Consider the following 55,288-nt stretch of genomic DNA (forward strand, 5'->3'; position numbering starts at 1 on the left):
TCACACCCGTTCCCATGCCGAACACGGTCGTTAAGCTCTTCAGCGCCGATGGTAGTTGGGGGCTTCCCCCTGTGAGAGTAGGACGTTGCCGGGCAATTAAGCACAATCCATTTGGATTGTGCTTTTTAATTTTTATAAAGATATCCCTATGTTTCTCTTCGTCAGTCACCTTGAAAAATCTCCTGTTTTGTATCTAATAGAAAGAGAAGTAATGAGCCAGCTAACAAACTAGATACCCTAAAGCATTCCAATAAGGAATGCTTTTTTTATGCATAAAATGAGGAAGTGTGTAGAAGTGTCTTTGAGTAAAGGAACAGAGGTCTTTTCGCATAATCAGGTAGAAGAAAGACTCGCAAGTGTTAATACGAAAAATTACTAATATCCGTTTAAAATGACAATTTTCTATTCTCTTAATTTCAAAAAATGTGTTTAGTGATTCGATTACGAGGTTATAGAAAAGGAAGATAGTAAAGTGGAATAGTATAAAAAAATCAAAGGAGGACAAGAAAATGATGATATTCGATAAAGATCTCCGACGATTAAAAGACCAAAGTAGCAAGGACGGATATTTGACCATTTACTTAAGCACAGATCAAACAAGTAATGATCAACAAAAAGGTGAATGGAAAATCAGATTAAAAAACGGCTTAAAAAAGCTAGAGGAATATAATAAATCCATAGGTGAAAAAGACCTAGCTGTATTTAATAAGATGCAAAATAAAGCAATTAAAGAAATCCATAAGCTACAAACTGAATTACCCAAAGGGATCATATTCATAGTTGCTGCAAATGGCAAGTTTCTTCTAAAGAAATTACAGATCCCGGTAAATAACGAATTTTACTGGGAGAAGGAACCAATACTTACTCAGCTTGAAAAAATTAGAGCAGATTATCCACTAGAAGGAATACTATTTATTCAAAAAGAGGGCGTCTTTGCAATTGAAACAAGTATAGGTGAAGTTAAGCACGAGATGGTCTATGAGCTTGATATTGAAAACGATGATTGGAGAAAACAAGAAGGCGTCGCAGCGACTGAACGAATAGCAAGTGGTACAAATCACCGTGATAAGTATGAACACCGTTTTGAGGCAAACCAACATAGATGGTTCAAATCGTTGGCAAATACATTACAAAAGGAAGCAAGAAGCAAAGGTTGGAATACTATTTATCTACTGGGAGAAGAAGAACTAACGTCAGCATTTGAGGATTATCTTCAATTTTCATCAATTAAGAAAATGAATAAAAATTATAAGAAATTCTCTTCAAAAGAAATTGTTGGACAAGTGTTGGCTTCCTAACAGTAGACTACTTATAGTAAATTCACCTAAAGTAGCCTCGCAGTACTATATGCGGGGCTCTCCTTTGACTAATTCTAAAAGGCTATATTTTTAATGTGAATTTCGCTAAGATACGGTTATCAACCTAATAAGCATGGTTATACTAATGATGAGCATACATATTGCACTTTTTAGACAAAGTGAATATAATGTCTATAAAGTCAAAGATAGTCAAAGTCAAAAGGAAGGGGGGGAACCTTTGAGAAATATATCAGACATCATCGAAGAATATTTAAAAGCAACAATTCAGAGAACTGGTGGTGATCCACTTGAAATTAAAAGAGGAGATATCGCTAAGAAGTTTCAGTGCGTACCCTCCCAGATTAATTACGTCATTCAAACTAGATTTACATTAGAAAAGGGATATCAAGTTGAGAGTAAAAGAGGCGGGGGTGGCTATATTCGAATCATAAAAGTTAGCCCACACGATGAACTTGCCTTACTTGATCACATGATTAGTATGATAGGAAATCATATTGATCAACATACCGCAGAAAATATGATCATAAGATTGTATGAAGAACAAGCAGTAACAAAACGTGAGACGAATTTAATGATTAGTGTTGTCAGTAGGGATAATTACCAGCTTCAGATGTCTCAACGTGATGAAGTAAGGGCCAAGATCCTTAAGGCAATGTTAGAGACACTCAAATACAGAGAAACTAATTAGTTCGGGAGGTGATCCTGTGATTTGTCAGGAATGCAACCAAAGACAAGCGACTTTGCATTTCGCTAAGATTATCAATGGTGAAAAGACAGAGTTTCATATTTGTGAACAATGTGCTAAGGAGAAAGGTGAATATTCAGCAGGAACGAATAGCTTCTCAATTCATCAATTATTATCAGGATTGTTACATTTTGACCAGCCACTTAAATCTAGTGAAGAAAATTCAGGAGTTAATTCTGAGTTAACTTGTACTAAATGTGGGATGACATATAGTCAATTTACTAAAGTAGGTAGATTTGGTTGTGCTCATTGTTATAAGGACTTTTCTTCGAAGCTTGATCCGATCTTGAAACGTGTTCATAGTGGAAATCAGACTCATGCAGGAAAACTACCGAAACGAATTGGTGGTGGCATTCAGCTCCAACGTGAAATAAATGCTCTTAAGCAAAAGCTTAAAGAGTATATTGAACAAGAGGAATTTGAGAAAGCTGCCGAGCTACGTGATTCAATCCGTTCGCTAGAATTAAAGAAACAAGAGAAAAGGGAGGGATAGTTAGTGTCGCTCCAACAATTTATTTCAGAAGCACTTAGCCCTTGGATGAAAAAAGATGGACCAGATTCGGATATTGTACTAAGTAGCCGAATAAGATTAGCAAGGAACTTGGAGGAATATAAATTTCCTTTACTTGCATCAATGGAAGAATCATATGCCGTTATTAAGCATGTTGGAGATGCCCTAACGCAGGAGGAATTCGATTTAATTGGATCATTAGAGGTTTTTCAAATTGATGAAATGAAAACAAATGAAAAACGTGTTCTTGTTGAGAAGCATCTTATTAGCCCTCATCTAGCAGATCATTCAAAGCATGGTGCTGTCCTACTAGACCATGATGAATCTGTTAGCATTATGGTGAATGAGGAAGACCATTTAAGAATACAATGTTTACTTCCAGGCTTTCAACTAGAGAAGGGTTTAAACAAGGCCAATGAAATTGATGACTGGGTTGAAAAACATCTAACATATGCATTCGATGAAAAAAGAGGTTATTTAACGAGTTGTCCAACAAATGTTGGGACAGGTTTGAGAGCATCTGTAATGATGCATCTTCCCGCGTTAGCAATGACCCATCAGCTTAATCGGATTTTGCCGGCAATTAATCAATTAGGATTAGTTGTTAGAGGAATTTACGGGGAAGGTAGCGAAGCTTTAGGTAACCTATTTCAAATTTCTAACCAGCTTACTCTCGGAAAGTCAGAGCAAGATATTGTTGAGGATCTTCAAGGCGTTGTACTGCAACTGATTCAACAAGAACGCTCAGCAAGAGAGTTACTTCTCGATGAGTCGAGACTACAGCTTGAAGACCGTGTTCATCGTTCATTTGGGATTTTAGCCCATAGTAGAATGATTGAATCAAAAGAGGCTACACAACGTCTCTCAAATGTTAGACTTGGAATTGATTTAGGTTTAATTAAAGGCTTGTCCGGAAATATCCTCAACGAGTTAATGATTTTGACACAACCAGGATTTCTTCAGCAGTATGCTGGGGAAGTACTAACTCCTGATCAACGTGACGAAAGAAGAGCAACGTTAATTAGAGAGCGCCTAAGATTAGAAGAAGGTATGGATGAATAACTACGGAGGTGAGCGTCAATGATGTTTGGACGATTTACAGAACGAGCACAGAAGGTATTAGCATTAGCTCAAGAAGAAGCAGTTAGATTAGGGCATAATAATATAGGGACAGAACATATTTTACTTGGACTTATTAGTGAAGGTGAAGGAATCGCAGCCAAGGCCTTACAAGCATTAGGTTTAGGTTCAGATAAAATCCAAAATGAAGTAGAATCTTTAATTGGTAAAGGCCAAGAAGGGTCAAAAACAATCCATTATACACCTCGAGCTAAAAAGGTGATTGAGCTTTCAATGGATGAGGCTCGTAAACTAGGTCACTCCTACGTAGGTACAGAACATATTCTACTTGGTTTGATTCGTGAGGGTGAAGGTGTAGCTGCACGAGTTCTAAATAATTTAGGTGTCAGCTTAAATAAAGCAAGACAACAGGTGCTTCAGTTACTTGGAAGTAATGAGGTTAATAGTTCTTCCTCACAAAGTGGCGGTGCTACACATGCCAATACACCAACACTTGATAGCTTGGCTCGTGATCTGACAGCTGTAGCTAAAGAGGAATCACTTGACCCTGTTATTGGACGAAGTAAGGAAATTGAACGAGTCATTCAAGTACTTAGCCGTCGTACAAAAAACAATCCAGTATTAATTGGTGAGCCTGGGGTTGGTAAAACAGCGATTGCAGAAGGATTAGCACAAGCAATTATTGCAAATGAAGTTCCAGAAACACTTCGCAACAAGCGAGTGATGACACTTGATATGGGTACGGTTGTTGCAGGTACTAAGTACCGTGGTGAGTTTGAGGATCGTCTTAAAAAGGTTATGGACGAAATTCGCCAAGCACAAAACGTCATTCTTTTCATTGACGAGTTGCACACATTAATTGGTGCTGGTGGTGCAGAAGGTGCGATTGATGCGTCAAATATTCTTAAGCCATCGTTAGCTCGTGGTGAACTTCAGTGTATCGGTGCCACAACCCTTGATGAGTATCGTAAGTATATTGAAAAGGATGCTGCTCTAGAGCGTCGTTTCCAACCAATTCAAGTAAATGAACCAACATTAGATGAATCAATTCAGATTCTAAAAGGTCTTCGTGACCGTTATGAAGCACATCATCGTGTAACAATTACTGATGATGCAATTGATCAAGCGGTTAAGCTTTCCGATCGTTATATTTCTGACCGATTCTTACCAGATAAGGCAATTGATTTAATTGATGAGGCAGGATCTAAAGTACGTTTGCGTTCATATACAGCTCCACCAAATTTAAAAGAACTTGAACAACGACTAGATGAAACACGTAAAGAAAAAGACGCAGCTGTTCAAAGTCAAGAATTTGAGAAAGCGGCCTCTCTTCGTGATTCGGAGCAACGTCTTCGTGAGGAACTGGAAGAGATGAAGAATGAATGGAAGAAGAAACAGGGGCAAGAAGCAACTGAAGTAACTGTCGAAGATATTGCTCAGGTTGTAGCGAGCTGGACAGGAATTCCTGTTTCTAAAGTAGCAGAAGAAGAAACAGATCGTTTATTAAAAATGGAAGAAATTCTACATGAGCGTATTGTCGGCCAAGAGGAAGCGGTCAAATCAATTTCCAAAGCAGTAAGAAGAGCACGTGCAGGATTAAAAGATCCGAAAAGACCAATTGGTTCATTTATCTTCTTAGGTCCAACAGGTGTTGGTAAGACTGAGCTTGCACGAGCGGTTGCTGAAACGTTATTTGGAGATGAAGATTCTGTAATCCGTATCGATATGTCTGAGTACATGGAGAAGCATACAACAAGCCGTCTTGTTGGTTCACCCCCAGGATACGTTGGTCATGACGATGGTGGGCAATTAACAGAGAAAGTACGTCGTAAGCCATATTCAGTTATTTTGCTAGATGAAATTGAAAAAGCACATCCAGAAGTGTTTAATATTTTATTACAAGTGCTTGAGGATGGTCGATTAACAGATTCTAAAGGTCGAACAGTTGATTTCCGAAATACGGCAATTATCATGACGTCTAATGTTGGTGCTAGCACACTTAGCCGCAATAAATTCCTAGGTTTCACAACAGATAGTGAAAACCAAGAATACAAGGACATGAAGAGTAAAGTGATGGATGATTTAAAACGAAGCTTCCGTCCAGAGTTCTTAAACCGTATTGATGAGTTAATTGTATTCCATTCGCTTGAGAAGAAGCATGTTCGTGAGATTATTACACTTATGGCAGATCAACTGAAGAAGAGACTAATGGAGCAAGGTATTGAGTTTGAGTTGACAGAGGCTGCAAAGGATAAGATTACGGATTTAGGCTATGATCCAGAGTACAGGGCAAGACCTCTCCGTCGTGCACTTCAGAAGCAAGTTGAGGATCGTCTCTCAGAAGAACTATTAAAAGGTACGATTGTGAAAGGACAGAAGGCACTCATCGATGTTAAGGATGATGAGCTGTTTGTTGAAACACGAGAGAATCTACAAGTATAGAAATAGCAGAAACAAAGGATTTAAGCGTGAGAAAAGCCAGGGGATAGTCATATTCTCCTGGCTTTTCACCATAGAATACGAGTAAGTCGCTTTTTATCATCTATATTTGCTACAATTAAACGAGGATGGTTAAGGGAGTGACTAAAGGAATGGCAACAAAGAAGAAAACAAAGTTTGTTTGTCAGGAATGTGGATATGAGTCAGCAAAATGGATGGGGAAATGCCCTGGCTGTCAAGGCTGGAATACAATGGTCGAAGAATTTGAAGCGAGTGCCAAGCAATCAAGCCGTAGCTATGTGACCTCTAGTTCTACAGCGGGCTCTAAGCCGCAATCAATCGTATCAGTTGTAAGTGATACTGAAGCGAGAATAAGCACAACGATGCTCGAATTAGATCGTGTATTAGGTGGAGGAATCGTCCCTGGCTCACTTGTTTTAGTCGGTGGAGATCCGGGTATTGGAAAATCTACACTTCTATTACAGCTTTCATCGAAATTGGCTGAAACAAAGCAACGAGTATTATATATATCTGGTGAAGAATCAGTTAAACAAACCAAGCTACGCTCAGATCGACTAGGAGTGACCTCAGCCGATCTTTATGTATTAGCTGAAACGGATATCTCATTCATTGAGAGAGCGATTGATGAAGTGAAACCGACGCTTGTTGTGATAGATTCGATTCAAACGGTTTATCAAGAAGAAATTACCTCTGCACCTGGAAGTGTTGCCCAAGTAAGAGAATGTACTGCTGCATTCATGCGAATTGCTAAGACAAGAGGTATTGCTATCTTCATTGTTGGTCATGTAACAAAGCAAGGATCGATAGCGGGTCCTAAGCTTCTAGAACATATGGTTGATTCTGTTTTGTACTTTGAAGGTGAACGCCATCATACATATCGAATATTAAGAGCGGTGAAAAATCGATTCGGCTCAACAAATGAGATGGGTATATTCGAAATGAAAGAAGTGGGTCTTGAAGAGGTGCTTAATCCTTCCGAGATCTTCTTGGAGGACCGGTCTGAAGGAGCTGCAGGTTCAATTGTTGTTGCGTCAATGGAGGGTACTCGACCTGTTCTAGTAGAGCTACAAGCATTGATATCCCCTACAAGTTTTGGGAATCCTAGAAGAATGGCAACGGGGATTGATCATAACCGAGTTTCATTATTAATGGCTGTACTAGAGAAAAGAGTTGGTTTACTGTTACAGAATCAAGATGCGTATTTAAATGTTGCTGGTGGGATACGGTTAGATGAACCAGCCATAGATTTAGCTATTGCCTTAAGCATTGCATCTAGCTTTAGAAATCAAATAACGAGTCCAACAGATGTAGCGATAGGCGAAATTGGATTAACTGGAGAAATAAGACGAGTCTCAAGGATTGAACAAAGAGTCAATGAGGCTGCAAAGCTCGGTTTCAAACGAGCAATCATTCCGGAAAAGAATCTCGGCGGTTGGACTTATCCAAAAGGAATAAAGGTAATTGGCGTTTCAACATTGGAACAGGCATTAGAAGTCGGGATAGGAGGATAAAGATGGCAGAAGAACAGTGTAATGCTTTTGTTCAGAACCTATTAAAACTTGTCGCACCAGGGTCTCCCCTCCGTGCTGGTATCGACAATGTTCTTCGAGCAAAAACAGGTGGCTTAATTGTAATTGGTTATAACAATGGGATGATTCCTATTGTTGACGGAGGATTCTTTATAAATTGTGATTATTCTCCTGCATACCTATATGAACTAGCTAAGATGGATGGGGCAATTATTTTAAGTGAAGACGGGAAAAAGATATTATATGCCAATACACAATTGGTACCGAATAACGGAATCTCCTCAAATGAAACAGGGATCCGCCACCGTACTGCTGAGCGGGTAGCTAAACAAACAGGCAATCTAGTCATTTCTATTTCCCAGAGAAGAAATGTTATCACTTTATATCAAGGGGATTATCGATACTCATTAAGAGATATCGGTGTTATCTTAACAAAGGCTAATCAAGCCATTCAAACCCTAGAGAAATATAAGGTTGTCCTTGACCAAGGAATTACTAATTTAGGTGCATTAGAATTTGAACAGCTGGTTACCTTTTACGAAGTAACACAGGTGATTCATCGAGTCCAGATGGTTTTACGGATTAAGCGAGAAATCCTTAACTATGTTAATGAGCTTGGTGATGAAGGTCGATTGATATCAATGCAATTAAATGAACTTGTGGCAAATACGGAGAAGGAAGCTATGCTGCTATTAAAGGATTATGTTAAAGATACAAAACAGAATGTGGAAGAGATGTTGCAGGGGCTTTCGAAATTTGATGGCGATGAACTTTTTGATGAACAAGAGATTGTTAAGGTACTCGGCTTTGGGAAGGTTGTCAATATCCAAGAACAATCAGTTACACCAAGAGGCTACCGAATATTAAATCGAATTCCACGACTTCCTGCACCGATAATTAAGAACCTGATTGAAAAGTATGGAAATTTAACGAACATTATGTTCGCAAGTATTGAAGAATTAGATGAAGTGGAAGGAATTGGAGAATCTAGAGCGAAGATGATAAAGGAAGGATTAAATCGCATCCAAGAACAATTGTTCGTGGATCGCCATATTTAACAGGGATTAGTGTTAAGTAGGTTTTGGAATATGGAATAATTCTGAGAATTTATGTGAAATACAGTTTGATAGGTTTCAAAAGGAGAAACTTGTCTATAATAATAAGAGGAGGTGAATATGGATGCTAAAGCGTATGGTACAGCTTTTTTTCGTCCTTGTTGGAGGAACACTAGGTTTTATCTTTATACCAGAACTTATCCATATCTTAAATGTTGGTGAAGTACCTGGATGGCTTACAACTTCATATGCAGGTGCATTGGTTGGTGCAATTTTATTTTTTATCGCTACATTCTGGTTAGCTGACTATATCGTGAATTTTATGAAGCTAATGGAAGAAAAAATTGTTAAAGCTCCCCTTACTGATGTGTTATCTGGAACGATGGGTTTAATTATAGGACTTTTTGTCGCTTACCTCATCACAATTCCATTAAACTCAATCAGTATCGCGGTGGTTAGTACAGTTCTCCCGATTTTCGTCACTATTTTTCTAGGTTATTTTGGTTTTCAGATTGGATTCAAAAAACGAGATGAACTTATTAATTTATTTACCCTGACTCGAAACATTGGTAAGAAAAAGGAAGAAGAAGATCCGACAAAAGGCAAGCAACTTAAGATTTTGGACACTAGTGTGATTATTGATGGCCGGATTGCAGATATTTGCAAAACTGGATTTTTAGAAGGAACTCTTGTTATCCCTGAATTTGTGTTAGAGGAATTACAGCATATTGCCGATTCTTCAGATGTTCTTAAACGAAACCGCGGACGTCGTGGACTTGATATTCTTAATAAGATTCAAAAAGAACTACCGATAAATGTAGAAATTTATGAAGGAGATTTTGATGAAATCTCTGAAGTAGATAGTAAGCTGGTTAAGTTAGCGAAGTTATCTTCAGGAATGGTTGTCACAAATGATTTTAATCTTAACAAGGTGTGTGAGCTACAAGGGGTATCAGTATTAAATATTAATGACTTAGCAAATGCCGTCAAGCCTGTCGTTCTGCCAGGAGAAGAGCTTAAGGTTCAAGTCATCAAAGACGGTAAGGAGCAGCATCAAGGTGTTGCTTATCTAGATGATGGAACAATGATTGTTGTTGAAGGTGGACGTGAATACATTAGTAAACATATTGATGTTGTCGTCACAAGTGTTTTACAAACGAGTGCAGGCCGAATGATTTTTGCTAAGCCGAAACTATTAGAAAAGGCTCAATAGTTAGAAGGATAAGCGTTCTATCTCTTAGGGAGAATAGGCGCTTCTCTTTTTCTTGTACAAGCTTACAATAAGTTATGCTATTGTTAGAAAGAGCATGCTAAATTAATTATTAATTTTTTCATGTGATTGGAGAGAGATGCGTGGATTATAGTGTAGTTATTGTTGCAGCTGGACAAGGAAAAAGAATGAAGGCAGGAAAGAATAAATTACTGCTACCACTCAGGCAGGAACCTGTTATTATTCATACAGTCCGAGTTTTTGAAAGAGACCCATCCTGTCGTCAAATCGTCCTTGTGACAAATCAAGAAGAGATCGAATTGATGAAGGAATTGATAAAACAGCACCAAATAACAAAGGTGATAGCTTTTGTCATTGGCGGTAATGAAAGACAACATAGTGTGAAGAATGGGATTGAGGCAATCAGTGGAGAGGGAATTGTTCTTATTCATGATGGTGCCCGTCCTTTTATACATCCGAAAACAATACATATATTGGTTAAGAAGGCATCGGAACAAGGTGCTGCAACAGTTGGAGTACCAGTAAAAGATACCATTAAACGAGTTACTGCAGGGCAGGTAAAACACACACTAAATCGAAGTGAACTCTGGGCTGTTCAAACACCGCAAGCATTTTCGCTGCCTTTACTAAAAATGGCACACGACAAGGCAGAGGATGTCCAGTTTTTAGGAACTGATGATGCAAGTCTTATTGAATGGATCGGCCATGATGTAGTTATCGTTGAGGGAGATTATCATAATATAAAACTAACGACACCAGAGGATTTAGTTTTTGCTGAAGCTATCATGCAGGAGAGGGAGAAATGAAGATATGAGAATTGGACAAGGATTTGATGTTCACCAATTAGTCGAGGGAAGACCACTAATTCTTGGTGGACTTGAAATTCCATATGAAAAAGGGTTGCTTGGCCACTCAGATGCTGATGTTTTACTACATACGATTGCAGATGCTGCACTTGGGGCAATAGGTGAAGGTGACATCGGCCGTCACTTTCCAGATACGGCTGCAGAATTTAAGGATGCTGACTCTGCTAAGCTCCTTAGTCATGTTTGGCAACTCGTTAAGGAACGCGGCCTTAAGTTAGGAAATCTAGACTGTACGATTATTGCACAGAAGCCTAAAATGGCTCCATATATTGAACCAATGAAGGCAAGAATTGCTGAATTGCTTGAAGCAGAGATCGATCAAGTGAATGTAAAAGCGACAACGACTGAACAGCTAGGATTTACAGGACGTGGAGAAGGTATTGCAGCTCAGGCAGTTATTTTGCTAGTTAAATAACAACGAAAACTTGACTGTCAATGGTTAAATGGTGCTAAAATAGAAAAAGTGAAAAAGAGGAAGGGTGTTTAGAATGGGAAGTGACGTTCGAGTTAGATTTGCTCCAAGTCCAACAGGACATTTACATATCGGCGGAGCACGATCCGCATTATTTAATTATTTATTTGCAAAAAGCCAAGGTGGAAAGTTCATCTTAAGAATTGAGGATACAGATCAAGCTCGTAATGTAGAGCAGGCAAAAGAAAAATTACTTGATAGCTTGAAATGGCTTGGCATGGAATGGGATGAAAGCATTGATGTCGGTGGGGAGTATGGTCCTTACAGCTGTATGGAAAGAACCGAAATCTATCAAACGTACATTGATCAGCTTTTAGAAGAAGGAAAAGCTTACTACTGTTATATGACGGAGGAAGAGCTTGAGGCAGAACGCGAAGCCCAGAAGGCTAAAGGCGAAATGCCAAGATACAGTGGCCGTGACCGCGATCTTACAGATGAGCAACGCAAAGCCTATGAAGAAAAAGGATTAAAACCTGTTGTACGTTTTCGAGTACCAGAGGACAAATCCTTGGTTATCGATGATGCGGTAAGAGGTGAAGTAACATTTGAATCGAACGGAATTGGCGATTTTGTTATAGCACGTAAAGACGGAATCCCAATGTATAACTTCGCGGTAACGATTGACGATCATTTAATGAAGATTTCTCATGTTATTCGTGGAGAGGAACATCTATCAAACACACCACGCCAGGTTTTATTATATGAAGCTTTTGGTTGGGATGTTCCACGCTTTGCTCACGCTTCGCTAATCTTGAATCCAGATCGTCAAAAAATGAGTAAGCGTGATGAGTCGATTATCCAATTTGTAGAGCAATATAAGGAGCTAGGTTATTTACCAGAAGCACTTGTAAACTTCCTAGCATTACTTGGCTGGTCCCCAGTTGGAGAGGAAGAAATTTTTTCAATTGAGCAACTTGGACAACAATTTGGACTTGAGCGTGTGTCAAAGGCACCGGCCGTTTTTGATACAGATAAGCTTGCTTGGATGAACAATCAGTATATTAAGCAAGCTGATCTTGATACGGTTGTTAACTTAGCTCTTCCACATCTTATCGCGGCAGGACGTTTACCGGAGAGTCTAAGTGATGAGCAGAATGATTGGGCTAGACGCTTAATTGGTTTATATCAAGAACAGCTGCAATACGGTGCAGAGATTGTTGAGTTAACAGAACTTTTCTTTAAAACAGAAATTGAGTATAATGAAGAAGCACAAACCGTTCTAGATGAAGAGCAAGTACCAGAAGTCTTGGCACAGTTTGTTAAGGAGCTGGAGCAGTTAGAAAGCTTCGAAGCGGCTTCAATTAAATCTGCTATAAAATCAACACAAAAAGCAACTGGGCAAAAAGGGAAAAAGTTATTCATGCCTATCCGTGTTGCAACAACAGGCCAAACGCACGGACCGGAACTTCCAGATTCAATTGAAGTACTTGGTAAAGAAGTTGTCATTGCACGTTTAAATAAACTATTGGCTTAATTCATAAAAAAATAGAGATAAGAAGTGTTGATAGGGAAAAGTAAGAGAGATGAAGCTTAACAGAGAGAACTACCAGTTGGCTGAAAGTAGTTTAGGCATTCCCTCTTTGAACATGCACCCTAGAGCCTTTTCCTGAAGGTGATTTCTGTGTAGGGAAGAGCGAGTGGCATCGTTATATGCTTGTAAGATAGCAGGTACTCCTGCTTTACAGAGTGGAACCGCGCGATGCGCCTCTGTGCTTTTTAGCACAGAGGTTTTTTTTATTTCATATTACGTTTTAGGGGGAGATGCCGATGAGAAATATCTTCCGAACTTTGCTAAATGATGTGGATGTTGTATTTGAACAAGACCCAGCTGCTCGTAGCAGATTAGAAGTGATTTTTACCTACTCTGGTGTTCACGCGATTTGGTCACATCGTTTTGCTCATTGGTTATGGAAGCACCGTATGTTTTTCTTAGCGAGAGTGATTTCACAAATCAGCCGTTTTTTCACAGGAATTGAAATTCACCCTGGTGCAGTTATCGGCCAGCGGCTCTTTATTGATCATGGTATGGGGGTTGTGATTGGAGAAACATGTGAAATTGGCAACCATGTAACGATTTATCAGGGTGTAACTCTCGGAGGTACAGGGAAAGAAAAGGGAAAAAGGCATCCAACTGTAGAAGATCATGTCCTCATCGCATCTGGAGCAAAAGTGTTGGGTTCATTCACAATTGGTGAAAATGCAAGAATTGGTGCTGGATCTGTTGTACTAAAGGAGGTTCCAGCAAATTCAACGGTCGTTGGAATACCAGGAAGAATTGTTGTTCAAAATGGAGTTAAAGTTGAGCATGAACTCGACCATCATCTATTACCAGATCCAATTGCTGATAAATTGAAAGAGCTAGAAGAAGAATTGAGATGTTTGAGGGCAGAAAGAGAAGCCTATCAAAAAAAGGCCACGGTCGACAAGCGTAACGCATAAGGTATAGAAAAAAGAGGATAGAAGGAGTAGATCAAATGTCTATTCACCTGTATAACAGCTTAACAAAGCAAAAGGAAGTATTTACGCCTATTGAAAAAGGCAAAGTCAAAATGTATGTTTGCGGTCCAACTGTCTATAATTATATTCATATCGGTAATGCAAGACCACCAATTGTCTATGATATGGTTCGACGCTACTTAGAATATCGTGGCTATGATGTCACGTTTATCTCTAATTTTACGGATGTTGATGATAAAATTATTCGTGCAGCAAGTGAGCTCGGTGAAGATGTATTTGCGGTCGCTAATCGTTTCATTGAAGCGTATCACGATGATACCTGTGCACTTGGTGTGAAAGAAGCTGACCTCCATCCAAGAGTAACTGAAACGATTCCTGAAATTATTGACTTTATCGATGCGTTGATTAAAAAGGGATTTGCCTATGAATCTAAAGGTGACGTTTATTTCAGAACACGTAAATTCGATGGATATGGGAAGCTATCCTCACAGTCAATTGAAGATCTACGCTCAGGAGCTAGAATTGAAGTTGATTCAAGAAAAGAAGATCCTCTAGATTTTGTTTTGTGGAAAGCAGCAAAGGAAGGAGAGATCTTTTGGGAAAGTCCTTGGGGGAAAGGTCGGCCTGGTTGGCATATTGAATGTTCAGCAATGGTTAAGAAGTATTTAGGAGATACAATTGATATTCATGCTGGAGGACAGGACTTAACATTTCCACATCATGAAAATGAAATTGCTCAATCTGAAGCATTAACAGAAAAACCGATGGCGAATTATTGGCTTCACAATGGTTTTATTAATATAAATAATGAGAAAATGTCGAAATCACTCGGAAACTTTTTATTGGCTCGAGACATTATTCGACAGCATACAGCAGAAATCGTACGCTTTTTCATGTTGACAGCACACTATCGTAGTCCAATTAACTTCAGTGATGAGTTGTTAGACGGAGCTAAAAATGGACTTGATCGGTTAAGAACAGCAGTCTCTAGTTTAGAGCACCGATTGAACGAATCGGTAGGTCTTGGAGAACAACGTGATTGGCCAGAAAAAATAGCTGAACTGAAGAATCGTTTCATAAAGGAAATGGATGATGACTTTAATAGTGCGAACGGGATCGCAGTTCTGTTTGACTTAGCTAAAGAGGCTAATCGCTACTTACGCGAGGAGCAAACATCAAAAGAAGTGCTCAGTAGCTTTTTAGAACTGTTCGATGAGTTCTCGATGGTGCTAGGAATCACACTTAGAACACAAAAGGAACTACTAGATGCTGATATTGAAGAGCTAATCGAGCAACGAAATGCTGCAAGAAAAGCAAAAGACTTTGCACTAGCTGATCAAATTCGTGATCAGTTAAAGGAACAAGGAATCGTGCTAGAGGACACAGCTCAAGGTGTCCGCTGGAAACGAGGATAATATGAAAATTATTGAACCATCAATTGACTTAACACAAGTGAATGCACTCGCTTTGGCTTATATGGGAGATAGTGTTCTCGATATGTATGTTCGCTATTTCCTTATTGCCAAAGGAAAGGTAAGGCCACATCAGTTACATGTTGCAGCGACAAAATATGTTTCTGCCAAAGCTCAAGCTATGATTGTATTTTCTTTAATAGATGAGAATTTCTTTACTGATGAAGAAACTGCTGTTTTCAAGCGTGGAAGAAATGCCAAATCTGGTAGTATTCCAAAGAATACTGATAGCAACACGTATCGTTATTCAACAGGATTTGAAGCGGTCTTAGGTTATCTCTATTTTCAAGGGAAACAAGAAAGATTAGATGAAATCATGAAAAAAGCAATGACTATTATTGAAAATAAGTAGAAAGGGGGATTAATTATGAGTCAAGAATTTATCTATGGTAAAAACCCAGTTATTGAAGCACTAAAGGCAGGACATTCCATCAATAAAATATGGATTGGCGAAGGTTCACAGAAGGGACAAATGACTAAGATTATCCAGATGGCAAAAGAGAATGGAGTGTTAGTTCAAAATGCACCTAAAAGAAAGCTGGATCAATTAGTAGATACAGATAATCACCAAGGAGTGGTAGCTTCAATTGCGGCATATGAATATGCAGAGGTAGAAGATCTATTCCAGCTTGCTGAGGAGCGGGGGGAAGAACCTTTTATTCTTATTCTGGATGAGGTAGAGGATCCACATAATTTAGGGTCAATACTTAGAACTGCTGATGCAGTTGGTGCTCATGGTGTGATTATTCCCAAACGAAGAGCGGTGGGTTTAACTCAAACAGTAGCGAAGGCATCAACAGGTGCTATTGAGTATGTCCCAGTAGTAAGAGTAACAAATATTGCTCGAACAATGGATGATTTGAAAACAAAAGGAATCTGGTTTGCTGGGACAGATGCTAAAGGAACAGATGATTATCGACGAGCTTCTTTTGATATGCCAATGGGGTTAGTAATCGGAAGTGAAGGTAAGGGAATTAGTCGTCTAGTAAAAGAAAAATGCGATTTTCTCGTTAGCATTCCGATGGTCGGGCAAGTAACATCGTTAAATGCTTCAGTTGCGGCAAGTCTATTAATGTATGAAGTGTTCCGGAGAAGACATGAAGTAGGAACGAAGTAAAATGAAAGACATTTTGCTCGTTGATGGCTATAACATGATAGGAGCATGGCCAGAGCTACGTGTACTAAAGAACAAGGATTTGGAGCTTGCCCGTAACAAGCTTGTGGAAATGATGGCTGAATATCAAGCTTATACTGGATATAAGGTGTATGTCGTTTTCGATGCACATATGGTTGAAGGGATTGGCAAAAAGTATCATAACCACCGAGTGGAAGTCATCTATACGAGAAAGAACGAAACCGCGGATGAACGAATTGAAAAACTAGTCCACCAGTTAAAGCGAGTGGACACAAGGATCCATGTTGCAACATCTGATTTTACCGAGCAGTCACTTACTTTTGGAAGCGGAGCATTACGCAAATCTGCAAGAGAGCTTTTGATTGAGACAGAGACAACTGGAAAAGGAATCGACAAACAAGTGAAAAAAACGCAAAAAAAGCAGCATTCGACAAAAATTCCACTTTCCGATGAAATTGCTGAAATTTTTGAAAAATGGCGTCGACAGCGTTGATGTGTGGTTGACCGCCTGGAAATCTGTGCTATATAATACGTGTATACTTTAGCTAACAGAGATGTCGGAGGGGTTGAAGAGAATGAACCTTCAAGAAACTACCGTAACACTTATTTATGACAAAGTGGAAGATGATGATTTGGTTCTATACGTTCGAAATGGTGATAGTGGAGCCCTTGAATTTCTCATTAATAAATATAAGAACTTTGTTCGAGCAAAAGCGAGATCATATTTCTTAATTGGTGCAGATCATGAGGATATCGTTCAAGAAGGAATGATTGGTCTATACAAAGCTGTTCGAGATTTCAACGGTGAGAAACTGTCTTCTTTCAAAGCATTTGCAGAGCTTTGTATTACTCGTCAGATCATTACTGCAATCAAAACAGCTACAAGACAAAAGCATATTCCTTTAAATTCATACGTATCATTGGACAAGCCATTGTACGATGAGGAATCTGATCGAACATTACTTGATGTTATATGTGGTACACGAGTGACCAACCCAGAAGAACTATTAATTAATCAAGAAGAGTTCCAGGACATTGAATTAAAAATGGGTGAAATCCTTAGTGACTTAGAACGACAAGTGTTAATGCTGTACCTTGACGGTAGAACATACCAAGAGATCTCTGCAGACCTAAATCGTCATGTTAAGTCGATTGATAATGCCTTGCAACGGATCAAGCGCAAGCTAGAACGCTATGTGGAATTAAGAGGGGTTTCTTTAGCCTAAAATGCTTACGGTATCTTTTATGGATGCCGTTTTTTTAGCAGGAGAGTGTATAATACACCAATAATTGACACATGTGTTTTTGTGTGATAAAGTCGAATAGCATGTATTTAAGAAGGTAGTGATGCAAAATGCGAAAAAAAGTTGTACTAGCTTGTGAAGATTGCCAAACTCGGAATTACACAACAGAAAAGAATGGGCAAACTCAAGTGAACCGCATTGAGGCAAGGAAATTTTGCAAGAACTGTCAAAAGCACACCCTTCATCGTGAAACAAAATAAAGTGTAAATTGATTCCTTTTAGTTTATATAGACCGACTTTCTCGCTATGTAACCGTTCTATGAGAAAAGACTCATATGGACGGTTTTAAAAAATGGTGAAAAAACGTCAATGTATACTAAGAATCTCGTTTCTATTTTCCTATTGGACAAGATAAAAAACAAATGCTTATTGAATAGATAAGGACCCATTTGTCTAGATTGATTTGTGCTGGAGGTGTCTGTTGTGGCTGACGGAGAGAAGAGAAGTATTGGGAAGTTTTTTCGTGGGGTAGGGCAAGAGATGAAGCGTGTATCATGGCCTACGCGTAAGGAATTAGTACGTTATACGTGGGTTGTAATTGGTACAGTTGCATTTATTTCCGTTTTCTTTTTCGTTGTAGATCTTGGAATTTCGGAACTAGTTCGTCGCTTACTCGGTTAAATTCGGTAATGTTAATAAATCTCTAGTAGAGAGGAGGAAGGACAGTCGTCCAATTATAAATGGAAAAAAATTGGTATGTGCTTCATACGTATTCAGGTTATGAAAACAAGGTAAAGACGAACCTAGAAAAACGGGTAGAGTCAATGGAGATGGCAGACAAAATATTCCGTGTCCTTGTACCTGTTGAAGAAGAAACTGAGACAAAGAATGGTAAGAGTAAAACGGTTACAAAGAAAGTGTTCCCGGGTTATGTTATCGTTGAGATGATCATGACAGATGACTCGTGGTATGTTGTTAGAAATACGCCAGGGGTAACAGGCTTTGTTGGATCTGCAGGAGCTGGCTCTAAGCCAACACCGCTTCTTGAAGAAGAAGTTGAGGCGATTCTGAAACAAATGGGTGTTGAACAACCTAGGGCTGAAGTTGATTTTGAAATTAAAGAATCAGTTAAGGTCAAGGAAGGTCCATTTGCTAACTTTGTAGGTACTATTGAAGAGATTCAAGGTGAAAAACAAAAGCTGAAGGTTCATGTTAATATGTTTGGTCGTGAAACTCCAGTCGAGCTAGATTTCAATCAAGTAGAAAAGATTTAAGAAATGACTTGATATCTTGTTTTGAAAATGATAGAATCTTCATGGTTGACAATGATTTTACATGAGCCACCGGGTGCATGAGTGCATCCGTTTTTTGAGTGGGAGGGTGGAATAAAACACCCGATAACCACATCACGGACTAAGGAGGTGTGTCACGTGGCTAAAAAGGTAATTAAAATGGTAAAGTTACAAATCCCTGCTGGGAAAGCTAATCCAGCGCCACCAGTTGGTCCTGCATTAGGTCAAGCAGGTGTAAATATCATGGGTTTCTGTAAGGAATTTAATGCTCGTACTTCAGATCAAGCTGGTCTAATCATTCCAGTTGAAATCACTGTTTTTGAGGATCGTTCATTCACATTCATCACTAAAACTCCACCTGCAGCAGTTCTTTTAAAGAAAGCTGCTGGAATCGAGTCAGGTTCTGGTGAACCTAACACGAAAAAGGTTGCTACAGTGAAGCGTGATAAAGTGCGCGAAATCGCTGAAACAAAAATGCCTGATCTTAACGCTGCTAGTGTTGAATCAGCAATGCGTATGGTAGAAGGTACTGCGCGTAGCATGGGTATTGTGATTGAAGACTAATTGTTAGTTTGTTTTGCTGGAGGTTGCAACCTAATGGGTTCGCAACCTTTCATAGTGGGAGGTTATACCGCTAAAACCACATTCGAGGAGGAAATATCATGGCTAAAAAAAGTAAAAAATATACAGACGCTCTTAAGCTTGTAGATCGTGATACATCGTATCAAATTGAAGAAGCAATTGAGCTAGTTAAGAAGACAGCTACAGCTAAGTTTGATGAAACGGTTGAGGTAGCGGTACGTCTTGGAGTAGATCCTAAGAAAGCAGATCAACAAATTCGTGGAGCTGTTGTTCTTCCAAACGGAACAGGTAAAACACAACGCGTATTAGTATTTGCTAAAGGCGAAAAAGCAAAAGAAGCTGAAGCGGCTGGTGCTGATTATGTAGGAGAAGAAGATATGATCAATAAGATCAACCAAGGTTGGTTTGACTTTGATGTAATCGTAGCGACTCCTGATATGATGGCTCAAGTTGGTAAGCTTGGTCGTGTTCTTGGGCCAAAAGGCTTAATGCCTAACCCTAAAACTGGTACAGTGACATTTGATGTAACAAAAGCTGTTAATGAAATCAAAGCGGGTAAAGTTGAGTACCGTGTTGATAAAGCTGGAAACATCCACGTGCCAATTGGTAAAGTTTCTTTTGAAACAAGCAAGCTTACTGAAAACTTTAAGACAATCATTGAAACACTTGTAAAAGCTAAGCCAGCTGCAGCTAAAGGTACTTATATGAGAAACGTAGCTGTTGCAGCAACGATGGGCCCTGGTGTTCGCGTTAACGCTTCTGCACTTACAAAATAATGTTTGACTTGAAGTAATCATGTGTGTATACTCTTAAGAGTGTCGTATGTGATACTTAAATTGAATGTCATACCGTAGACAGTAGGTGTGTTTTACACTTAATATTCCTACCGAGGTAAGCAAATAGATGCAGATAACTGTGTTTGTATGCCCTCATGTCTACATGAGGGCTTTTTATATGCTTCTTAAACGGTATGAATAAACCACGGGAGGTGTAAGAATGAGTGTATTAGAACAAAAAAAGCAAGTTGTCTCTGATATCGCATCAAAGCTTCGTGATAGTAAAGCAACAGTTGTTGTTGACTATCGTGGACTAACTGTAGCTGAAGTTACTGAACTTCGTAAGCAGCTTCGTGAAGCTGGTGTTGAATTCAAAGTATACAAAAACACACTTGCGCGTCGTGCGACAGCAGAAGCTGAGCTAACTGCTCTTGATGAGCAATTAGTAGGTCCAACTGCTATTGCATTCAGTAATGATGATGTTATCGCTCCTGCAAAAGTAATAAATGACTTTGCTAAAAAGCACGAAGCTTTAGAAATTAAAGCTGGTGTAATTGAAGGACAAGTTGCATCTGTTGCTGAAATTAAGGCACTTGCAGAACTACCTTCACGAGAAGGTCTATTATCTATGCTTGCGAACGTACTTCAAGCTCCAATGCGTGGTTTCGCATTAGTGACGAAGGCTGTTGCAGAACAGAAAGAAGAGCAAGGCGCTTAATACAGACGACTCTTTTAAAGATTAGTTGAATGAGTGTCCGAAAACACAAAAAAACAATTATATAGGAGGATTTTAAAATGACTAAAGAACAAATCATTGAAGCGGTTAAAGAAATGACTGTTTTAGAACTTAACGACCTTGTTAAAGCAATTGAAGAAGAATTTGGAGTAACTGCTGCAGCTCCTGTAGCTGTAGCTGCTGCTGGTGGAGACGCTGGTGCTGCTGAGCAAACTGAATTTGACGTAATCTTAGAATCTGCTGGCGGATCTAAAATCAACGTTATCAAAGTTGTTCGTGAGCTTACAGGTCTTGGTCTTAAAGAAGCAAAGGCACTTGTTGATGGCGCTCCAGGCCCAATCAAAGAAGGCGTTGCTAAGGACGAAGCAGAAGCTGCTAAAGAAAAGCTTGAAGAAGCTGGTGCTTCAGTAACAGTTAAGTAATTAATAGGAAAAGACTCGCAATTTGCGAGTCTTTTTTTGTTTGTGGAATGTTTTTAGATATAATGTAGATAAGTATCGAAAAAAAGGAGAATTAAGTGTATGTCTGGACATTATTATTCAGAAAAACCAGAAGTAGAAAGTAATCAGAAAGACTGGTCAGCAGTATTGAGAAATGAAAAAATAAATTTTTATTCTGATCGTGGTGTTTTTTCAAAAAAGGAAGTTGATTTTGGTAGTCAATTATTGATTGAGACTTTTAATTTACCAGAGCAAGAGGGGGCTATTCTAGACGTAGGATGTGGATATGGTCCGATTGGACTATCTGTTGCTAGACTTGATCCGGAGCGAACGGTACATATGGTTGATGTAAACGAAAGAGCACTAGAATTATCGGAGAAAAATGCAATGCGTAATAAAATAACAAATGTAAAGATTTATAAGAGTAATGGCTTGGAAGGTGTTGAGGAGACTTTTGCTGCTGTGTTAACTAATCCACCTATACGTGCTGGCAAACAAGTCGTTCACATGATTTTTGAGCAGGCTTATGAAAAGTTAGCTGAAGGTGGAGAGCTATGGGTCGTTATTCAAAAGAAACAAGGGGCACCCTCTGCTATTGAAAAATTAGAAAGTTTATTTGATTCAGTTGAAGTTGTTGAGAAGAAAAAAGGATATTTTATACTATTAGCAAAAAAAGTTTGACCCTGCTTGTCTTTTGTGATATTGTTATTTAATGCGTATAACTACCTATTTTTAGAACGCTATTCAACAAAAAGTCAAGAGGTAATTTGTTGAATAGAGTTGGTTATTTGTGGTTATACTGGAGTAATCGTAGAAGAAACGTACATAAAACGTGTGCGAGATTTTGTTTAATCTATAAAAATAATTCATCTATATGTGTCCGATAAGGAAAACAGAAGATGATTGTTTTTAGATACTATAACGCCAGATTTGAGGGGTGAATCAGTTGACAGGTCAACTAGTTCAGTATGGACGCCACCGCCAGCGAAGAAGCTATGCAAGGATTAATGAAGTATTGGAGCTCCCGAATCTAATAGAGATTCAGACAGCTTCCTATCAGTGGTTTCTTGATGAGGGTTTAAGAGAGATGTTCCAAGATATTTCTCCAATACAAGACTTCACAGGGAATTTAGTTCTAGAATTTATTGATTATAGTCTTGGAGAACCAAAATATCCAGTGGATGAGTCAAAGGAACGCGATGTTACTTATGCAGCGCCTTTACGCGTGAAAGTTCGTTTGATTAACAAGGAAACTGGTGAAGTGAAGGAACAAGAAGTATTTATGGGTGATTTCCCATTAATGACTGAGACAGGTACGTTTGTTATTAATGGTGCAGAACGTGTAATTGTTTCGCAGCTTGTTCGTTCACCAAGTGTATACTATAGTCAAAAAACGGATAAAAACGGTAAAAAGGGCTTTGGTGCAACTGTAATTCCAAACCGTGGGGCATGGTTGGAACTTGAAACAGATGCAAAGGATATCGTTTATGTTCGTATTGACCGCACAAGGAAAATACCAGTGACGGTTCTTTTGCGTGCGCTAGGTTTTGGATCTGATCAAGAGATCATTGATTTACTAGGTGAAGATGAATATCTTCGTAATTCGTTGGAGAAAGACAATACCGATGGTACGGAGAAAGCATTGCTTGAAATCTATGAGCGTCTTCGTCCGGGAGAACCACCGACAGTTGAGAATGCAAAGAGTTTACTTGATTCGAGATTCTTTGATCCTAAGCGATATGATTTAGCCAACGTCGGGCGCTATAAGATTAACAAGAAGCTTCACATTAAGAATCGTTTGTTTAATCAGCGTTTAGCTGAGACGTTAGTTGATCCTGAAACAGGTGAAGTGATTGCTGAAGAGGGAACTCTTCTTGATCGTCGTACACTTGATCGGGTTCTGCCATATCTAGAAAACAATGTTGGTTTCCGTCATGTGCGTGCCTCTGGTGGAGTGGTACAAGATGAGGATATTGAAATTCAGTCAATTCTTATTTACTCACCAGATGATTCAGACGGTGAGCGTACGATCCGAGTAATCGGAAATGCTTTAGTTGAAAGAGATGTTAAACACATCACGCCAGCTGATATTATTGCTTCAATTAACTATTTCTTTAACCTATTACATGGTGTAGGCGATACGGATGATATTGATCATCTTGGAAACCGTCGTCTCCGTTCTGTTGGTGAGTTACTACAAAATCAATTCAGAATTGGTTTATCACGTATGGAACGTGTTGTTCGTGAACGTATGTCTATCCAAGATCCAAATATGATCACGCCACAAGCACTTATTAATATTCGTCCAGTTATTGCGTCAATTAAAGAGTTCTTTGGTAGCTCTCAGCTTTCTCAATTTATGGATCAAACGAACCCACTTGCTGAATTAACGCACAAGCGTCGTTTATCAGCTCTTGGACCCGGTGGTTTAACACGTGAGCGTGCTGGTTTTGAAGTGCGTGACGTTCATTACTCTCACTATGGTCGTATGTGTCCAATTGAAACACCGGAAGGACCGAACATTGGTCTAATTAACTCACTTTCTTCTTATGCGAAGGTAAATGAGTTTGGTTTTATGGAAACACCTTATCGTCGTGTTGATCCTGAGACTGGAAAAGTAACTGCTCAAATTGATTACCTAACTGCTGACGAAGAGGATAACTATGTTGTTGCCCAAGCAAATGCACGTCTTGCAGATGATGGCTCATTCATTGATGACAATATTATTGCTCGTTTCCGTGGGGAGAACACTGTTGTTCCTCGTGAACGCCTTGACTATATGGATGTATCACCAAAGCAGGTAGTATCAGCGGCGACTTCTTGTATTCCGTTCTTAGAAAATGATGACTCAAACCGTGCCCTAATGGGAGCGAACATGCAACGTCAAGCTGTTCCTTTATTAGTACCTGAAGCACCTTTCGTAGGTACAGGTATGGAACACGTTTCTGCAAAAGATTCAGGTGCAGCGATTGTTGCTAAAGCTAGAGGAATTGTTGAACGTGTTACTGCAAAGGAGATTTTGGTTCGTCGTTTAGAAGAAGTGGACGGAAAAGAAGTTAAGGGTGACCTTGATAAATACAAGCTTCAAAAGTTTATCCGTTCAAACCAAGGAACAAGCTACAATCAACGTCCAATCGTTGCTGAAGGTAACGTTGTTGAAAAGCGTGAAATTCTTGCCGATGGTCCTTCAATGGAAATGGGTGAGATGGCTCTAGGACGTAACGTAATGGTTGGGTTCATGACTTGGGAAGGGTATAACTATGAGGATGCTATCATCTTGAGCGAACGTCTTGTGAAAGATGATGTGTATACATCTGTTCATATCGAGGAATACGAATCTGAAGCTCGTGATACGAAGCTTGGACCAGAGGAAATTACTCGAGATATTCCTAACGTAGGTGAAGATGCACTTAAGAACTTAGATGAGCGTGGAATCATACGTACCGGGGCAGAGGTAAAGGACGGAGATATTCTTGTTGGTAAGGTAACACCTAAAGGGGTTACAGAGCTAACAGCTGAAGAACGTCTATTACATGCAATCTTTGGTGAGAAAGCACGTGAAGTTCGAGATACTTCTCTTCGTGCACCACATGGTGGCGATGGAATTGTTCTTGATGTTAAGATCTTTAACCGTGAAGATGGCGATGAGTTACCACCAGGTGTGAATCAGCTTGTACGTGTCTATATCGTACAGAAGCGTAAAATTCACGAAGGTGATAAGATGGCCGGGCGTCATGGAAATAAAGGGGTTATCTCTAAAATTCTTCCTGAAGAGGATATGCCTTATCTTCCAGATGGAACACCAATCGATATCATGTTAAATCCTTTAGGGGTACCATCACGTATGAATATCGGTCAGGTATTAGAATTGCATTTAGGGATGGCTGCTAGAAAATTAGGTATTCATGTCGCATCACCAGTATTTGATGGTGCTCGTGAAGAAGATGTTTGGTCAACGTTAGAAGAGGCAGGAATGGCCAGAGATGGTAAAACTGTTCTTTATGATGGTCGTTCGGGTGAACCATTTGATAACCGTGTTTCTGTTGGGATCATGTATATGATCAAACTAGCTCACATGGTTGACGATAAGCTTCATGCTCGTTCAACAGGACCTTACTCTCTAGTTACGCAACAACCTTTAGGTGGTAAAGCACAATTTGGTGGACAACGTTTTGGTGAGATGGAAGTTTGGGCACTTGAGGCATATGGTGCTGCTTACACTCTTCAAGAAATCTTAACGGTTAAGTCTGATGATGTTGTTGGACGTGTGAAAACATACGAAGCCATTGTCAAAGGTGAAAATGTACCGGAACCAGGTGTACCTGAGTCATTTAAAGTATTAATTAAAGAGCTTCAATCACTAGGTATGGATGTGAAGATGCTCTCAAGTAATGAAGAAGAGATTGAAATGAGAGAGCTTGACGATGAAGATGATCAAACAAGTGAGAAGTTGAATCTGAATTTTGAATCAAGTGAATCTAACGTTTAAATAAAAGGCTTGGGGAGCTAGTCAAAAGCTGGTTCCCTAGACCTGTCTAATTGAAAAGATCCGTAAACCGAAAAGGGAGGTTAGCCCCTTGATAGATGTTAATAACTTCGAATATATGAAAATTGGCCTCGCTTCTCCTAACAAGATCCGCTCATGGTCTAGAGGGGAAGTTAAAAAGCCAGAAACGATTAACTACAGAACATTAAAGCCTGAGAAGGACGGACTTTTCTGTGAGCGTATTTTCGGTCCTACAAAGGATTGGGAATGTCATTGCGGGAAATACAAGCGTGTTAGATACAAAGGTGTTGTTTGTGATCGCTGTGGTGTTGAAGTCACACGTGCAAAAGTACGCCGTGAACGAATGGGTCATATTGAACTTGCTGCTCCTGTGTCTCACATTTGGTACTTTAAAGGAATTCCGAGCAGAATGGGTCTTGTTTTAGACATGTCGCCACGTTCTCTTGAAGAAGTTATTTATTTTGCGTCGTATGTTGTAACAGATCCAGGTGATACAGCTCTTGAAAAGAAGCAATTGCTTTCTGAAAAAGAGTATCGTACGTACCGTGACAAATATGGTCGTTCTTTCCAAGCTCAAATGGGTGCTGAAGCTATTCGTAAGCTACTAGCAGACATTGATCTTGAAAAAGAAGTTGGTTTGTTGAAAGAGGAATTAGTTACAGCACAAGGTCAACGTCGTACACGTGCAATCAAAAGACTAGAAGTGCTTGAGGCATTCCGTCACTCAGGAAATGAACCTTCATGGATGATTTTAGATGTACTTCCGGTTATTCCGCCAGAGCTTCGTCCAATGGTTCAATTAGATGGTGGACGCTTTGCGACGTCTGATTTAAATGACTTGTATCGTCGTGTTATTAACCGTAACAACCGTCTGAAACGCCTTTTAGACCTTGGTGCACCAAATATCATTGTTCAAAATGAAAAGCGTATGCTTCAAGAAGCAGTAGATGCGCTAATCGATAATGGTCGTCGCGGTCGTCCGGTAACAGGACCTGGTAACCGCCCACTAAAGTCACTTTCTCATATGTTAAAAGGGAAGCAAGGACGTTTCCGTCAAAACCTACTTGGAAAGCGTGTTGACTATTCTGGTCGTTCCGTTATCGTTGTTGGACCTAATCTTAAAATGTTCCAATGTGGTCTTCCAAAGGAAATGGCACTTGAATTATTTAAGCCGTTTGTTATGAAAGAGCTTGTAAGCAAAGGTCTTGCTCATAACATCAAGAGTGCAAAGCGGAAAGTTGAACGTGTTCAACCTGAAGTTTGGGATGTATTAGAAGAAGTAATTCGTGAGCATCCGGTTTTACTAAATCGTGCCCCTACGCTTCACCGTCTTGGAATTCAAGCGTTTGAGCCAACACTAGTTGAAGGCCGAGCGATTAAACTTCATCCACTCGTATGTACAGCTTATAATGCTGACTTTGATGGTGACCAAATGGCGGTTCACGTACCGTTATCTGCCGAAGCACAAGCGGAAGCGCGTATTCTGATGCTAGCTGCACAGAACATTCTTAACCCTAAGGATGGTAAGCCTGTAGTTACTCCGTCTCAGGATATGGTATTAGGTAACTATTACTTAACAATGGAACGTGAAGATGCTAAAGGTGAAGGGTCAATCTTTAAAGATACAAATGAAGCTCTAATTGCCTATCAAAATGGATATGTTCATTTACACAGTCGAGTAGCTGTTCCAGTTTCATCGATTGGTAAACGTACATTCCGTGATGACCAATATGATAAATTGTTGCTAACAACTGTTGGGAAATTAATTTTCAATGAAATTTTACCTGAAACATTCCCATATGTTAATGAACCGACAATGTCTAACTTAGAAGTAGCAACTCCTGATGAATATATGGTTCCAAGCACAACCGATGTGAAAAAGCTATTTGCTGAGAAGGATTTAGTTCTTCCGTTCAAAAAAGGTTTCTTAGGTCTTGTAATTGCAGAGGTCTTCAAGAAATTCGCAATTGCTGAAACATCTAAAATGCTTGACCGTATGAAAGAGTTAGGATTCAAATACTCAACAAGAGCAGGTATTACTGTTGGGGTAGCTGATATCGTTGTTTTAGCAGAGAAGAAAGAGATTCTTGCTGAAGCTGAAGAGAAGGTTGAAAAAGTACAAAAGCAATTCCGTCGTGGTTTAATTACAGAAGAAGAGCGTTACGATCGAGTAATCTCTGTCTGGAGTGAAGCGAAGGATGTTATTCAAGGTAAGTTAATGGGTACCTTAGATCATCGTAACCCGATCTTTATGATGAGTGATTCAGGAGCTCGTGGTAACGCATCTAACTTTACTCAACTAGCTGGTATGCGTGGACTTATGGCGAATCCATCTGGTCGAATCATCGAGCTTCCTATTAAATCTAGTTTCCGTGAAGGTCTTACTGTACTTGAGTACTTTATCTCTACGCATGGTGCTCGTAAAGGTCTTGCGGATACAGCCCTTAAGACAGCTGACTCAGGTTACCTTACTCGTCGTCTAGTAGATGTAGCGCAAGATGTCATTGTTCGTTCTGATGATTGTGGTACAGATCGTGGACTTGAAGTTAAGGCAATTAAAGAAGGAAACGAAGTTATTGAAGATCTATATGATCGCTTAGTTGGACGTGTTGCATTTAAGTCAGTGAAGCACCCAGAAACGAATGAAGTAATTGTTAGAAGAAATGAATTAATTCATGAGGATATTGCAAGACAGATCATCGAAGCTGATATTGAAGAAGTAACGATTCGTTCTGTGTTCACATGTGATACTCGCCATGGGGTTTGTAAGAAGTGTTACGGTAGAAATCTTGCTACTGGTACCGATGTTGAAGTTGGTGAAGCGGTTGGTATTATTGCTGCACAATCAATTGGTGAACCAGGTACACAGCTTACAATGCGTACGTTCCATACAGGTGGGGTTGCAGGGGATGACATCACTCAAGGTCTTCCACGTATCCAAGAATTATTCGAAGCGCGTAATCCAAAAGGTCAAGCTGTGATCTCCGAAATTGATGGAGAAATCATTGACTTTAAAGAAGGAGATAAGCGTGAAGTAACAATTAAGAGTGAGATGGAAACCAAGAATTATGCGATTCCATATGGCGCTCGTATCAAAGTATCCATTGGCGATTTTGTCGTTGCTGGTGAACCGATAACTGAGGGTTCTATTGATCCTAAGGAATTATTGAAGGTTAAAGGAATGAACGGTGTTCAGGAATACCTTCTAAGAGAAGTACAAAAAGTTTACCGTATGCAAGGGGTAGAAATCGGTGACAAACACGTTGAAGTAATGGTTCGTCAAATGCTTCGAAAAGTACGTGTTGTTGACGCTGGTGAAACGAATGTTCTACCAGGTTCACTTATTGAGATTCAACAATTCAATGATGAAAACCAAAAGGTGCTTGTTGAAAGACTACGCCCAGCAACTGGTAAGCCTGTTCTACTTGGAATTACAAAAGCATCACTTGAAACAGATTCATTCTTATCTGCTGCATCGTTCCAAGAGACAACTCGTGTGTTAACAGATGCTGCAATTAAAGGTAAGCGTGATGAGCTTCTTGGGTTGAAAGAGAACGTAATTATTGGTAAGCTTGTTCCAGCAGGTACTGGAATGCCAAGATATCGTCACTTAGACATCCGTTCGAAGTATGATGAAGAGCCAGCAGAAGGACTTGAAGATGCAATGGTTAAAGAAGCGGCTGCTCACGAATAAATTTGTTGAAAGAAACATTGACACTGATATCTTACGGTGTTAAGATATCAAAGTGTGCCTGAGAAACCTGTTGCTTTGGAGGATGAATCATGTCTTATGAAAAAGTATTACAGGCTGATAACCTAGTAATAGGAACAAAACAAACGCTTAAGGCGCTTGATGATGGCATCGTTTCTGAGGTTATTATTGCAAAAGATGCCGAATACCGAGTGATTAACAAAGTTGAAGCATTAGCAAAAGCCAACGATGTACCACTTTTATATGTTGACTCAATGAAAAAGCTTGGAAAAGCTTCCGGAATTGAAGTTGGCGCAGCCACTGTTGCTCTAAGCAAATAAGATCGTTTTTGCCATTCGGTGTCGTCCGGTTGGCAAAAACTTTCCTTTTGCCCAGGGATGAACCACCAGGATCAGTGGTCTTACTTTAGTAAAGAGAGAGGAGGAGAAATAATGCCTACAATTAATCAATTAATTCGTAAGGGTCGTGTGGCTAAGACTAGAAAGTCTGACTCACCAGCACTTAACAAAGGTTTCAACAGCTTCAAGAAGTCTCAAACGGATCTTTCTTCACCACAAAAGCGTGGAGTTTGTACTCGTGTTGGTACAATGACACCAAAGAAGCCGAACTCAGCACTTCGTAAGTATGCTCGTGTGCGTTTGACGAATCAAATCGAAGTTACAGCTTACATCCCAGGTATTGGTCACAATCTTCAAGAGCACAGTGTTGTTCTTATTCGTGGAGGTCGTGTAAAGGATTTACCAGGGGTACGTTACCACATCGTTCGTGGTGCACTTGATACAGCTGGCGTTCAAAACCGTATGCAAGGTCGTTCTAAATACGGTACTAAGCGTCCAAAGGAAAAGAAATAATCATCTAAAAGTTGAAGGGAGGGAAAGTTATGCCTCGTAAAGGACCAGTCGCTCGTCGCGATGTATTACCAGATCCAATTTATAAGTCAAAGCTTGTTACACGTTTAATCAACCGTATTATGGAAGATGGAAAGCGTGGTAAAGCACAAACAATCCTTTATAATGCGTTTGAACTAGTAAAGGAACGTAGTGGAAATGATCCTATGGAAGTATTCGATCAAGCTCTTAAGAACATTATGCCTGTTCTTGAAGTTAAAGCACGTCGTGTTGGTGGTGCAAACTATCAAGTGCCGATCGAAGTTAAGCCAGAACGTCGTACTACATTAGGTCTTCGTTGGTTAGTAAACTACTCACGTCAACGTGGGGAGAAGACAATGGAAGAACGTTTAGCTAATGAAATTCTTGATGCTGCTAACAATGCAGGTGCTGCAGTTAAAAAGCGTGAAGATACTCATAAAATGGCTGAAGCAAACAAAGCATTTGCTCACTACCGCTGGTAGGATTTATATTCAAATTTTAAATAAATTATTCGAATTAGGAAGGAGAAATAACCTATGGCAAGAGAGTTCTCCTTAAAGGATACGCGTAATATCGGTATCATGGCTCATATTGATGCTGGTAAGACAACAACAACAGAGCGTGTTCTTTTCTATACTGGACGTGTTCACAAAATCGGTGAAACTCATGAAGGTGCTTCTCAAATGGACTGGATGGAGCAAGAGCAAGAACGTGGTATCACTATCACTTCTGCTGCGACAACAGCTCAATGGAAAGATCACCGTATCAATATCATTGATACACCAGGACACGTAGACTTTACAGTTGAAGTTGAACGTTCACTTCGTGTATTAGACGGAGCTGTAGCTGTTCTTGATGCTCAATCTGGTGTTGAGCCTCAAACTGAAACTGTATGGCGTCAAGCAACAACGTATGGTGTTCCACGTGTAGTATTCGTTAACAAAATGGATAAAACAGGTGCGGATTTCATTTATTCTCTAGGAACTCTTCGTGATCGCCTTCAAGCAAATGCTCATGCGATTCAATTACCAATTGGATCTGAAGATCAATTTGAAGGAATTATCGATCTAGTTGAAATGGTAGCTTACTATTATGAAGATGATCTTGGTACACGTACTGATGTCAAAGAAATTCCTGAAGAGTATAAAGAACAAGCTCAAGAATTGCACGAACAGCTAATTGAAGCTGTAGCAGAACTTGACGAAGAATTAACAATGAAGTACTTAGAAGGTGAAGAGCTTACTAAGGAAGAAATCAAAGCTGCAATCCGTAAAGGAACTTGTAACGTTGAATTCTACCCAGTAATCTGTGGTTCAGCATTTAAGAACAAAGGTGTTCAGCTTATGCTTGACGCTGTTCTTGATTACTTACCATCACCTCTTGATGTACCAGCTATAAAAGGTATTGTTCCTGATAGTGAAGAAGAAGTTGTACGTGAATCTGGTGATGATCAACCATTCTCAGCACTAGCTTTCAAAGTTATGACTGACCCATATGTAGGGAAACTTACATTCTTCCGTGTGTACTCTGGTACACTTGAATCAGGTTCATATGTTAGAAACTCTACAAAAGGTAAGCGTGAGCGTGTTGGACGTATCCTACAAATGCATGCAAACTCTCGTGAGGAAATCTCTACGGTTTACTCTGGTGATATTGCTGCTGCTGTAGGTTTGAAAGATACGACTACTGGAGATACTCTATGTGATGAAAAGAGTCTTGTTATTCTTGAATCTATGGACTTCCCAGAGCCAGTTATCTCATTATCTGTTGAGCCTAAGTCAAAGGCTGACCAAGATAAAATGGGTATGGCCCTTGCTAAACTTGCAGAAGAAGATCCAACATTCAAGACACATACTAATGAAGAAACTGGTCAAACAATCATTGCTGGTATGGGTGAGCTTCACCTTGATATCATCGTTGATCGTATGAGACGTGAATTCAAAGTAGAAGCAAATGTTGGTGCACCTCAAGTTTCATATCGTGAAACAATTCGTCAAGCGGCACAGGTTGAAGGTAAGTTCGTTCGTCAATCTGGTGGACGTGGGCAATTTGGTCACGTATGGATTGAGTTCTCTCCTAATGAAGAGGGAGCTGGATTTGAATTTGAGAATGCAGTAGTTGGTGGATCTGTTCCTCGAGAATATATTGGGGCAGTTCAAGCTGGGATTGAAGAGTCACTTGGTAACGGTATGATTGCTGGTTTCCCATTGATCGATATTAAAGCTAAGCTTTATGATGGTTCTTACCATGACGTCGATTCAAATGAAATGGCATTTAAAATTGCCGCATCTATGGCTTTAAAAAATGCAAAAACAAAATGTGCTCCTGCTCTACTTGAACCTTTAATGAGAGTTGAAGTTGTAGTGCCAGAAGAGTACATGGGTGATATCATGGGTGATATTACAGCTCGTCGTGGACGAGTTGATGGTATGGAAGCACGTGGAAATGCACAAATCGTTAAAGCATTTGTTCCATTAGCTGAAATGTTTGGTTATGCAACTTCACTTCGTTCTCGTACACAAGGTCGCGGAACATACTCTATGTTCTTTGATCACTACGAAGAAGCTCCGAAGAGCATTGCTGAAGAAATCATTAAAAAGCAAACTGGACAATAATTCGCTATAACATTTGTTATCGCTAATAATTTATTGTAAGCTAAGAAAGGTGCTAATCTTTAACGGATATTTCACCTTTCTTAACCATAAAAATACTTATCTTTTGTTCAATTAAAGGGAGGAAATGAATCATGGGTAAAGAAAAATTTGACCGTTCCAAGACACATGCCAACATTGGTACAATTGGACACGTTGACCACGGTAAAACAACACTTACTGCTGCAATTACAACAGTTTTAGCTAAAAGATCTGGTAAAGGTACTGCAATGGCGTATGACGCTATTGATGGTGCTCCAGAAGAGCGTGAGCGTGGAATCACTATCTCAACTGCACACGTTGAGTATGAAACTGACAGTCGTCACTACGCACACGTTGATTGCCCAGGACATGCTGACTATGTTAAGAACATGATCACTGGTGCTGCACAAATGGATGGAGGAATCTTAGTAGTATCTGCTGCTGATGGTCCAATGCCACAAACTCGTGAGCACATCCTATTATCTCGTCAAGTAGGTGTACCTTACCTTGTTGTATTCTTAAACAAGTGTGACATGGTAGACGACGAAGAACTTCTTGAATTAGTAGAAATGGAAGTTCGTGACCTTCTTTCTGAGTATGATTTCCCTGGTGATGACGTTCCAGTTATCCAAGGTTCTGCTCTTAAAGCACTTGAAGGAGATGCTGCTTGGGAAGAGAAAATCGTTGAGCTTATGGCTGCTGTTGATGATTACATCCCAACTCCTGAGCGTGACAAAGAAAAGCCTTTCATGATGCCTGTTGAGGACGTGTTCTCAATCACTGGTCGTGGTACAGTTGCGACTGGTCGTGTAGAGCGTGGACAACTTAACGTTGGTGACGTTATCGACATCATCGGTATCACTGAAGAGCCTAAGTCAACTACTTGTACTGGTGTTGAAATGTTCCGTAAGCTTCTTGACTATGCTGAAGCTGGAGACAACATCGGAGCACTTCTTCGTGGTGTAAGCCGTGATGAAGTACAACGTGGTCAAGTACTTGCTAAGCCAGGTACAATTACTCCACATACTAACTTCAAAGCTGAAGTTTATGTTCTTTCAAAAGAAGAAGGTGGACGTCACACTCCATTCTTCTCTAACTACCGTCCTCAGTTCTACTTCCGTACAACTGACGTAACTGGAATTTGTAATCTTCCAGAAGGCGTTGAGATGGTAATGCCTGGTGATAACATCGAAATGACGGTTGAGCTTATCGCTCCAATCGCTATCGAAGAGGGTACTAAGTTCTCTATCCGTGAGGGTGGACGTACTGTTGGTGCCGGCGTTGTTGCATCAATTCAAAAGTAATTAAAATAAAACCACCATGGAATTAATTCCATGGTGGTTTTTTCTATCTATATTTGATTGAGTTCACGTTTTGACTTTTCTAATCTACTAAACAAGTACATACATATTGGGGCGATTAATGTAAGTAAACCAACTGTCGAAAAAGCAACCCCCCAAGAGAAATTATCTAATAGAAATCCAAAAAACAATGGAGCGAATATAGTTGCACTGAATCCTAATATTGATTGGATACCAAGTGCTAGACCAAGTAGTTCCGGATCTGTTACTTCACTTATCGCCGTATTATATATAGGTGAATCTGCAACGATAGTAAAACCATAGATTACTGTTAGTGCGATCATAATAATGAAAGGAATAGTAGTAAGCCATCCAATGGTAAAGGAGCAGGCAATACTAACAAGTAAAAATAAGGTAGTTGTTCGTCCTCGTCCGTATTGATCTGAAAGAGTGCCACCTATATACGTAGCAAATCCCCCAATCATGATAATTAAGGCTCCAGTAATATTTCCGAATTGTAATGCCTGTGCTTCATCAAAGCCATTTAAGTTAAAGTAGAAAACGAGAAACGGACCAATCCACGACCACATTGCATAAAGCTCCCAACAGTGTCCGGTATAACCAGCGTTAATGAGGAGATTCTTTTTTTGGAAAACTAGTTTCAGTTTAGATGTGGTCAATTTTAAAGGCCGATGAGAAATATTATCTGGTATATTTGCAAAAAAGACGAGTAGTGCTGCAATAAAACTTAGTAATGAGGTTGTTAGTATAACCCCATTCCACCCAATCCAGTTTATCAACATCGCGGAAACCAGTAGTGAGCTTCCCGAACCAACAACAAGCGAACCAACATAGATCCCCATTGCTTTTCCTCGTTTGTTTGGAGGGAATAACTCGGCAACAATTCTCATTCCAGGAACATAAATACCGGCAACTCCAATTCCTGATAATGTCCGAAGAATCATAGCTGACCAAAATCCATCAGCATAGAATGAAAAAAGAACACCAGAGATCGCTGCCAGTAGTGCACCGTACACAAAGAAATGTTTTGGGTGATAGTTAGAAATAAAGAAGCTATAGAAAAAAATCGCCATTACATAGCCGGCATGAAAAAGTGCCATAATCCAACCGGATTCTGTAGAGTTTAGTCCCCATTCTTCTTGTAGAACTGGAAGGACAGAAGAAAAATTAAACCATACCTGCATCGCTAAAAATTGTGCAAAGGATAAAAGCCATAATAGTTTTGTTGAATTACTCATAGTTCCTCCTCTATATATAATAGAAGAATTGTAGCATTATTTAATTATCAGATGTTAATAGGAATAGAATTAAAAGAAAGGATTGCTTTTTATTCAAAAGGGGCTTATAATAGTAAAAGTGTGATCAGCGTAGGTATTTCACTTGCACTGATTTTTATTTTTGTGTATAATGTTGAATGTTGATCACTGACAGCGATGAAGCGGAAGGTTGCTGACACACCAGGCCCCTTTGCCATGGCAGGGTGTAGGAAATTTTCGCAGAGTATGTCTGTTTATAAAAATGGACGAAAAAGGAGGGGCTATTATGGCAAAGCAAAAGATTCGTATTCGTTTGAAAGCATATGATCACAGAGTTCTTGATCAATCAGCAGAAAAGATTGTTGAGACAGCAAAACGTTCAGGTGCTAGTGTATCTGGGCCGATCCCGCTTCCAACTGAGAAGTCTGTCTATACAGTTCTTCGTGCGGTTCACAAGTACAAAGATTCTCGTGAACAGTTTGAAATGCGTACACACAAGCGTTTGATTGACATTGTTAATCCAACACCACAGACGGTTGATGCATTAATGCGTCTAGACTTACCATCTGGTGTAGATATCGAAATTAAACTTTAATTTATAAGTATGAGTGTTACTCATCTTAATGATATGAAAATGGCAAAAAAATATGATTTTTTATAGGAGGTGTAACGGATGACCAAAGGAATCTTAGGTAGAAAAATTGGCATGACACAAATCTTTGCTGAAAATGGTGAAGTCATCCCGGTAACGGTTATCGAAGCTGAACCAAACGTGGTTCTTCAAAAGAAAACTGTTGACTCTGATGGTTACGAAGCAATCCAACTTGGATTTGCGGACCAAAAGAAAGCAAACTCAAATAAGCCAGCTGAAGGCCATGCTGCAAAAGCAAACACGGCTCCTAAGCGCTTCATCAAGGAAATCCGTAACGTAAGTCTTGACGAGTATGAAGTAGGTCAAGAGCTAGCAGTTAATACGTTCGCAGAAGGTGACGTTGTTGATGTAACAGGAATTTCAAAAGGGAAAGGTTTCCAAGGTGCTATTAAGCGTCATAACCAATCTCGTGGGCCGATGTCCCATGGTTCTCGTTACCATCGTCGTCCTGGTTCGATGGGACCAGTTGCTCCAAACCGTGTATTTAAAGGTAAGTTATTACCTGGACGTATGGGTGGAGAACAAATCACAGTTCAAAATCTTGAAATCGTAAAAGTTGATACAGAACGTAACTTGTTACTAGTTAAAGGTAATGTTCCTGGAGCTAGAAAAGGCTATGTAACTGTGCAAACTGCGGTTAAAGTAAAATAAAGATTGTTGGAAAGGAGGACACATCATGCCGAAAGTAGCTTTATTTAACCAAAACGGTTCCCAAGTCGGAGATGTTGAATTAGCAGATTCAGTATTTGGAATTGAGCCGAACGCAAGTGTGCTTCATCAAGCTGTAGTAATGCAACAAGCATCACTACGTCAAGGAACACACAAAACAAAAGGACGTTCTGAAGTACGTGGTGGTGGTCGTAAGCCATGGAAACAAAAAGGAACTGGACGTGCTCGTCAAGGGTCGATCCGTTCGCCACAATGGGTTGGTGGGGGAGTAGTATTTGGTCCTACACCGCGTAGCTATAGCTACAAGTTACCTAAAAAAGTTCGTCGTTTAGCAATTAAATCAGCACTATCAAGTAAAGTTCTAGCAGAGGAAATCGTAGTTCTTGATAACCTTACATTTGATAGCCCGAAGACAAAAGAAATGGCATCTGTACTTAGTGGTCTTTCAGTAGACCGTAAAGCTTTGATCGTAACCGCTGATTACAATGAAGCAGTTGCTCTTTCAGCACGTAACCTTCCTGGTGTAACGATTGTTACTGCTGATGGTGTGAACGTACTTGATGTGATTAAGCACGATAAGCTTGTCATCACGAAAGGTGCCCTTGAAAAGGTAGAGGAGGTGCTTGCGTAATGTCAAACGCTCGTGATATCATTAAGCGCCCTGTAATTACGGAACGTTCAACTGACCTAATGAGTGAAAAGAGATACACGTTCGAGGTAGATGTACGTGCGAATAAAACTCAAATCAAAGATGCGATTGAAGAAATCTTTGAAGTGAAAGTTGATAAAGTTAACACAATGAACTATAAAGGTAAATCAAAGCGTTTTGGTCGTTATACGGGTTTCACAGCTCGTCGTAAAAAAGCGATTGTTACATTGTCACCTGAGAGTAAAGAATTAGAATTCTTTGAAGGTGTCTAAGAATACTAGCGAAGGAGGGAACTTAAATGGCAATTAAAAAGTATAAACCAACCAGTGCCGGTCGTCGTGGTATGTCTGTATTAGACTATGCAGATCTTACAACAGATAAACCGGAAAAATCATTACTTGCACCTTTACACAAAAAAGGTGGACGTAATAACCAAGGTAAATTAACTGTACGTCACCAAGGTGGTGGACATAAGCGCCAGTATCGTGTGATTGATTTCAAACGTACTAAAGATGGTATTCCAGGACGCGTTGCTACGATCGAATACGATCCAAACCGTACTGCTAACATCGCACTTATCCATTATGCTGACGGTGAAAAGCGTTATATCTTGGCACCAAAAGGACTTACTGTAGATACAATCATTGAATCTGGACCAGAAGCTGATATTAAAGTCGGTAACGCGTTACCACTTAAAAATATTCCAGTTGGTACAGTTATCCATAATATTGAATTGAAGCCTGGTAAAGGCGGACAATTAGTTCGTTCTGCTGGAGCTGAAGCTCAATTACTTGGTAAAGAAGATGATTATGCTCTTGTTCGTTTGAAGTCGGGAGAAACTCGTTACATTCTAGCAACTTGCCGTGCTACAATCGGTCAAGTTGGTAACCTAGAGCATGAACTTGTTAACATTGGTAAAGCAGGTCGTTCACGTTGGTTAGGTAAGCGTCCAACTGTTCGTGGATCTGTTATGAACCCTAACGATCACCCACATGGTGGTGGTGAAGGTCGTTCTCCAATTGGTCGTAAATCTCCTATGTCTCCATGGGGTAAACCGACTCTTGGTTACAAAACTCGTAAGAAGAACAAAGCTTCTGATAAGTATATCGTACGTCGTCGTAAAAAATAACGGGATTAGGCTACGGTTCTCATAGAAGAACCGTGAGTCAGTCACGAAGGGAGGAATTCTCATGGGTCGTAGTTTAAAGAAGGGACCTTTTGTTGATGATCACTTGATGAAGAAAGTTGAAGCAATGAGTGAAAAAGAAGACAAAAGAGTTATTAAGACTTGGTCTCGCCGTTCAACGATTTTCCCTGAGTTCATTGGTCATACTATCGCAGTGTATGATGGCCGTAAGCATGTACCAGTTTACGTATCTGAAGATATGGTAGGACATAAGCTTGGTGAGTTCGCACCTACTCGTACGTATAAAGGTCACGCAGCAGATGATAAGAAAACAAGACGTTAAGGTAAGTAAGAGAGGAGGTCAATCCCATGCAAGCTAAAGCTGTAGCAAGACAAATTCGTATTGCTCCTCGTAAGGTACGTCTAGTTGTCGATCTTATTCGCGGAAAGCAAGTGGGTGAAGCAATCGCTATTCTTCGCCACACGCCAAAAGCTGCTTCTCCAGTTGTAGAAAAGCTTTTAAATTCAGCAATTGCGAATGCGGAACACAACTATGAAATGGAGCCAAATAACCTTGTAATTAGCGAGGTATTTGTTGATGAGGGTGTTACCTTGAAGCGTTTCCGTCCACGTGCGATGGGACGTGCCAGCCGTATCAACAAGCGCACTAGTCATATTACGTTAGTAGTAACAGAAAAGAAGGAGGGATAAAGCGTGGGTCAAAAAATCAATCCTACTGGACTTCGAGTTGGTGTCATTCATGACTGGGAGTCAAAATGGTATGCTGATAAAGATTATGCTGATCTATTACACGAAGATATCAAAATTCGTGAATATATTGAAAAGCGTTTAAAAGATGCATCTGTATCTAAAATTGAAATTGAACGTGCTGCTAACCGTGTTAACGTTACTATATCTACTGCAAAGCCAGGTATGGTTATTGGTAAGGGCGGTTCTGAAGTAGAAGCTCTTCGTAAAGCACTTAACGTGTTAACTGGTAAGAGAGTTCATATCAACATCTTTGAAATCAAGCAAGCTGATTTAGATGCTAAGCTTGTTGCTGAAAACATTGCTCGTCAATTAGAGAATCGTATTTCATTCCGTCGTGCTATGAAACAAGCGATTCAACGTACAATGCGCTCAGGTGCAAAGGGTATTAAAACACAAGTTTCTGGTCGTCTTGGCGGAGCGGATATCGCTCGTGCTGAACACTATAGTGAGGGAACAGTTCCACTTCACACACTTCGTGCTGATATCAACTACGGTACAGCTGAAGCTGACACAACATACGGTAAACTAGGTATCAAAATCTGGATCTATCGTGGTGAAGTCCTTCCAACGAAAGGAACGAACAAAGAGGAAGGAGGCAACTAATCATGTTAATGCCTAAACGCGTAAAATATCGTCGTGAACATCGTGGTAATATGAAAGGTCGTGCAAAGGGCGGTACTGAAGTTCATTTTGGTGAGTATGGTTTACAAGCACTAGATGCTTCTTGGATCACTAACCGTCAAATTGAGTCAGCTCGTATTGCAATGACTCGTTACATGAAACGTGGTGGTAAGGTTTGGATTAAGATTTTCCCTTCTAAGCCATACACTGCTAAGCCATTAGAAGTTCGAATGGGTTCTGGTAAAGGGGCTCCCGAAGGTTGGGTAGCTGTTGTCAAGCCTGGAAAGATTATGTTTGAAATTGCTGGTGTTTCTGAAGAAGTTGCTAGAGAAGCATTACGTCTTGCTGCTCATAAATTACCAGTTAAATGTAAGTTTGTAAAACGTGACGAAGTGGGTGGTGACGCAAATGAAAGCTAATGATATTCGTAACTTAACCACTGCTGAAATTGAGCAAAAAACGAAATCACTAAAGGAAGAGTTGTTCAACCTTCGCTTTCAACTAGCGACTGGTCAATTGGATAATCCAACCCGTATTCGTGAGGTTCGCAAAGGAATTGCTCGTGCGAAGACTGTATTACGTGAACGTGAGCTTGGAATTAACAACGGCTAAAAAGGAGGTTTGCTCAAATGGAACGCAACCAACGTAAAGTTTATACAGGACGTGTTGTTTCAGACAAAATGGATAAAACCATTGCTGTTCTTGTAGAAACATACAAAAAAGATCGCCTATACGGAAAGCGTGTAAAGTACTCTAAAAAGTTCAAGGCTCATGATGAAGATAATAAAGCTAAAATCGGCGATATTGTTAAAGTTATGGAGACTCGACCACTTTCTAAAGACAAACGTTTCCGCTTAGTTGAAATTGTAGAAGAAGCGGTAATTATCTAATAGAATCCTTTATTTGAAGGGAGGTAAGATCCTATGATCCAACAAGAATCTCGTTTAAAAGTTGCTGATAACTCTGGTGCTCGTGAAGTACTATGTATTAAAGTATTAGGTGGTTCTGGTCGTAAGACAGCTAATATTGGTGATGTTATTGTTTGTTCGGTGAAACAAGCAACACCAGGTGGCGTTGTCAAGAAGGGTGACGTTGTTAAAGCAGTTATCGTTCGTACTAAGACTGGTGCTCGTCGTAAAGATGGTTCGTACATCAAGTTTGATGAGAATGCTGCTGTTATCATCCGTGATGACAAAGGCCCACGTGGTACTCGTATTTTCGGACCTGTTGCACGTGAACTTCGTGACAATCAGTTCATGAAGATCGTTTCTCTTGCTCCAGAAGTTCTTTAATAGAAGATTAAGAAACGCCCTGTCAAGGAGGTGCAATAATGTCAATGCATGTCAAAAAAGGTGATACTGTTAAAATCATCTCTGGAAAAGACAAAGGGAAGCAAGGTGTGATCCTTGAGGCGTTCCCGAAGAAGAGTCGTGTCCTAGTTGAAGGAATTAACATGGTTAAAAAACATGCAAAACCTTCACAAGATAATCCACAAGGTGGAATTTTAAATCAAGAAGCACCGATCCATTCTTCAAACGTTATGCCTATCGACCCTAAGTCTGGTGAACCTACCCGAGTAGGTCATAAAGTTGAGAATGGAAAAAAAGTACGTATTGCTAAAAAGTCTGGCGAATTACTAGATAAGTAGTCGGAGTGTGAAAGGAGGTCAATCGTATGAATCGTTTAAAAGAAAAGTATTCAACTGAAATCGTTCCTTCTCTAGTTGAGAAGTTCAACTACTCTTCTGTTATGGGTGTACCAAAACTTGAGAAGATTGTAGTGAATATGGGTGTTGGTGATGCTGTATCAAATGCAAAAGCACTTGATAAGGCTGTTGAAGAGCTTACTGAGATTACAGGTCAAAAGCCGTTAATCACAAAAGCTAAGAAATCTATCGCTGGATTCAAGCTACGTGAAGGTATGCCAATCGGTGCAAAGGTAACTTTGCGCGGTGAGCGTATGTATGAATTCCTTGATAAACTAGTTACTGTTGCACTACCTCGTGTACGTGACTTCCGTGGTATTTCTAAAAAAGCTTTCGACGGACGTGGAAACTACACTTTAGGTGTTAAAGAGCAATTAATTTTCCCTGAAGTAAACTACGATAAAGTCGATAAAGTTCGTGGTATGGATGTTGTTATCGTAACAACTGCTACTACTGATGAAGAAGCTCGAGAACTTTTAACGCAAATGGGTATGCCATTTCAAAAATAATCGAAGTCGTTTCGAAGAGGAGGGAACACGTTGGCAAAGAAATCAATGATTGCAAAGCAAAAACGCACACAGAAGTATAAAGTACAAGAGTATACTCGTTGTGAACGTTGCGGTCGTCCTCATTCAGTTTTACGTAAATTTAAACTTTGCAGAATTTGCTTCAGAGAACTTGCACATAAAGGGCAAATTCCTGGTGTGAAAAAAGCTAGTTGGTAATCCCAAGAACGGGAAGGAGGTAAATATAGATGGTCATGACAGATCCAATTGCAGATATGCTTACTCGTATTCGTAATGCGAACGTTGTTCGTCACGAGAAGCTTGAACTACCTGCTTCAAAGGTAAAGAAGGAAATTGCAGATATTCTTAAGCGTGAAGGTTTTATTCGTGATTATGAATATATTGAAGATAACAAGCAAGGTGTAATTCGTATTTTCTTAAAGTATGGCGCAGCTAACGAGCGTGTTATCACTGGCCTTAAGCGTATTAGTAAGCCTGGTCTTCGTGTTTATGCGAAAGCTGGCGAACTACCACGTGTACTAGGTGGTCTAGGTATTGCTTTAGTTTCAACATCAAATGGTTTAATGACAGACAAGGATGCTCGTCAACAACAAGTGGGCGGAGAAGTATTAGCATACATTTGGTAATAGGTTCCTTGAAATGAACGGAGGTGTACAAGAATGTCTCGTATTGGTAAAAAGCCAGTAGAAGTTCCAAGTGGAGTAACAATTACGCTTGATGGTACGTTAATGACTGTTAAAGGTCCTAAAGGTGAACTTAAGCGTAACCTTCACGAAGATATGAAAATTAACATTGCTGAAAATGAAGTGACTGTTGAACGTCCTTCTGATGCTAAACTACACAAAGCACTTCACGGTACTACTCGTAGTTTAATTAGCAACATGGTTGAAGGTGTAACAAAAGGTTTTGAACGTTCTCTTGAACTAATCGGTGTAGGTTATCGTGCTACAAAGTCAGGTCAAAAGCTTGTTCTTAACGTTGGTTACTCGCATCCAGTTGAAATCGATCCTGAACAAGGGATTGAAATTGAAGTACCTTCTAATACAAAAGTTATTGTTAAAGGTATTGATAAGGAACGCGTTGGTGCAACTGCATCTAACATCCGTTCTGTACGTTTACCAGAGCCTTACAAAGGTAAAGGGATTCGTTATGAAGGCGAATTTGTTCGTCGTAAAGAAGGTAAAACAGGTAAATAATCACTAAAACACGGAAAGGATTGACGTTCAATGATTACGAAGCCTAATAAAAATGCGGCACGTAAGAAGCGACATTTACATGTTCGTCGCTCAATCACTGGAACACCTGAACGTCCTCGCCTAAACGTATTCCGTTCTTCAAAGCATATTTACGCTCAATTAATTGATGATGTAAATGGTGTAACACTTGCCTCTGCTTCTACTTTAGAAGCTGAAGTAGCTGGTGCAGATGTATCGAAGACAGAAGCGGCGAAACTAGTAGGTGGACTTGTAGCTAAGCGTGCTATAGATAATGGACATGAAGTAGTTGTCTTTGATCGCGGCGGCTATCTTTATCACGGTCGTGTAGCGACACTTGCTGATGCAGCCCGCGAGGCTGGATTGAAATTCTAAAAAAGGAGGGAAAACGAATGCGTCGTATTGACCCTAATACGTTGGAACTTGAAGAAAAAGTAGTAGCTGTCAATCGTGTTGCTAAAGTAGTAAAAGGTGGACGTCGTTTCCGCTTTGCTGCACTAGTCGTTGTAGGCGACAAGAATGGCCACGTTGGATTTGGTATGGGTAAAGCTCAAGAAGTACCAGAAGCTATCCGTAAAGCAGTTGAAGATGCAAAGAAAAACCTTATTGAAGTACCTGTTGTTGGTACGACAATCCCTCATGAGATTGTTGGTCACTTTGGTGCTGGCCGTGTCCTTCTTAAGAATGCTTCTGAAGGTACGGGAATTATCGCTGGTGGACCAGTTCGTGCTGTACTAGAACTTGCTGGTATCGGTGATATTCTTTCTAAATCACATGGTTCAAATAACCCAATCAACATGGTTCGTGCAACAATGGAAGGTCTTAAAGGCCTTAAGCGTGCTGAAGAAGTTGCCAAACTTCGCGGCAAATCCGTGGAAGAACTGTTAGGTTAAGGAGGGAAAGTAAATGGCTAAGAAATTAGAAATTACCCTCACTCGTAGTCTTATTGGACGTCCACAAGACCAACGTGTAACGGTGAACACACTTGGTTTACGTAAAATGCATCATTCAGTTGTTCAAGAAGATAATGCTGCGATTCGCGGTATGGTCAAAAAGGTATCTCACCTTGTAACTGTTAAAGAAATAGAAGCATAAGCATTACTTTTAAAAACAAGGAGGTGTCGACATGAAACTTCATGAGTTGAAGCCTGCAGAAGGATCACGTAAAGTTCGAAATCGTGTAGGTCGCGGTATTGGTTCTGGTAACGGGAAAACAGCAGGAAAAGGACACAAAGGTCAGAATGCTCGTTCTGGTGGAGGTGTACGTCCAGGTTTTGAGGGTGGTCAAAACCCACTTTACCGTCGTTTGCCGAAACGTGGATTTACAAATCCAACTCGTAAAGAGTTTACAATTGTAAATCTTGACGAACTAAACCGTTTTGATAAGGGTACAGAGGTAACTCCTGAACTTCTTATTGAAACTGGTGTAGTTAAGAACGTTAAGCATGGTGTTAAGATTTTAGGCAATGGAAATATTGAAAAAAGCCTAACTGTTAAAGCACATAAGTTTTCTGCTTCAGCGGTCGAAGCTATTGAAGCAGCTGGCGGAAAAACTGAGGTGATTTAATGTTCCGGACAATCTCCAACATTTTTCGAGTGGGTGACTTAAGAAACAAAATTATTTTCACCCTACTCATGCTCATTGTTTTTCGGATCGGAAGTTTTATTCCTGTTCCAGGTACGAACAAGGATGTACTGAATTTCTTTGATGATCAAGCAAATGCATTTGGGTTTTTGAATACGTTTGGTGGTGGAGCTTTAGGGAACTTTTCGATTTTTGCAATGGGTATCATGCCATACATCACTGCATCAATCGTTGTACAGTTATTGCAAATGGATGTAGTACCTAAGTTCGCCGAATGGGCAAAAGAAGGGGAAACGGGTCGACGTAAATTAGCTCAGTTTACCCGTTACGGTACAATTGTTTTAGGTTTCATTCAAGCTCTGGGAATGTCAATTGGATTCAACTCCATATTCCCTGGTTTGATACCTAATTCAAGCATTCCGACATATCTGTTTATTGCACTTGTTTTAACAGCTGGAACTGCGTTTTTAATGTGGCTAGGTGAGCAAATTACTGCTAAGGGTGTTGGAAATGGTATTTCTATCATTATCTTCGCAGGTATTGCTGCAGGTATTCCTGGAGCAGTTAATCAACTCTATGCTACTCAAATTGAAAATGCTGGCGATCAGTTATTTTTAAGTATTGTTACAGTTCTTCTTATTGCTCTTGCGATTCTAGTCATTGTTGTTGGAGTTATCTTTATTCAACAAGCTTTAAGAAAAGTACCTGTTCAATATGCAAAGCGATTAGTTGGGCGTAGTCCGGTAGGTGGACAATCAACACATTTACCATTAAAGGTTAATGCTGCTGGTGTTATCCCTGTTATCTTTGCCTTATCTTTATTCATGTTCCCTCCAACAATTGCTGGTTTCTTTAGCGAGAATCCTGTTGCTGGGTGGATCATAGCTATATTTGACTACACTCAACCTATGGGAATGGTCTTATATGCTGCTTTGATTATTGGATTTACGTATTTCTATACATTTATCCAAGTTAATCCTGAAAAAATGGCTGATAACCTTAAGAAACAAGGTGGCTATATTCCAGGTATTCGTCCAGGTAAGACAACAGAAACTTACTTAACGCGCATTTTATATCGTTTAACCTTTGTTGGCGCTCTTTTCTTAGCAACCATTTCTATTATCCCGGTGTTCTTTACACAATTTTTAGAATTACCTGCTGCTGTTCAAGTCGGTGGTACTGGATTATTGATTGTGGTTGGTGTAGCATTGGATACAATGAAACAAATTGAAAGTCAACTAATTAAACGTTCATATAAAGGCTTCATTAAGTAATAGGAAGAACAGGAAACAACCGTTGTTCCTGTTCGCCTGTTGTTAAGTCGGTAGATGGGGGGACTGTAGTGATGAATCTTATTTTGATGGGTTTACCTGGTGCTGGTAAAGGCACTCAGGCAGAGCGTATCGTCAAGAAGTATGAGATCCCTCATATTTCAACTGGAGATATGTTCAGATCCGCCATTAAAGGACAAACAGAACTAGGGCTTAAGGCTAAATCTTTTATGGACGCTGGTGAACTTGTACCAGATGAAGTAACGATTGGGATTGTACGTGATCGATTGACAGAAGACGATTGTAAAAATGGTTTTCTACTTGATGGGTTTCCACGTACAGTTGCACAGGCTGAAGCACTAGAACAACTATTAGATTCAATGAACCGCAAACTAGATTATGTTTTAAATGTCGATGTTCCAGAAGATTTGCTGATGGAACGACTGACTGGCCGCCGCGTTTCACCTACTTCTGGTAAAACGTATCATATTATGTTTAACCCACCTAAGGTTGAGGGGAAATGTGATATCGATGGTAGTGATCTTATCCAACGTGATGATGACACTGCTGAGACGGTTAAAAAACGACTTGAAGTAAACCAAAAACAAGCTAAACCGCTTTTTGATTTTTATTCGAGTAAAGGATATCTCAAAAACATCAAAGGTGATCAAGATATTGATCAAGTATTTGAGGACATAGATCAGTTGCTGAAAGGAATTCATGCATGATCATATGTAAGACAGAACGAGAACTAGAAATCATGCGGGAAGCTGGTAAAATTGTTGCTTTAACACATCAAGAGTTAAAACAACATGTTCAACCTGGTATTTCTACTAAGGAACTGGATGAGATTGCAGAAAAGTTGATTCGTTCACATGGTGCAACTCCCTCATTCAAAGGCTATAATGGATTTACTGGTAGCATCTGCGCTTCGGTAAATGAGGAATTGGTGCACGGAATTCCTGGTAAGCGAGTGCTTAAAGATGGAGATATCATTAGCATTGACATTGGTGCTAAGCTGAATGGTTATCATGGAGATTCTGCGTGGACTTATGCTGTTGGTAAGATATCTGACTCAGATCAAAACTTACTAGATGTTACGGAAACGTCACTCTATAAGGGACTTGACCAAGCGAAAGCTGGAGCACGTCTTTCGGATATATCCCATGCTATTCAAGTATATGCAGAACCATTAGGTTATTCAATTGTCCGTGAGTATGTAGGGCATGGTGTTGGGCAAGACTTACATGAGGATCCGCAAATCCCTCATTATGGTCCGCCAGGTAAAGGGCCACGCTTGAAACCGGGAATGGTATTAGCAATTGAGCCAATGATAAATGCTGGTACTCGTTATGTACGTACTCTTTCTGATGACTGGACGGTTGTCACTGTTGATGGAAAGAATTGTGCACACTTTGAGCATACAATTGCAATCACAGATTCAGGGTATGAGATCTTAACAAAAGCTTAAATGTAGGTGATGGTTATTATGAATGACTCTGGTCCAAGTCCGGAGATTGGTCAAATTGTACGAATTACAAAAGGTCGAGATATCGGTCAGTATAGCGTGATCGTTGAATTGGTTGATGACCGTTTTGTATGTATTGCTGATGGTGATATGCGTAAAATTGACCGAATGAAAAAGAAGAACCTTAATCACCTAGAGCTCGTTGATTACATTGCTGATGAAGTAAGCAATAGCTTTATAGAGACAGGACGTGTTACTAACGGAAAGTTACGTTATGCAATTACGAACTTTTTGGAGCAACACTCTGATTTACTGAAGGAAGGAGAGTGAATCCATGGCAAAAGAAGATGTAATTGAGGTGGAAGGTACGGTTATTGAACCTCTTCCTAATGCGATGTTTCGTGTTGAATTAGAAAATGGTCATAAGATTCTTGCCCACGTATCTGGGAAAATTCGTATGCATTTCATTCGAATCCTACCTGGTGATAAGGTGACAGTGGAACTTTCGCCTTATGATCTAACTCGTGGACGAATCACATATCGATACAAATAAAAATGTTGCGAGAGCGACTAGCAAGATGATCTATGATTATGTTGCTTAAATCTGGTTAATTTTAACCAGACACTCCGTACCAAATAGGAGGTAAAAAAAATGAAGGTTAGACCATCAGTCAAGCCTATTTGTGAAAAGTGTAAAGTTATCCGTCGTAAAGGGACGGTAATGGTTATTTGTGAAAACCCTAAGCACAAGCAAAAACAAGGATAAATTACAAGGAGGTGCACATATATGGCACGTGTTGCAGGTGTCGACATTCCACGTGATAAGCGTGTAGTTATTTCACTTACGTATGTCTTTGGAATCGGCAAAGCTAAAGCATCGGCAGTTCTAGCTCAAGCAGGTGTATCTGAGGATACTCGTGTTCGTGACTTGACTGAAGAAGAATTAGGACGTATCCGTGAAGCTCTTGAAGCTCACACAGTTGAAGGTGATCTTCGTCGTGAAGTATCCCTTAATATTAAGCGTCTAATTGAAATTGGTTCATATCGCGGAATCCGTCATCGTCGTGGATTACCGGTTCGTGGACAAAATTCTAAAAATAATGCTCGTACACGTAAAGGTCCTCGTCGTACAGTAGCTAACAAGAAGAAGTAAGAAAGGAGGTAGCATAATAAATGGCTAAGAAAACGAATACTCGTCCAAAGCGTCGTCAACGTAAAAATATTGAATCTGGTGTTGCTCACATTCGCTCAACTTTCAACAATACGATCGTGACAATTACGGATACACACGGTAATGCTATTTCATGGGCAAGTGCTGGCGCATTAGGATTTAAAGGTTCTCGTAAATCAACTCCATTCGCGGCTCAAATGGCTGCTGAATCAGCTGCAAAAACAGCTATGGAACATGGTATGAAGGTAATTGAGGTTTCTGTAAAGGGACCTGGTGCAGGACGTGAAGCGGCGATCCGTTCCCTGCAAGCTGTTGGTCTTGAAGTTAACATGATTAAAGATGTTACTCCAGTTCCACATAATGGCTGCCGCCCGCCAAAACGTCGTAGAGTATAACAGAACTAAGTTTTGTATAGATTCCCCTAATTTGTCTATAATGGATAGAGCGATAACAGTCCTGTTGGCAAATTAGTGTATAGCTTGGAAATTGCCTACTGGTTATCCGGTATGGCAATCCTTGCAGTCTACCGGAGTTCGACGTTTTGAAGGAGGGTTTGTTTAATGATTGAAATTGAAAAGCCAAATATTGAAGCGGTTGAAATAAGTGAAGACGCAAAGTATGGGAAATTTGTAGTTGAACCACTCGAAAGAGGTTATGGAACAACTCTAGGTAACTCCTTACGTCGTATTCTACTTTCTTCTTTACCTGGCGCTGCTGTAACATCTGTTCAGATTGATTCAGTATTACATGAGTTTTCTACAATTGAAGGTGTTGTAGAAGATGTAACTACGATTATCTTGAACTTGAAAAAGTTAGCTCTTAAAATCTATTCTGATGAAGAAAAGACGTTAGAGATTGACATTCAAGGAGAAGGAGTCGTTACAGCTGCTGATTTAACACATGACAGTGATGTTGAAGTGTTAAATCCTGACCTACACATTGCAACCCTTGCAAAAGGTGCACATCTTCATATGCGTTTAATTGCAAAGCGTGGTCGTGGTTATGTATTAGCAGAAGGGAATAAGAATGACGAGCAACCAATTGGAGTTCTCCCGATTGATTCAATTTACACACCAGTTTCTCGTGTGAATTATCAAGTTGAGAATACGCGCGTCGGTCAAGTGACCAACTATGACAAACTAACTCTTGATGTCTGGACTGACGGAAGCATTCGCCCTGAAGAAGCTGTTTCATTAGGGGCAAAGATCTTAACTGAGCATTTAAACATCTTTGTAGGATTAACGGATCAAGCGCAACATGCTGAGATTATGGTTGAAAAGGAAGAAGATCAAAAGGAAAAGGTTCTTGAGATGACGATTGAAGAATTAGACCTTTCTGTTCGTTCTTACAACTGCCTAAAGCGTGCTGGTATTAATACTGTTCAGGAACTTACTCATAAGTCTGAAGAGGATATGATGAAAGTACGTAATCTTGGTCGTAAATCATTAGAAGAAGTACAAGAGAAGCTAGGGGAACTTGGTCTAGGCCTTCGTAACGAAGACTGAAATTAAGTAACAAAGCAAAACTCTGTTTCTTTCTGTGATCCATTCGTATTAGTAAGTGACAAGGGAGGGAAACGAAAATGGCATACGCAAAATTAGGTCGTGATAGTTCTGGTCGTAAAGCTCTATTCCGTGATTTAGCTACTGACCTTATCATCAATGAACGCATTCAAACAACGGAAGCGAAAGCGAAAGAGCTTCGTCCAATCGTTGAAAAAATGATTACTCTTGGAAAGCGTGGCGATTTGCATGCACGTCGTCAAGCTGCTTCATTTATTCGCAGAGAAGTTGCGAATGAGGAATCAGGACAAGATGCAATTCAAAAGCTTTTCTCTGACATTGCAACTCGTTATGAAGAGCGTCAAGGTGGTTATACACGCATCCTTAAAATTGGACCTCGTCGTGGAGACGGAGCACCAATGGTAATTATTGAGCTTGTATAATTAATTTGATAGTAGTGTGAATAGAAGAGGCGACAAAGGGCAAATCAGATCTGAGCAAGCATGCTCTGACTCTGGGCCCTTTTTTGTTTGCTTTTTTTTGAGGTGAGGACATGTCTACCATTATCAAACTAGAGAATGTATCGTTTCAGTATGAATCATCTACTGATCAGATAGTAAGCGGGCTCTCATTAGCTATTCAAGAAAATGATTGGGTCTCAATTGTCGGCCGAAATGGGTCCGGCAAGTCTACTTTTGCTCGCCTTTTAAATGGACTGCTGCTCCCTGCTGATGGAACAGTCTTAGTTGAAGAGAAGGCGACACATGATGAGGAGCTTTTGTGGGAAATTCGTCAGACAGTTGGAATGGTTTTTCAAAATCCAGAAAATCAATTTGTTTCAACGATTGTTGAGGATGACCTTGCTTTTGGCTTAGAGAATATAGGAATGGACCGCTTAGAGATTAAAGAACGGATTGACAAGTACTCTAAATTAATTGGAATCTCCCATCTTCTTGAATCTGAACCACATCGCCTGTCCGGGGGACAAAAGCAAAGGGTAGCGATTGCTGGGGTGATGGCGATGCAACCAAATATCATTGTCTTTGATGAGGCAACATCGATGTTAGATCCTGGTGGTCGATCTGAAGTGTTAGAAACAATGAAGATGCTCCACCAGCAAGGAACAACGATTATTTCTATTACACATGATATGGATGAAGCAATACTAGGAAATCGTATTCTCTTATTTGATCAAGGCACTCTTCAGGTCGATACAACCCCTCGTGAATTCTTTTCAAATTCAGATATTCCGTTAAATGCAGGTTTATCATTACCATTTCCGGTTTTAATGCAAAGACAACTTGAAGAAAAGGGACTATCGTTTAAAACGTGTTGTCTGTCGGAAGAGGAGTTGATCGCGGAGCTATGGACATCATATTCAACAATGTAAGTCATTCCTATATGAAGGGAACCTCGCTTGAAAAAAAAGCACTCAATCAGTTGAACATTTCAATTCCTTCAGGCTCTTTTACAGTAGTCATTGGGAAAACAGGTTCAGGCAAATCAACCTTTATTCAGCATGTCAATGGTCTGATAAAGCCGACAGAAGGACATATTAAGGTTGGACAATATCGACTCAGTGCTAAAGAAAAACGGATGGATATGCGTTCTCTAAGGCAGGACGTAGCTCTCCTATTTCAATATCCAGAGCATCAATTATTTGAAGAGACTGTTGAAAGGGATATTTGTTTTGGTCCGTTAAACTTTGGTCTTTCAGCAGAAGAAGCGAAAGTGAGAGCTCTTGAGTCGCTTGCATTAGTTGGCTTACCTGAAACGATTCTTGGGGATTCTCCTTTTCATTTAAGTGGTGGCCAGATGCGAAGAGTGGCTATTGCAGGGGTGTTAGCGAGTCGTCCTAAGGTTCTATTACTAGATGAACCTACAGCGAGCTTAGACCCTCAAGGAAGCCAAGAGATAATGGATATGTTTAAAGAATACCAGAGGACAAATGGAGCGACAATCATCCTCGTTACACATCAAATGGAACATGCCGTTAATTATGCTGATTCTATTATAGTAATGAATGATGGTGAGATTGTATTAAACGGTGATCGCGATCAGGTGTTTGGTCAATCTGCTATTTTGCAATCACTTGGTCTTGAATTACCTGATTCTTTACGTTTTATCAAGAAATTCGCAAATGCCTTCTCATTGGCAGATGTACCATCGTACTATCAGCGTGATGAAGTTGCTAGTTATATTGCTAAGTATATAAGGTCAAAGGAGGGATAGTTTCAGATGTTCCAACATGTACTCATCGGGCAGTACATTGCCGGTCATTCCATTCTTCATAGACTTGACCCTCGCTCTAAATTACTTGGCGTGATGGTCCTTGTGATTATCATCTTCTTTGCAACCAACTGGTATGCAACTGGCTTTGTTTTATTTTTCACGCTCATGTTGATCTTTTTATCAAGAATTTCGGCTTCCTTTTTTTTAAAAGCGATTAAGCCTATCCTCATATTTGTCATTTTTGCATTCATTCTTCAGCTTTTTACGTATCGGGAAGGCTCGATCATTTATGAGGGCATTTACCTAACAATAACAGAAGAGGGATTAAGGGAAGGTTTCTTTATTGTTGTCCGGCTTCTAGCGATTGTTATTCTTACTTCACTGGTTACGTTGACGACGAGACCTATTATTCTGACAGATGGCTTAGAGGCTTTGTTACAGCCCTTTAAGAAGCTCAAATTACCGTCACATGAGATTGCTTTAATGATTTCTATTGCATTACGTTTTATCCCAACGCTCTTTGAAGAAACAGAACGGCTGATGAAGGCACAGATGTCTCGAGGGGTTAGTTATACATCTGGACCTTGGAAGAAGCGAATTCTCGCTCTAATTTCTCTGTTAGTTCCTCTGTTTGTACATTCCTTTAAGCGTGCTGAGGATTTAGCACTAGCGATGGATGCTAGAGCATACAGGGGTGGAGTTGGTCGATCAAAGTATCGAGAGCTCTCCTGGAAATCAATTGATACGATCGCAATTGGAATTGTTCTACTCACTGGGACAATCATTATATTGTTACGTTTTGCGTAAGGAGTTGTTTGTCTTGAGGATTGCTATCCTACTTACCTATGAAGGTACTGGCTTTTCTGGTTATCAGGTTCAGCCAGGGAAACGGACCGTTCAAGGGGAAATTGAACGTGGTTTATTGTCGCTGCATAAAGGACAGTATGTCAAAGTAACTTCATCTGGAAGAACAGATGCAGGTGTACATGCAAGAGGTCAGATTATCCACTTTGACACAGACCTCCCTATTCCCGCAGAAAGATGGCCACATGCTCTGAATGCTTGCTTACCTAATGATATTAGGGCAATGAAGGCAACACCCGTAAATAACGAATTTCATGCACGATATGATGCAATAGGTAAGGAGTATCGTTACCGCATCTTAATCGGAAGGAATGGCGACGTATTTAGAAGAAATCTGACCTTTCAAGTAACTAACCCTTTAGCTGTGGATCAAATGAGAGAAGCCTCCTTAGTTTTACTTGGGGAACATGACTTCTCATCTTTTTGTGCGGCCAATACGAGTGTCGTTGATAAAGTCCGTACGATAACGGATATTGTCATCAAAGAAGAAGAGGATGAGCTTGTTTTTATCGTGAGAGGGAATGGGTTCCTATATAATATGGTTCGAATTATTGTCGGTACATTGCTTGAAGTTGGAGCAGGCAAGAAACAAGTTAGTGAAGTAAGAGAAATCCTTGAAAAAAAGGATCGAACCAAGGCTGGTAAGACAGCTCCGGCACAAGGTCTATACCTTTGGAAGGTTCATTATAAGGATGTCATAATTTAACTGTATATTAACAACGATGCCTAGTGTAACATTTTGTTGACATTAAGTTTTTAATATTATATGATGTTAGATGGTAATTCCAAAAACCCACTAGCCCCGGGTTCAGGAATGGTTACACTAGACACTGTTTAAAAACTATCTTGCAAAATTTGAAAGTGATTGTTCTTTAGGAGGGAAAATCATGCGTACAACATATATGGCAAAGCCAAACGAAGTTGAGCGTAAGTGGTACGTTGTAGACGCTGAAGGCCAAACTCTTGGTCGTTTAGCATCAGAAGTTGCATCAATTCTTCGTGGGAAGATGAAGCCAACTTTTACACCACACGTTGACACTGGTGATAATGTAATTATCATTAATGCAGAGAAAATTGAATTAACTGGTAACAAATTAAGAGACAAGATTTACTATCGTCACACAAATCACCCAGGTGGTTTGAAGCAAACAACTGCTGGCGATATGCGTGCTACGAAGCCTGAGCGCATGCTTGAGCTAGCAATCAAAGGTATGCTTCCAAAGAATACTCTTGGACGTGCACAAGGAATGAAGCTACATGTATATGCGGGTAGCGAACACAAACATCAAGCTCAAAAACCAGAAGTTTACACACTTCGCGGTTAATCGATAGGAGGGTATTAATTTGGCACAAGTACAATATTACGGTACAGGTCGTCGTAAGCACTCAGTTGCTCGCGTTCGTCTATTACCAGGCGACGGTCAAATCGTTGTTAACGGTCGCGAATTAGATGAGTATTTTAATCTTGAAACATTAAAGCTTATTGTTAAGCAACCACTTGTAGAAACTGGCGTTGAAGGTCAATATGACGTTCACGTTAATGTTGATGGTGGTGGGTAC

70 protein-coding genes, 1 rRNA gene and 2 other annotated features (1 of these 73 cut by a window edge) are annotated in these 55,288 nt (G+C 39.9%); of the genes, 70 read left to right on the forward strand and 1 reads right to left on the reverse strand.

Annotated features, from left to right (window positions below; translation table 11 throughout):
* The 33 genes from rrf to tuf all read left to right on the forward strand — a co-directional run.
* A 5S ribosomal RNA gene (rrf, locus tag J7W16_RS19910) occupies window positions 1–94 on the forward strand; the annotation flags it as partial.
* Between the two features lie 415 nt (window positions 95–509).
* Entirely contained in the window at window positions 510–1,298 is a 789-nt protein-coding gene (locus J7W16_RS19915; protein WP_246880121.1) for a VLRF1 family aeRF1-type release factor, read from the forward strand.
* Window positions 1,299–1,536: 238 nt separating this feature from the next.
* A complete protein-coding gene (locus tag J7W16_RS19920; RefSeq protein ID WP_210599233.1) occupies window positions 1,537–2,007 on the forward strand; it encodes a CtsR family transcriptional regulator in 471 nt (156 codons plus the stop codon).
* A gap of 16 nt (window positions 2,008–2,023) precedes the next feature.
* Window positions 2,024–2,557, forward strand: coding sequence for a protein-arginine kinase activator protein McsA (locus tag J7W16_RS19925; RefSeq protein WP_210599234.1), 534 nt, complete (start codon window positions 2,024–2,026; stop codon window positions 2,555–2,557).
* Window positions 2,558–2,560: 3 nt separating this feature from the next.
* Window positions 2,561–3,637 (forward strand): protein-arginine kinase McsB, encoded by a 1,077-nt coding sequence (locus J7W16_RS19930; protein ID WP_210599235.1) that lies wholly within the window; start codon window positions 2,561–2,563, stop codon window positions 3,635–3,637.
* 18 nt (window positions 3,638–3,655) lie between these two features.
* Window positions 3,656–6,097: an ATP-dependent protease ATP-binding subunit ClpC gene (gene clpC / locus J7W16_RS19935; protein WP_210599236.1), complete on the forward strand. Its 2,442-nt coding sequence runs from the start codon at window positions 3,656–3,658 to the stop codon at window positions 6,095–6,097.
* Window positions 6,098–6,246: 149 nt separating this feature from the next.
* Window positions 6,247–7,626 (forward strand): DNA repair protein RadA, encoded by a 1,380-nt coding sequence (radA, locus tag J7W16_RS19940; RefSeq protein WP_210599303.1) that lies wholly within the window; start codon window positions 6,247–6,249, stop codon window positions 7,624–7,626.
* Window positions 7,627–7,628: 2 nt separating this feature from the next.
* Window positions 7,629–8,702, forward strand: coding sequence for a DNA integrity scanning diadenylate cyclase DisA (gene disA, locus J7W16_RS19945; RefSeq protein WP_210599237.1), 1,074 nt, complete (start codon window positions 7,629–7,631; stop codon window positions 8,700–8,702).
* A 121-nt stretch (window positions 8,703–8,823) separates the two neighbouring features.
* Entirely contained in the window at window positions 8,824–9,912 is a 1,089-nt protein-coding gene (locus tag J7W16_RS19950; protein ID WP_210599238.1) for a PIN/TRAM domain-containing protein, read from the forward strand.
* A gap of 140 nt (window positions 9,913–10,052) precedes the next feature.
* Entirely contained in the window at window positions 10,053–10,736 is a 684-nt protein-coding gene (gene ispD / locus J7W16_RS19955; RefSeq protein WP_210599239.1) for a 2-C-methyl-D-erythritol 4-phosphate cytidylyltransferase, read from the forward strand.
* Window positions 10,737–10,740: 4 nt separating this feature from the next.
* Window positions 10,741–11,211, forward strand: coding sequence for a 2-C-methyl-D-erythritol 2,4-cyclodiphosphate synthase (gene ispF, locus J7W16_RS19960; RefSeq protein ID WP_210599240.1), 471 nt, complete (start codon window positions 10,741–10,743; stop codon window positions 11,209–11,211).
* Between the two features lie 73 nt (window positions 11,212–11,284).
* Window positions 11,285–12,742 carry a glutamate--tRNA ligase gene (gene gltX, locus J7W16_RS19965; RefSeq protein WP_210599241.1) on the forward strand — a complete coding sequence of 486 codons (1,458 nt, stop codon included), beginning with the start codon at window positions 11,285–11,287 and terminating at the stop codon, window positions 12,740–12,742.
* 18 nt (window positions 12,743–12,760) lie between these two features.
* Window positions 12,761–12,980 (forward strand) — a binding site (T-box leader).
* A 55-nt stretch (window positions 12,981–13,035) separates the two neighbouring features.
* Entirely contained in the window at window positions 13,036–13,707 is a 672-nt protein-coding gene (cysE, locus tag J7W16_RS19970; RefSeq protein WP_210599242.1) for a serine O-acetyltransferase, read from the forward strand.
* Window positions 13,708–13,742: 35 nt separating this feature from the next.
* The gene (cysS, locus tag J7W16_RS19975) at window positions 13,743–15,140 is read left to right on the forward strand and encodes a cysteine--tRNA ligase (RefSeq protein WP_210599243.1); all 1,398 of its coding nucleotides are present in this window, start codon (window positions 13,743–13,745) and stop codon (window positions 15,138–15,140) included.
* Window position 15,141: 1 nt separating this feature from the next.
* Complete coding sequence (locus tag J7W16_RS19980; protein WP_210599244.1) at window positions 15,142–15,549, forward strand: Mini-ribonuclease 3; 408 nt, start codon at window positions 15,142–15,144, stop codon at window positions 15,547–15,549.
* 15 nt (window positions 15,550–15,564) lie between these two features.
* Window positions 15,565–16,314 (forward strand): 23S rRNA (guanosine(2251)-2'-O)-methyltransferase RlmB, encoded by a 750-nt coding sequence (gene rlmB, locus J7W16_RS19985; protein ID WP_210599245.1) that lies wholly within the window; start codon window positions 15,565–15,567, stop codon window positions 16,312–16,314.
* A gap of 1 nt (window position 16,315) precedes the next feature.
* On the forward strand, window positions 16,316–16,825 hold the full coding sequence (locus J7W16_RS19990) for an NYN domain-containing protein (protein ID WP_210599246.1): 510 nt from the start codon (window positions 16,316–16,318) through the stop codon (window positions 16,823–16,825).
* 61 nt (window positions 16,826–16,886) lie between these two features.
* Window positions 16,887–17,558, forward strand: a complete 672-nt coding sequence (gene sigH / locus J7W16_RS19995) for an RNA polymerase sporulation sigma factor SigH (RefSeq protein ID WP_419095863.1) — start codon at window positions 16,887–16,889, stop codon at window positions 17,556–17,558.
* 128 nt (window positions 17,559–17,686) lie between these two features.
* The gene (gene rpmG / locus J7W16_RS20000) at window positions 17,687–17,836 is read left to right on the forward strand and encodes a 50S ribosomal protein L33 (RefSeq protein WP_210599248.1); all 150 of its coding nucleotides are present in this window, start codon (window positions 17,687–17,689) and stop codon (window positions 17,834–17,836) included.
* A gap of 223 nt (window positions 17,837–18,059) precedes the next feature.
* Window positions 18,060–18,257, forward strand: a complete 198-nt coding sequence (gene secE, locus J7W16_RS20005) for a preprotein translocase subunit SecE (protein WP_210599249.1) — start codon at window positions 18,060–18,062, stop codon at window positions 18,255–18,257.
* Between the two features lie 59 nt (window positions 18,258–18,316).
* Window positions 18,317–18,850 carry a transcription termination/antitermination protein NusG gene (nusG, locus tag J7W16_RS20010; protein WP_210599250.1) on the forward strand — a complete coding sequence of 178 codons (534 nt, stop codon included), beginning with the start codon at window positions 18,317–18,319 and terminating at the stop codon, window positions 18,848–18,850.
* A 156-nt stretch (window positions 18,851–19,006) separates the two neighbouring features.
* Window positions 19,007–19,432 carry a 50S ribosomal protein L11 gene (gene rplK, locus J7W16_RS20015; protein WP_210599251.1) on the forward strand — a complete coding sequence of 142 codons (426 nt, stop codon included), beginning with the start codon at window positions 19,007–19,009 and terminating at the stop codon, window positions 19,430–19,432.
* Window positions 19,433–19,530: 98 nt separating this feature from the next.
* Window positions 19,531–20,226 carry a 50S ribosomal protein L1 gene (gene rplA / locus J7W16_RS20020; RefSeq protein ID WP_210599252.1) on the forward strand — a complete coding sequence of 232 codons (696 nt, stop codon included), beginning with the start codon at window positions 19,531–19,533 and terminating at the stop codon, window positions 20,224–20,226.
* A gap of 54 nt (window positions 20,227–20,280) precedes the next feature.
* Window positions 20,281–20,412, forward strand: a sequence feature (ribosomal protein L10 leader region).
* A 34-nt stretch (window positions 20,413–20,446) separates the two neighbouring features.
* Window positions 20,447–20,944, forward strand: a complete 498-nt coding sequence (gene rplJ, locus J7W16_RS20025; protein WP_210599253.1) for a 50S ribosomal protein L10 — start codon at window positions 20,447–20,449, stop codon at window positions 20,942–20,944.
* A 77-nt stretch (window positions 20,945–21,021) separates the two neighbouring features.
* Entirely contained in the window at window positions 21,022–21,384 is a 363-nt protein-coding gene (gene rplL, locus J7W16_RS20030; protein ID WP_210599254.1) for a 50S ribosomal protein L7/L12, read from the forward strand.
* 99 nt (window positions 21,385–21,483) lie between these two features.
* Window positions 21,484–22,083 (forward strand): class I SAM-dependent methyltransferase, encoded by a 600-nt coding sequence (locus J7W16_RS20035; RefSeq protein WP_210599255.1) that lies wholly within the window; start codon window positions 21,484–21,486, stop codon window positions 22,081–22,083.
* Window positions 22,084–22,348: 265 nt separating this feature from the next.
* The gene (gene rpoB, locus J7W16_RS20040; protein WP_210599256.1) at window positions 22,349–25,891 is read left to right on the forward strand and encodes a DNA-directed RNA polymerase subunit beta; all 3,543 of its coding nucleotides are present in this window, start codon (window positions 22,349–22,351) and stop codon (window positions 25,889–25,891) included.
* An 88-nt stretch (window positions 25,892–25,979) separates the two neighbouring features.
* On the forward strand, window positions 25,980–29,603 hold the full coding sequence (rpoC, locus tag J7W16_RS20045; RefSeq protein ID WP_210599257.1) for a DNA-directed RNA polymerase subunit beta': 3,624 nt from the start codon (window positions 25,980–25,982) through the stop codon (window positions 29,601–29,603).
* 89 nt (window positions 29,604–29,692) lie between these two features.
* Complete coding sequence (locus J7W16_RS20050; protein ID WP_210599258.1) at window positions 29,693–29,941, forward strand: 50S ribosomal protein L7ae-like protein; 249 nt, start codon at window positions 29,693–29,695, stop codon at window positions 29,939–29,941.
* A 111-nt stretch (window positions 29,942–30,052) separates the two neighbouring features.
* Entirely contained in the window at window positions 30,053–30,472 is a 420-nt protein-coding gene (gene rpsL / locus J7W16_RS20055) for a 30S ribosomal protein S12 (protein WP_210599259.1), read from the forward strand.
* Window positions 30,473–30,501: 29 nt separating this feature from the next.
* The gene (gene rpsG / locus J7W16_RS20060; RefSeq protein ID WP_210599260.1) at window positions 30,502–30,972 is read left to right on the forward strand and encodes a 30S ribosomal protein S7; all 471 of its coding nucleotides are present in this window, start codon (window positions 30,502–30,504) and stop codon (window positions 30,970–30,972) included.
* 54 nt (window positions 30,973–31,026) lie between these two features.
* The gene (fusA, locus tag J7W16_RS20065; protein WP_210599261.1) at window positions 31,027–33,105 is read left to right on the forward strand and encodes an elongation factor G; all 2,079 of its coding nucleotides are present in this window, start codon (window positions 31,027–31,029) and stop codon (window positions 33,103–33,105) included.
* 131 nt (window positions 33,106–33,236) lie between these two features.
* Complete coding sequence (gene tuf / locus J7W16_RS20070) at window positions 33,237–34,427, forward strand: elongation factor Tu (protein WP_210599262.1); 1,191 nt, start codon at window positions 33,237–33,239, stop codon at window positions 34,425–34,427.
* Window positions 34,428–34,474: 47 nt separating this feature from the next.
* Here tuf and J7W16_RS20075 read toward each other — a convergent pair whose 3' ends face one another.
* The gene (locus J7W16_RS20075; protein ID WP_210599263.1) at window positions 34,475–35,683 is read right to left on the reverse strand and encodes an MFS transporter; all 1,209 of its coding nucleotides are present in this window, start codon (window positions 35,681–35,683) and stop codon (window positions 34,475–34,477) included.
* A gap of 304 nt (window positions 35,684–35,987) precedes the next feature.
* Here J7W16_RS20075 and rpsJ point away from each other — a divergent pair, with 304 nt between their 5' ends.
* From rpsJ to rpsI, 37 genes are all read left to right on the forward strand, one after another.
* On the forward strand, window positions 35,988–36,296 hold the full coding sequence (rpsJ, locus tag J7W16_RS20080; RefSeq protein ID WP_035345210.1) for a 30S ribosomal protein S10: 309 nt from the start codon (window positions 35,988–35,990) through the stop codon (window positions 36,294–36,296).
* A gap of 78 nt (window positions 36,297–36,374) precedes the next feature.
* Window positions 36,375–37,004 (forward strand): 50S ribosomal protein L3, encoded by a 630-nt coding sequence (gene rplC, locus J7W16_RS20085; RefSeq protein ID WP_210599264.1) that lies wholly within the window; start codon window positions 36,375–36,377, stop codon window positions 37,002–37,004.
* A 25-nt stretch (window positions 37,005–37,029) separates the two neighbouring features.
* Window positions 37,030–37,653: a 50S ribosomal protein L4 gene (gene rplD, locus J7W16_RS20090; protein ID WP_210599265.1), complete on the forward strand. Its 624-nt coding sequence runs from the start codon at window positions 37,030–37,032 to the stop codon at window positions 37,651–37,653.
* Entirely contained in the window at window positions 37,653–37,943 is a 291-nt protein-coding gene (rplW, locus tag J7W16_RS20095) for a 50S ribosomal protein L23 (RefSeq protein WP_210599266.1), read from the forward strand. Before rplD ends, rplW begins: the two co-directional genes overlap by 1 nt.
* Before the next feature lie 26 nt (window positions 37,944–37,969).
* Window positions 37,970–38,800, forward strand: a complete 831-nt coding sequence (gene rplB, locus J7W16_RS20100; protein WP_210599267.1) for a 50S ribosomal protein L2 — start codon at window positions 37,970–37,972, stop codon at window positions 38,798–38,800.
* 61 nt (window positions 38,801–38,861) lie between these two features.
* The gene (gene rpsS, locus J7W16_RS20105) at window positions 38,862–39,140 is read left to right on the forward strand and encodes a 30S ribosomal protein S19 (RefSeq protein ID WP_210599268.1); all 279 of its coding nucleotides are present in this window, start codon (window positions 38,862–38,864) and stop codon (window positions 39,138–39,140) included.
* A 26-nt stretch (window positions 39,141–39,166) separates the two neighbouring features.
* The gene (gene rplV / locus J7W16_RS20110; RefSeq protein WP_210599269.1) at window positions 39,167–39,508 is read left to right on the forward strand and encodes a 50S ribosomal protein L22; all 342 of its coding nucleotides are present in this window, start codon (window positions 39,167–39,169) and stop codon (window positions 39,506–39,508) included.
* A 3-nt stretch (window positions 39,509–39,511) separates the two neighbouring features.
* Window positions 39,512–40,171, forward strand: a complete 660-nt coding sequence (gene rpsC / locus J7W16_RS20115) for a 30S ribosomal protein S3 (protein ID WP_210599270.1) — start codon at window positions 39,512–39,514, stop codon at window positions 40,169–40,171.
* A gap of 2 nt (window positions 40,172–40,173) precedes the next feature.
* Window positions 40,174–40,608: a 50S ribosomal protein L16 gene (gene rplP, locus J7W16_RS20120; protein ID WP_210599271.1), complete on the forward strand. Its 435-nt coding sequence runs from the start codon at window positions 40,174–40,176 to the stop codon at window positions 40,606–40,608.
* On the forward strand, window positions 40,598–40,801 hold the full coding sequence (gene rpmC, locus J7W16_RS20125) for a 50S ribosomal protein L29 (RefSeq protein ID WP_210599272.1): 204 nt from the start codon (window positions 40,598–40,600) through the stop codon (window positions 40,799–40,801). Before rplP ends, rpmC begins: the two co-directional genes overlap by 11 nt.
* Window positions 40,802–40,818: 17 nt before the next feature.
* On the forward strand, window positions 40,819–41,079 hold the full coding sequence (rpsQ, locus tag J7W16_RS20130) for a 30S ribosomal protein S17 (protein ID WP_210599273.1): 261 nt from the start codon (window positions 40,819–40,821) through the stop codon (window positions 41,077–41,079).
* A 33-nt stretch (window positions 41,080–41,112) separates the two neighbouring features.
* The gene (gene rplN, locus J7W16_RS20135) at window positions 41,113–41,481 is read left to right on the forward strand and encodes a 50S ribosomal protein L14 (RefSeq protein WP_210599274.1); all 369 of its coding nucleotides are present in this window, start codon (window positions 41,113–41,115) and stop codon (window positions 41,479–41,481) included.
* Between the two features lie 44 nt (window positions 41,482–41,525).
* Complete coding sequence (rplX, locus tag J7W16_RS20140) at window positions 41,526–41,837, forward strand: 50S ribosomal protein L24 (RefSeq protein WP_210599304.1); 312 nt, start codon at window positions 41,526–41,528, stop codon at window positions 41,835–41,837.
* 26 nt (window positions 41,838–41,863) lie between these two features.
* Window positions 41,864–42,403 carry a 50S ribosomal protein L5 gene (gene rplE, locus J7W16_RS20145; RefSeq protein ID WP_210599275.1) on the forward strand — a complete coding sequence of 180 codons (540 nt, stop codon included), beginning with the start codon at window positions 41,864–41,866 and terminating at the stop codon, window positions 42,401–42,403.
* A 30-nt stretch (window positions 42,404–42,433) separates the two neighbouring features.
* Window positions 42,434–42,619 carry a type Z 30S ribosomal protein S14 gene (locus J7W16_RS20150; protein WP_012957149.1) on the forward strand — a complete coding sequence of 62 codons (186 nt, stop codon included), beginning with the start codon at window positions 42,434–42,436 and terminating at the stop codon, window positions 42,617–42,619.
* Window positions 42,620–42,648: 29 nt separating this feature from the next.
* Complete coding sequence (rpsH, locus tag J7W16_RS20155) at window positions 42,649–43,047, forward strand: 30S ribosomal protein S8 (protein WP_210599276.1); 399 nt, start codon at window positions 42,649–42,651, stop codon at window positions 43,045–43,047.
* A gap of 33 nt (window positions 43,048–43,080) precedes the next feature.
* Window positions 43,081–43,617, forward strand: a complete 537-nt coding sequence (gene rplF, locus J7W16_RS20160) for a 50S ribosomal protein L6 (RefSeq protein ID WP_210599277.1) — start codon at window positions 43,081–43,083, stop codon at window positions 43,615–43,617.
* A gap of 30 nt (window positions 43,618–43,647) precedes the next feature.
* Window positions 43,648–44,010, forward strand: a complete 363-nt coding sequence (rplR, locus tag J7W16_RS20165; protein WP_210599278.1) for a 50S ribosomal protein L18 — start codon at window positions 43,648–43,650, stop codon at window positions 44,008–44,010.
* A 17-nt stretch (window positions 44,011–44,027) separates the two neighbouring features.
* On the forward strand, window positions 44,028–44,528 hold the full coding sequence (gene rpsE / locus J7W16_RS20170; protein ID WP_210599279.1) for a 30S ribosomal protein S5: 501 nt from the start codon (window positions 44,028–44,030) through the stop codon (window positions 44,526–44,528).
* A gap of 13 nt (window positions 44,529–44,541) precedes the next feature.
* Window positions 44,542–44,730 (forward strand): 50S ribosomal protein L30, encoded by a 189-nt coding sequence (gene rpmD / locus J7W16_RS20175; protein WP_210599280.1) that lies wholly within the window; start codon window positions 44,542–44,544, stop codon window positions 44,728–44,730.
* Window positions 44,731–44,761: 31 nt separating this feature from the next.
* The gene (rplO, locus tag J7W16_RS20180; RefSeq protein WP_210599281.1) at window positions 44,762–45,202 is read left to right on the forward strand and encodes a 50S ribosomal protein L15; all 441 of its coding nucleotides are present in this window, start codon (window positions 44,762–44,764) and stop codon (window positions 45,200–45,202) included.
* Window positions 45,202–46,494, forward strand: coding sequence for a preprotein translocase subunit SecY (secY, locus tag J7W16_RS20185; protein ID WP_210599282.1), 1,293 nt, complete (start codon window positions 45,202–45,204; stop codon window positions 46,492–46,494). Before rplO ends, secY begins: the two co-directional genes overlap by 1 nt.
* A gap of 71 nt (window positions 46,495–46,565) precedes the next feature.
* On the forward strand, window positions 46,566–47,219 hold the full coding sequence (locus J7W16_RS20190) for an adenylate kinase (RefSeq protein ID WP_210599283.1): 654 nt from the start codon (window positions 46,566–46,568) through the stop codon (window positions 47,217–47,219).
* Complete coding sequence (map, locus tag J7W16_RS20195) at window positions 47,216–47,962, forward strand: type I methionyl aminopeptidase (protein WP_210599284.1); 747 nt, start codon at window positions 47,216–47,218, stop codon at window positions 47,960–47,962. The genes J7W16_RS20190 and map overlap by 4 nt, the downstream gene beginning before the upstream one ends.
* A gap of 18 nt (window positions 47,963–47,980) precedes the next feature.
* The gene (locus tag J7W16_RS20200) at window positions 47,981–48,289 is read left to right on the forward strand and encodes a KOW domain-containing RNA-binding protein (RefSeq protein WP_210599285.1); all 309 of its coding nucleotides are present in this window, start codon (window positions 47,981–47,983) and stop codon (window positions 48,287–48,289) included.
* A 4-nt stretch (window positions 48,290–48,293) separates the two neighbouring features.
* Window positions 48,294–48,512, forward strand: coding sequence for a translation initiation factor IF-1 (gene infA, locus J7W16_RS20205; RefSeq protein ID WP_010896341.1), 219 nt, complete (start codon window positions 48,294–48,296; stop codon window positions 48,510–48,512).
* Between the two features lie 99 nt (window positions 48,513–48,611).
* Window positions 48,612–48,725, forward strand: a complete 114-nt coding sequence (rpmJ, locus tag J7W16_RS20210) for a 50S ribosomal protein L36 (protein WP_003322638.1) — start codon at window positions 48,612–48,614, stop codon at window positions 48,723–48,725.
* 21 nt (window positions 48,726–48,746) lie between these two features.
* Window positions 48,747–49,112, forward strand: a complete 366-nt coding sequence (gene rpsM / locus J7W16_RS20215; RefSeq protein ID WP_210599286.1) for a 30S ribosomal protein S13 — start codon at window positions 48,747–48,749, stop codon at window positions 49,110–49,112.
* A 20-nt stretch (window positions 49,113–49,132) separates the two neighbouring features.
* Window positions 49,133–49,525, forward strand: coding sequence for a 30S ribosomal protein S11 (gene rpsK, locus J7W16_RS20220; RefSeq protein ID WP_210599287.1), 393 nt, complete (start codon window positions 49,133–49,135; stop codon window positions 49,523–49,525).
* 165 nt (window positions 49,526–49,690) lie between these two features.
* Window positions 49,691–50,635: a DNA-directed RNA polymerase subunit alpha gene (locus J7W16_RS20225; protein WP_210599288.1), complete on the forward strand. Its 945-nt coding sequence runs from the start codon at window positions 49,691–49,693 to the stop codon at window positions 50,633–50,635.
* A gap of 77 nt (window positions 50,636–50,712) precedes the next feature.
* Complete coding sequence (gene rplQ, locus J7W16_RS20230; protein ID WP_210599289.1) at window positions 50,713–51,075, forward strand: 50S ribosomal protein L17; 363 nt, start codon at window positions 50,713–50,715, stop codon at window positions 51,073–51,075.
* Window positions 51,076–51,185: 110 nt separating this feature from the next.
* Window positions 51,186–52,022 carry an energy-coupling factor transporter ATPase gene (locus J7W16_RS20235; protein WP_210599290.1) on the forward strand — a complete coding sequence of 279 codons (837 nt, stop codon included), beginning with the start codon at window positions 51,186–51,188 and terminating at the stop codon, window positions 52,020–52,022.
* Window positions 51,998–52,864, forward strand: coding sequence for an energy-coupling factor transporter ATPase (locus J7W16_RS20240; RefSeq protein ID WP_210599291.1), 867 nt, complete (start codon window positions 51,998–52,000; stop codon window positions 52,862–52,864). Before J7W16_RS20235 ends, J7W16_RS20240 begins: the two co-directional genes overlap by 25 nt.
* 6 nt (window positions 52,865–52,870) lie before the next feature.
* Window positions 52,871–53,671 (forward strand): energy-coupling factor transporter transmembrane component T family protein, encoded by an 801-nt coding sequence (locus tag J7W16_RS20245; RefSeq protein WP_210599292.1) that lies wholly within the window; start codon window positions 52,871–52,873, stop codon window positions 53,669–53,671.
* Window positions 53,672–53,684: 13 nt separating this feature from the next.
* Window positions 53,685–54,434, forward strand: a complete 750-nt coding sequence (gene truA / locus J7W16_RS20250) for a tRNA pseudouridine(38-40) synthase TruA (protein ID WP_210599293.1) — start codon at window positions 53,685–53,687, stop codon at window positions 54,432–54,434.
* A gap of 181 nt (window positions 54,435–54,615) precedes the next feature.
* Window positions 54,616–55,053 (forward strand): 50S ribosomal protein L13, encoded by a 438-nt coding sequence (gene rplM, locus J7W16_RS20255; protein WP_210599294.1) that lies wholly within the window; start codon window positions 54,616–54,618, stop codon window positions 55,051–55,053.
* A 19-nt stretch (window positions 55,054–55,072) separates the two neighbouring features.
* A protein-coding gene (rpsI, locus tag J7W16_RS20260) for a 30S ribosomal protein S9 (RefSeq protein WP_210599295.1) crosses the window boundary here: on the forward strand, window positions 55,073–55,288 show its 5' portion. 177 nt of this gene lie beyond the right edge of the window; only the first 216 of its 393 coding nucleotides appear in the window; its start codon is at window positions 55,073–55,075; its stop codon lies beyond the right edge, outside the window.

This window comes from Halalkalibacter suaedae (genome assembly GCF_017939705.1).
GTDB classification, from domain to species: Bacteria; Bacillota; Bacilli; order Bacillales; family Bacillaceae_D; genus Halalkalibacter; species Halalkalibacter suaedae.

What these genes read in the sequence shown, in the direction of transcription:
- J7W16_RS19915 (WP_246880121.1), top strand. Translation starts at nt 510, where the DNA reads ATGATGATATTCGATAAAGATCTCCGACGATTAAAAGACCAAAGTAGC.
- clpC (WP_210599236.1), top strand. Translation starts at nt 3,656, where the DNA reads ATGATGTTTGGACGATTTACAGAACGAGCACAGAAGGTATTAGCATTA.
- radA (WP_210599303.1), top strand. Translation starts at nt 6,247, where the DNA reads ATGGCAACAAAGAAGAAAACAAAGTTTGTTTGTCAGGAATGTGGATAT.
- disA (WP_210599237.1), top strand. Translation starts at nt 7,629, where the DNA reads ATGGCAGAAGAACAGTGTAATGCTTTTGTTCAGAACCTATTAAAACTT.
- J7W16_RS19950 (WP_210599238.1), top strand. Translation starts at nt 8,824, where the DNA reads ATGCTAAAGCGTATGGTACAGCTTTTTTTCGTCCTTGTTGGAGGAACA.
- ispF (WP_210599240.1), top strand. Translation starts at nt 10,741, where the DNA reads ATGAGAATTGGACAAGGATTTGATGTTCACCAATTAGTCGAGGGAAGA.
- gltX (WP_210599241.1), top strand. Translation starts at nt 11,285, where the DNA reads ATGGGAAGTGACGTTCGAGTTAGATTTGCTCCAAGTCCAACAGGACAT.
- cysE (WP_210599242.1), top strand. Translation starts at nt 13,036, where the DNA reads ATGAGAAATATCTTCCGAACTTTGCTAAATGATGTGGATGTTGTATTT.
- cysS (WP_210599243.1), top strand. Translation starts at nt 13,743, where the DNA reads ATGTCTATTCACCTGTATAACAGCTTAACAAAGCAAAAGGAAGTATTT.
- J7W16_RS19980 (WP_210599244.1), top strand. Translation starts at nt 15,142, where the DNA reads ATGAAAATTATTGAACCATCAATTGACTTAACACAAGTGAATGCACTC.
- rlmB (WP_210599245.1), top strand. Translation starts at nt 15,565, where the DNA reads ATGAGTCAAGAATTTATCTATGGTAAAAACCCAGTTATTGAAGCACTA.
- J7W16_RS19990 (WP_210599246.1), top strand. Translation starts at nt 16,316, where the DNA reads ATGAAAGACATTTTGCTCGTTGATGGCTATAACATGATAGGAGCATGG.
- sigH (WP_419095863.1), top strand. Translation starts at nt 16,887, where the DNA reads ATGTCGGAGGGGTTGAAGAGAATGAACCTTCAAGAAACTACCGTAACA.
- rpmG (WP_210599248.1), top strand. Translation starts at nt 17,687, where the DNA reads ATGCGAAAAAAAGTTGTACTAGCTTGTGAAGATTGCCAAACTCGGAAT.
- nusG (WP_210599250.1), top strand. Translation starts at nt 18,317, where the DNA reads ATGGAAAAAAATTGGTATGTGCTTCATACGTATTCAGGTTATGAAAAC.
- rplA (WP_210599252.1), top strand. Translation starts at nt 19,531, where the DNA reads ATGGCTAAAAAAAGTAAAAAATATACAGACGCTCTTAAGCTTGTAGAT.
- rplJ (WP_210599253.1), top strand. Translation starts at nt 20,447, where the DNA reads ATGAGTGTATTAGAACAAAAAAAGCAAGTTGTCTCTGATATCGCATCA.
- rplL (WP_210599254.1), top strand. Translation starts at nt 21,022, where the DNA reads ATGACTAAAGAACAAATCATTGAAGCGGTTAAAGAAATGACTGTTTTA.
- J7W16_RS20035 (WP_210599255.1), top strand. Translation starts at nt 21,484, where the DNA reads ATGTCTGGACATTATTATTCAGAAAAACCAGAAGTAGAAAGTAATCAG.
- J7W16_RS20050 (WP_210599258.1), top strand. Translation starts at nt 29,693, where the DNA reads ATGTCTTATGAAAAAGTATTACAGGCTGATAACCTAGTAATAGGAACA.
- rpsL (WP_210599259.1), top strand. Translation starts at nt 30,053, where the DNA reads ATGCCTACAATTAATCAATTAATTCGTAAGGGTCGTGTGGCTAAGACT.
- rpsG (WP_210599260.1), top strand. Translation starts at nt 30,502, where the DNA reads ATGCCTCGTAAAGGACCAGTCGCTCGTCGCGATGTATTACCAGATCCA.
- fusA (WP_210599261.1), top strand. Translation starts at nt 31,027, where the DNA reads ATGGCAAGAGAGTTCTCCTTAAAGGATACGCGTAATATCGGTATCATG.
- tuf (WP_210599262.1), top strand. Translation starts at nt 33,237, where the DNA reads ATGGGTAAAGAAAAATTTGACCGTTCCAAGACACATGCCAACATTGGT.
- J7W16_RS20075 (WP_210599263.1), bottom strand. Translation starts at nt 35,683, where the DNA reads ATGAGTAATTCAACAAAACTATTATGGCTTTTATCCTTTGCACAATTT.
- rpsJ (WP_035345210.1), top strand. Translation starts at nt 35,988, where the DNA reads ATGGCAAAGCAAAAGATTCGTATTCGTTTGAAAGCATATGATCACAGA.
- rplC (WP_210599264.1), top strand. Translation starts at nt 36,375, where the DNA reads ATGACCAAAGGAATCTTAGGTAGAAAAATTGGCATGACACAAATCTTT.
- rplD (WP_210599265.1), top strand. Translation starts at nt 37,030, where the DNA reads ATGCCGAAAGTAGCTTTATTTAACCAAAACGGTTCCCAAGTCGGAGAT.
- rplW (WP_210599266.1), top strand. Translation starts at nt 37,653, where the DNA reads ATGTCAAACGCTCGTGATATCATTAAGCGCCCTGTAATTACGGAACGT.
- rplB (WP_210599267.1), top strand. Translation starts at nt 37,970, where the DNA reads ATGGCAATTAAAAAGTATAAACCAACCAGTGCCGGTCGTCGTGGTATG.
- rpsS (WP_210599268.1), top strand. Translation starts at nt 38,862, where the DNA reads ATGGGTCGTAGTTTAAAGAAGGGACCTTTTGTTGATGATCACTTGATG.
- rplV (WP_210599269.1), top strand. Translation starts at nt 39,167, where the DNA reads ATGCAAGCTAAAGCTGTAGCAAGACAAATTCGTATTGCTCCTCGTAAG.
- rplP (WP_210599271.1), top strand. Translation starts at nt 40,174, where the DNA reads ATGTTAATGCCTAAACGCGTAAAATATCGTCGTGAACATCGTGGTAAT.
- rpmC (WP_210599272.1), top strand. Translation starts at nt 40,598, where the DNA reads ATGAAAGCTAATGATATTCGTAACTTAACCACTGCTGAAATTGAGCAA.
- rpsQ (WP_210599273.1), top strand. Translation starts at nt 40,819, where the DNA reads ATGGAACGCAACCAACGTAAAGTTTATACAGGACGTGTTGTTTCAGAC.
- rplN (WP_210599274.1), top strand. Translation starts at nt 41,113, where the DNA reads ATGATCCAACAAGAATCTCGTTTAAAAGTTGCTGATAACTCTGGTGCT.
- rplX (WP_210599304.1), top strand. Translation starts at nt 41,526, where the DNA reads ATGCATGTCAAAAAAGGTGATACTGTTAAAATCATCTCTGGAAAAGAC.
- rplE (WP_210599275.1), top strand. Translation starts at nt 41,864, where the DNA reads ATGAATCGTTTAAAAGAAAAGTATTCAACTGAAATCGTTCCTTCTCTA.
- rpsH (WP_210599276.1), top strand. Translation starts at nt 42,649, where the DNA reads ATGGTCATGACAGATCCAATTGCAGATATGCTTACTCGTATTCGTAAT.
- rplF (WP_210599277.1), top strand. Translation starts at nt 43,081, where the DNA reads ATGTCTCGTATTGGTAAAAAGCCAGTAGAAGTTCCAAGTGGAGTAACA.
- rplR (WP_210599278.1), top strand. Translation starts at nt 43,648, where the DNA reads ATGATTACGAAGCCTAATAAAAATGCGGCACGTAAGAAGCGACATTTA.
- rpsE (WP_210599279.1), top strand. Translation starts at nt 44,028, where the DNA reads ATGCGTCGTATTGACCCTAATACGTTGGAACTTGAAGAAAAAGTAGTA.
- rpmD (WP_210599280.1), top strand. Translation starts at nt 44,542, where the DNA reads ATGGCTAAGAAATTAGAAATTACCCTCACTCGTAGTCTTATTGGACGT.
- rplO (WP_210599281.1), top strand. Translation starts at nt 44,762, where the DNA reads ATGAAACTTCATGAGTTGAAGCCTGCAGAAGGATCACGTAAAGTTCGA.
- secY (WP_210599282.1), top strand. Translation starts at nt 45,202, where the DNA reads ATGTTCCGGACAATCTCCAACATTTTTCGAGTGGGTGACTTAAGAAAC.
- J7W16_RS20190 (WP_210599283.1), top strand. Translation starts at nt 46,566, where the DNA reads ATGAATCTTATTTTGATGGGTTTACCTGGTGCTGGTAAAGGCACTCAG.
- map (WP_210599284.1), top strand. Translation starts at nt 47,216, where the DNA reads ATGATCATATGTAAGACAGAACGAGAACTAGAAATCATGCGGGAAGCT.
- J7W16_RS20200 (WP_210599285.1), top strand. Translation starts at nt 47,981, where the DNA reads ATGAATGACTCTGGTCCAAGTCCGGAGATTGGTCAAATTGTACGAATT.
- infA (WP_010896341.1), top strand. Translation starts at nt 48,294, where the DNA reads ATGGCAAAAGAAGATGTAATTGAGGTGGAAGGTACGGTTATTGAACCT.
- rpmJ (WP_003322638.1), top strand. Translation starts at nt 48,612, where the DNA reads ATGAAGGTTAGACCATCAGTCAAGCCTATTTGTGAAAAGTGTAAAGTT.
- rpsM (WP_210599286.1), top strand. Translation starts at nt 48,747, where the DNA reads ATGGCACGTGTTGCAGGTGTCGACATTCCACGTGATAAGCGTGTAGTT.
- rpsK (WP_210599287.1), top strand. Translation starts at nt 49,133, where the DNA reads ATGGCTAAGAAAACGAATACTCGTCCAAAGCGTCGTCAACGTAAAAAT.
- J7W16_RS20225 (WP_210599288.1), top strand. Translation starts at nt 49,691, where the DNA reads ATGATTGAAATTGAAAAGCCAAATATTGAAGCGGTTGAAATAAGTGAA.
- rplQ (WP_210599289.1), top strand. Translation starts at nt 50,713, where the DNA reads ATGGCATACGCAAAATTAGGTCGTGATAGTTCTGGTCGTAAAGCTCTA.
- J7W16_RS20235 (WP_210599290.1), top strand. Translation starts at nt 51,186, where the DNA reads ATGTCTACCATTATCAAACTAGAGAATGTATCGTTTCAGTATGAATCA.
- J7W16_RS20240 (WP_210599291.1), top strand. Translation starts at nt 51,998, where the DNA reads ATGGACATCATATTCAACAATGTAAGTCATTCCTATATGAAGGGAACC.
- J7W16_RS20245 (WP_210599292.1), top strand. Translation starts at nt 52,871, where the DNA reads ATGTTCCAACATGTACTCATCGGGCAGTACATTGCCGGTCATTCCATT.
- rplM (WP_210599294.1), top strand. Translation starts at nt 54,616, where the DNA reads ATGCGTACAACATATATGGCAAAGCCAAACGAAGTTGAGCGTAAGTGG.